The 41,632-nt window shown below is 61.5% G+C and carries 40 protein-coding genes and 7 pseudogenes (1 of these 47 only partly in view); 22 read left to right on the forward strand and 25 right to left on the reverse strand.

Features of this window, described 5'->3' with window-relative positions:
• Positions 1-942, reverse strand: partial view of a UxaA family hydrolase gene (locus NQL71_RS24540; protein ID WP_274643490.1) — the 5' portion only. It extends 606 nt beyond the left edge of the window; the window shows 942 of its 1,548 coding nt (coding positions 1-942); it begins with the start codon at positions 940-942; its stop codon lies off the left edge, out of view.
• Positions 943-1,089: 147 nt separating this feature from the next.
• Entirely contained in the window at positions 1,090-2,037 is a 948-nt protein-coding gene (locus NQL71_RS24545; RefSeq protein ID WP_274643491.1) for a LysR family transcriptional regulator, read from the reverse strand.
• Between the two features lie 100 nt (positions 2,038-2,137).
• Between NQL71_RS24545 and NQL71_RS24550 the strand changes: the two genes are divergently transcribed.
• Positions 2,138-3,454: an L-fuconate dehydratase gene (locus NQL71_RS24550; protein WP_077185790.1), complete on the forward strand. Its 1,317-nt coding sequence runs from the start codon at positions 2,138-2,140 to the stop codon at positions 3,452-3,454.
• A gap of 185 nt (positions 3,455-3,639) precedes the next feature.
• Positions 3,640-3,786, forward strand: a pseudogene (locus NQL71_RS24555) (LysR family transcriptional regulator); the annotation flags it as partial.
• A gap of 40 nt (positions 3,787-3,826) precedes the next feature.
• Here NQL71_RS24555 and NQL71_RS24560 read toward each other — a convergent pair.
• Positions 3,827-4,063, reverse strand: coding sequence for a hypothetical protein (locus NQL71_RS24560; protein ID WP_046817295.1), 237 nt, complete (start codon positions 4,061-4,063; stop codon positions 3,827-3,829).
• A gap of 140 nt (positions 4,064-4,203) precedes the next feature.
• On the opposite strand from NQL71_RS24560, the pseudogene NQL71_RS24565 reads away from it, so the two are divergent.
• Both NQL71_RS24565 and NQL71_RS24570 read left to right on the forward strand, forming a co-directional pair.
• A pseudogene (locus NQL71_RS24565) lies at positions 4,204-4,507 on the forward strand (metalloregulator ArsR/SmtB family transcription factor); the annotation flags it as partial.
• 5 nt (positions 4,508-4,512) lie between these two features.
• Positions 4,513-5,039 (forward strand): annotated as a pseudogene (locus NQL71_RS24570) (NAD(P)H-dependent oxidoreductase).
• Positions 5,040-5,053: 14 nt separating this feature from the next.
• Here NQL71_RS24570 and NQL71_RS24575 read toward each other — a convergent pair.
• Genes NQL71_RS24575 through NQL71_RS24605 form a run of 7 tightly spaced genes read right to left on the reverse strand, consistent with a single transcriptional unit; the run spans position 5,054 to position 11,348 of the window.
• On the reverse strand, positions 5,054-6,421 hold the full coding sequence (locus NQL71_RS24575; protein WP_046817294.1) for an ATP-binding protein: 1,368 nt from the start codon (positions 6,419-6,421) through the stop codon (positions 5,054-5,056).
• On the reverse strand, positions 6,418-7,080 hold the full coding sequence (locus NQL71_RS24580; protein WP_046817293.1) for a response regulator: 663 nt from the start codon (positions 7,078-7,080) through the stop codon (positions 6,418-6,420). Before NQL71_RS24580 ends, NQL71_RS24575 begins: the two co-directional genes overlap by 4 nt.
• An 11-nt stretch (positions 7,081-7,091) precedes the next feature.
• Positions 7,092-7,736 carry a tetratricopeptide repeat protein gene (locus NQL71_RS24585; protein WP_046817292.1) on the reverse strand — a complete coding sequence of 215 codons (645 nt, stop codon included), beginning with the start codon at positions 7,734-7,736 and terminating at the stop codon, positions 7,092-7,094.
• Positions 7,733-8,542 (reverse strand): SDR family oxidoreductase, encoded by an 810-nt coding sequence (locus tag NQL71_RS24590; protein WP_046817291.1) that lies wholly within the window; start codon positions 8,540-8,542, stop codon positions 7,733-7,735. Before NQL71_RS24590 ends, NQL71_RS24585 begins: the two co-directional genes overlap by 4 nt.
• The gene (locus NQL71_RS24595; protein WP_046817290.1) at positions 8,529-9,203 is read right to left on the reverse strand and encodes an iron-containing redox enzyme family protein; all 675 of its coding nucleotides are present in this window, start codon (positions 9,201-9,203) and stop codon (positions 8,529-8,531) included. Before NQL71_RS24595 ends, NQL71_RS24590 begins: the two co-directional genes overlap by 14 nt.
• Complete coding sequence (locus NQL71_RS24600; RefSeq protein WP_046817289.1) at positions 9,200-10,681, reverse strand: AMP-binding protein; 1,482 nt, start codon at positions 10,679-10,681, stop codon at positions 9,200-9,202. Before NQL71_RS24600 ends, NQL71_RS24595 begins: the two co-directional genes overlap by 4 nt.
• Positions 10,671-11,348 (reverse strand): thermostable hemolysin, encoded by a 678-nt coding sequence (locus NQL71_RS24605; RefSeq protein ID WP_046817288.1) that lies wholly within the window; start codon positions 11,346-11,348, stop codon positions 10,671-10,673. Before NQL71_RS24605 ends, NQL71_RS24600 begins: the two co-directional genes overlap by 11 nt.
• Before the next feature lie 203 nt (positions 11,349-11,551).
• Here NQL71_RS24605 and NQL71_RS24610 point away from each other — a divergent pair, with 203 nt between their 5' ends.
• From NQL71_RS24610 to NQL71_RS24625, 4 genes are all read left to right on the forward strand, one after another.
• The gene (locus tag NQL71_RS24610; RefSeq protein WP_046817287.1) at positions 11,552-12,094 is read left to right on the forward strand and encodes a cytochrome b; all 543 of its coding nucleotides are present in this window, start codon (positions 11,552-11,554) and stop codon (positions 12,092-12,094) included.
• Between the two features lie 71 nt (positions 12,095-12,165).
• Positions 12,166-12,666, forward strand: a complete 501-nt coding sequence (locus NQL71_RS24615; protein WP_274643492.1) for a GNAT family N-acetyltransferase — start codon at positions 12,166-12,168, stop codon at positions 12,664-12,666.
• 138 nt (positions 12,667-12,804) lie between these two features.
• Complete coding sequence (locus tag NQL71_RS24620) at positions 12,805-13,047, forward strand: hypothetical protein (RefSeq protein ID WP_274643493.1); 243 nt, start codon at positions 12,805-12,807, stop codon at positions 13,045-13,047.
• 223 nt (positions 13,048-13,270) lie between these two features.
• Positions 13,271-13,600 carry a hypothetical protein gene (locus NQL71_RS24625; protein WP_046817284.1) on the forward strand — a complete coding sequence of 110 codons (330 nt, stop codon included), beginning with the start codon at positions 13,271-13,273 and terminating at the stop codon, positions 13,598-13,600.
• A 100-nt stretch (positions 13,601-13,700) separates the two neighbouring features.
• On the opposite strand, the pseudogene NQL71_RS24630 reads toward NQL71_RS24625, so the two are convergent.
• A pseudogene (locus tag NQL71_RS24630) lies at positions 13,701-13,901 on the reverse strand (transcriptional regulator CynR); the annotation flags it as partial.
• On the opposite strand from NQL71_RS24630, the pseudogene NQL71_RS24635 reads away from it, so the two are divergent.
• A pseudogene (locus NQL71_RS24635) lies at positions 13,896-14,393 on the forward strand (carbonic anhydrase); the annotation flags it as partial. The pseudogenes NQL71_RS24630 and NQL71_RS24635 overlap by 6 nt on opposite strands.
• Before the next feature lie 43 nt (positions 14,394-14,436).
• On the opposite strand, the gene NQL71_RS24640 reads toward NQL71_RS24635, so the two are convergent.
• The gene (locus NQL71_RS24640; RefSeq protein ID WP_046817282.1) at positions 14,437-15,939 is read right to left on the reverse strand and encodes an aldehyde dehydrogenase family protein; all 1,503 of its coding nucleotides are present in this window, start codon (positions 15,937-15,939) and stop codon (positions 14,437-14,439) included.
• Positions 15,940-16,321: 382 nt separating this feature from the next.
• Between NQL71_RS24640 and NQL71_RS24645 the strand changes: the two genes are divergently transcribed.
• Together NQL71_RS24645 and NQL71_RS24650 are read left to right on the forward strand one after the other, a co-directional pair.
• Positions 16,322-16,837 carry an HvfX family Cu-binding RiPP maturation protein gene (locus NQL71_RS24645; RefSeq protein ID WP_046817281.1) on the forward strand — a complete coding sequence of 172 codons (516 nt, stop codon included), beginning with the start codon at positions 16,322-16,324 and terminating at the stop codon, positions 16,835-16,837.
• 7 nt (positions 16,838-16,844) lie between these two features.
• A pseudogene (locus NQL71_RS24650) lies at positions 16,845-17,063 on the forward strand (hypothetical protein); the annotation flags it as partial.
• A gap of 13 nt (positions 17,064-17,076) precedes the next feature.
• Here the strand turns inward: NQL71_RS24650 and NQL71_RS24655 are convergent.
• From NQL71_RS24655 to NQL71_RS24675, 5 genes are all read right to left on the reverse strand, one after another.
• Positions 17,077-18,627, reverse strand: a complete 1,551-nt coding sequence (locus NQL71_RS24655; RefSeq protein ID WP_274643495.1) for an ArnT family glycosyltransferase — start codon at positions 18,625-18,627, stop codon at positions 17,077-17,079.
• 3 nt (positions 18,628-18,630) lie between these two features.
• The gene (locus NQL71_RS24660) at positions 18,631-18,909 is read right to left on the reverse strand and encodes a lipid-A-disaccharide synthase N-terminal domain-containing protein (RefSeq protein ID WP_046817278.1); all 279 of its coding nucleotides are present in this window, start codon (positions 18,907-18,909) and stop codon (positions 18,631-18,633) included.
• Entirely contained in the window at positions 18,906-19,646 is a 741-nt protein-coding gene (locus NQL71_RS24665; protein ID WP_274643496.1) for a glycosyltransferase family 2 protein, read from the reverse strand. The genes NQL71_RS24660 and NQL71_RS24665 overlap by 4 nt, the downstream gene beginning before the upstream one ends.
• Before the next feature lie 47 nt (positions 19,647-19,693).
• Positions 19,694-20,671, reverse strand: coding sequence for an NAD-dependent epimerase (locus NQL71_RS24670; protein WP_046817276.1), 978 nt, complete (start codon positions 20,669-20,671; stop codon positions 19,694-19,696).
• Positions 20,672-20,857: 186 nt separating this feature from the next.
• Positions 20,858-21,478, reverse strand: coding sequence for a cell wall hydrolase (locus NQL71_RS24675; RefSeq protein WP_274643497.1), 621 nt, complete (start codon positions 21,476-21,478; stop codon positions 20,858-20,860).
• Between the two features lie 144 nt (positions 21,479-21,622).
• Between NQL71_RS24675 and NQL71_RS24680 the strand changes: the two genes are divergently transcribed.
• From NQL71_RS24680 to NQL71_RS24705, 6 genes and pseudogenes are all read left to right on the forward strand, one after another.
• A complete protein-coding gene (locus tag NQL71_RS24680; protein ID WP_077185772.1) occupies positions 21,623-22,477 on the forward strand; it encodes a CAP domain-containing protein in 855 nt (284 codons plus the stop codon).
• A gap of 266 nt (positions 22,478-22,743) precedes the next feature.
• Positions 22,744-23,742: a GTP 3',8-cyclase MoaA gene (moaA, locus tag NQL71_RS24685; RefSeq protein WP_274643498.1), complete on the forward strand. Its 999-nt coding sequence runs from the start codon at positions 22,744-22,746 to the stop codon at positions 23,740-23,742.
• Between the two features lie 5 nt (positions 23,743-23,747).
• Positions 23,748-23,855 (forward strand): annotated as a pseudogene (locus tag NQL71_RS36875) (bestrophin family protein); the annotation flags it as partial.
• A gap of 327 nt (positions 23,856-24,182) precedes the next feature.
• Positions 24,183-25,541 (forward strand): chromate efflux transporter, encoded by a 1,359-nt coding sequence (chrA, locus tag NQL71_RS24695; RefSeq protein ID WP_248687777.1) that lies wholly within the window; start codon positions 24,183-24,185, stop codon positions 25,539-25,541.
• Positions 25,542-25,942: 401 nt separating this feature from the next.
• Entirely contained in the window at positions 25,943-27,307 is a 1,365-nt protein-coding gene (locus NQL71_RS24700) for a glutamine synthetase family protein (protein ID WP_077185770.1), read from the forward strand.
• A gap of 160 nt (positions 27,308-27,467) precedes the next feature.
• On the forward strand, positions 27,468-28,754 hold the full coding sequence (locus tag NQL71_RS24705) for an NAD(P)/FAD-dependent oxidoreductase (protein ID WP_046817308.1): 1,287 nt from the start codon (positions 27,468-27,470) through the stop codon (positions 28,752-28,754).
• A gap of 85 nt (positions 28,755-28,839) precedes the next feature.
• Here the strand turns inward: NQL71_RS24705 and NQL71_RS24710 are convergent, their stop codons facing one another.
• Entirely contained in the window at positions 28,840-29,628 is a 789-nt protein-coding gene (locus NQL71_RS24710) for a DeoR/GlpR family DNA-binding transcription regulator (protein ID WP_077185769.1), read from the reverse strand.
• A 469-nt stretch (positions 29,629-30,097) separates the two neighbouring features.
• Here NQL71_RS24710 and napE point away from each other — a divergent pair, with 469 nt between their 5' ends.
• The 5 genes from napE to NQL71_RS24735 are packed head-to-tail and all read left to right on the forward strand — an operon-like array spanning position 30,098 to position 34,162.
• Positions 30,098-30,265, forward strand: coding sequence for a periplasmic nitrate reductase, NapE protein (gene napE, locus NQL71_RS24715; RefSeq protein ID WP_046817268.1), 168 nt, complete (start codon positions 30,098-30,100; stop codon positions 30,263-30,265).
• A 32-nt stretch (positions 30,266-30,297) separates the two neighbouring features.
• The gene (locus NQL71_RS24720) at positions 30,298-30,558 is read left to right on the forward strand and encodes a chaperone NapD (RefSeq protein WP_274643499.1); all 261 of its coding nucleotides are present in this window, start codon (positions 30,298-30,300) and stop codon (positions 30,556-30,558) included.
• Positions 30,555-33,059, forward strand: coding sequence for a nitrate reductase catalytic subunit NapA (gene napA, locus NQL71_RS24725; RefSeq protein ID WP_046817266.1), 2,505 nt, complete (start codon positions 30,555-30,557; stop codon positions 33,057-33,059). Before NQL71_RS24720 ends, napA begins: the two co-directional genes overlap by 4 nt.
• Before the next feature lie 11 nt (positions 33,060-33,070).
• Positions 33,071-33,556 (forward strand): nitrate reductase cytochrome c-type subunit, encoded by a 486-nt coding sequence (locus NQL71_RS24730; protein WP_046817265.1) that lies wholly within the window; start codon positions 33,071-33,073, stop codon positions 33,554-33,556.
• Positions 33,557-33,565: 9 nt separating this feature from the next.
• Positions 33,566-34,162, forward strand: coding sequence for a cytochrome c3 family protein (locus tag NQL71_RS24735; RefSeq protein ID WP_046817264.1), 597 nt, complete (start codon positions 33,566-33,568; stop codon positions 34,160-34,162).
• A 4-nt stretch (positions 34,163-34,166) separates the two neighbouring features.
• Here the strand turns inward: NQL71_RS24735 and NQL71_RS24740 are convergent, their stop codons facing one another.
• The 7 genes from NQL71_RS24740 to tssA all read right to left on the reverse strand — a co-directional run bounded on the left by NQL71_RS24740 (position 34,167) and on the right by tssA (position 41,570).
• Positions 34,167-34,835: an ATPase gene (locus tag NQL71_RS24740; RefSeq protein ID WP_166620352.1), complete on the reverse strand. Its 669-nt coding sequence runs from the start codon at positions 34,833-34,835 to the stop codon at positions 34,167-34,169.
• A 108-nt stretch (positions 34,836-34,943) separates the two neighbouring features.
• Positions 34,944-36,143: an OmpA family protein gene (locus NQL71_RS24745; RefSeq protein WP_046817263.1), complete on the reverse strand. Its 1,200-nt coding sequence runs from the start codon at positions 36,141-36,143 to the stop codon at positions 34,944-34,946.
• A gap of 15 nt (positions 36,144-36,158) precedes the next feature.
• A complete protein-coding gene (gene tssE / locus NQL71_RS24750; RefSeq protein ID WP_274643500.1) occupies positions 36,159-36,608 on the reverse strand; it encodes a type VI secretion system baseplate subunit TssE in 450 nt (149 codons plus the stop codon).
• A gap of 3 nt (positions 36,609-36,611) precedes the next feature.
• Positions 36,612-37,148: a type VI secretion system lipoprotein TssJ gene (tssJ, locus tag NQL71_RS24755; protein ID WP_046817261.1), complete on the reverse strand. Its 537-nt coding sequence runs from the start codon at positions 37,146-37,148 to the stop codon at positions 36,612-36,614.
• Positions 37,129-38,226, reverse strand: a complete 1,098-nt coding sequence (gene tssG, locus NQL71_RS24760; protein WP_077185766.1) for a type VI secretion system baseplate subunit TssG — start codon at positions 38,224-38,226, stop codon at positions 37,129-37,131. The genes tssJ and tssG overlap by 20 nt, the downstream gene beginning before the upstream one ends.
• Positions 38,190-39,959, reverse strand: coding sequence for a type VI secretion system baseplate subunit TssF (gene tssF / locus NQL71_RS24765; protein ID WP_077185765.1), 1,770 nt, complete (start codon positions 39,957-39,959; stop codon positions 38,190-38,192). The genes tssG and tssF overlap by 37 nt, the downstream gene beginning before the upstream one ends.
• A 24-nt stretch (positions 39,960-39,983) precedes the next feature.
• A complete protein-coding gene (gene tssA / locus NQL71_RS24770; protein WP_046817258.1) occupies positions 39,984-41,570 on the reverse strand; it encodes a type VI secretion system protein TssA in 1,587 nt (528 codons plus the stop codon).
• Between the last annotated feature and the right edge of the window lie 62 nt (positions 41,571-41,632).

Here is a 41,632-nt window from a genome sequence, read left to right on the forward strand (position 1 = left end):
GGTCTCGGAAAGAATCGCGGTGCCACCGGCCGCCACCAGGCGATCCACCGCATTGCCCAGCGCCGGGTTGGCGGTGATGCCCGAGTAACCATCCGAGCCACCGCACTGCAAGCCGACGATCAGGTGGCGCGCACTGACCGGCTCGCGTTGCACCTGGTTCGCCTTGGCCAGCAAGGCCTTGACCTGCTCAATGCCACTGGCGATGGTTTTCGAGGTGCCGCCGATGCCCTGGATGGTAAACGCGCGCAATTGGTCGCTGGCCGTGAGCCCCTGGGTCTCGAGCAGGCTTTCGATCTGGTTGGTTTCACAGCCCAGGCCGATGATCAGCACCGCGGCAAAGTTGGGGTGAACGGCGTAGCCTCCGAGCGTGCGGCGCAACAGGCCCAGGGCTTCGCCGCTGGGGTCCACGGCGCAACCGGCGCCGTGGGTCAGCGCCACGACACCGTCGATGTTCGGGAAGGCGGCCAACGCCTCGGGATGGATGTCCCGACGAAAGTAATCGGCCACGGCCCGGGCCACGGTCGCCGAACAGTTCACCGACGTGAGAATGCCTACATAGTTGCGCGTCGCCACGCGGCCGTCGGCACGCACGATGCCCTGGAAGACGGCTTCGGTGACTGGCGATTCGTGGGTATCCACGCCAAAGGCGTAGTCCCGGGCAAAGTCGCCCATCTCCACGTTGTGCACATGCACATGGTCACCCGCTTCGATGGGCTGTGACGCAAAGCCGATGATCTGCCCGTAACGACGCAGGGGCTGACCTTGCTCCACGCGCTGGGTAGCGACTTTATGCCCGGAGGGAATCGGCTGGCGCACGATGACTGCTTCGGCTTCCAGGCTCAAGCCTTCTGGCAGGACCTGGCGTGCAATCACTACGTTGTCCAAGGGGTTGAGGCGAATCACGGCAGGGTCGCCGGTCCGTGTACTGGCTATCAGTTGCATGGGACCTCTCAGGCTATAGCGGCCGACTTTTTGTTATGGCGTCACCCGTTGTGTGCAGGGTGAATCTGCGCCAACTGTAAGGAGCCAACCCAAGGATTCCCAATGAGATGATCCGATCAATTGATAACCCGTGGTTATCAAATCACCCTATTGCGCCCTGAAGTAGTCGAGCAGTGTACGAAGCGCCGCCGATTTAGGTCGGGACCGCAAGGTCATCAGGCCAATGTGGGCCATGGAGATCGGCAGTTCGACCGGCAGGAGGGTGACCATGCCATAGCGCGCGTAATGCTCGGCCACGTCGTTGGGCACCACCGCGATCATGTCCGAAGCCTCGAGCATCGCCGTGGTGGCCAGGATCGAGGCGGTTTCGACGATATCCAGCGCCTGCACCATGCCGCCGGCTTGCAGTGCACTTTCCACCCGGCGGCGCATGGGGCTGCCCATCGGGTGCAGGATCCAGGTCTGGCCGATCAGGTCGGCCAACTGCAAGAGCGAAGAACCCGCCAGCGGGTGGGCAGCACGGGCTACCACGCGCATCTGCTCGCCGTTTTCGAACGGTTCGATGTCCAGGCCCTGGCTGTCGCCCTGATCCGGCAACCGCCCCAGCACCACATCGAAATCTCCGCGCAGCAAGGCTGGTAGCAAAGTGTCGCTGGTCCCGACCTCGATGGAAATTCGCACCTTGGGGTGATCACGCTTGTACGCCAGCACCGCCTTGGTCAGCAGCGTCGGCACCGGCCCCATCACACTGCCGACCCGCACCAGCCCCGTGGCACCGCGCGCGAGTTCCGCGATCTGCTCCCGGGCATGCTCGAACTCATGCAGCGCGCCCTGGGCGTAACGGATCATCACCTCGCCATACAGGGTCGGCTGCATACCGCGCGGCAGTCGGTCGAACAGGCGCACGCCCAGTCGCGCCTCCAGTTGCTGCAGCAGCAGACTGGCTGCAGGTTGCGAGGTGTGCATCGCCGCGGCCGCCCGGCGCAGGTTGCCAAGCTCGCCCAAGGCATTGAGCAAGGTGATCTGCCGGCTGGAAATCTTCAGGGCAGCGACATTGCGCAGTTCGGGCGCCGTGGTTTCTGGCTCGATAGACATATCAAATTCGATATCGATAATTAGGAAATCGCGATTATGCCTGTATCGCCTGGCGATCTACAGTCGGGTCTTCCTATGGTCAGCAGAACAAGAATCCACCATGAGCATTCGAATCACTCACCTGAGCGTGCGCGACATCCGATTCCCCACTTCCCTGTCCCTGGACGGCTCCGATGCGATGAACAGCGCGCCGGACTACTCCGCCGCCTATGTCGTGCTGCACACCGACGCCCCTGGCGGCCTCGAAGGCCACGGCCTGACCTTCACCATCGGCCGTGGCAACGAAATCTGTGCCGCGGCCGTGCAATCCCTGGCCCCGCTGGTGGTGGGCCTGACGCTGGAAGAGATCGTCGCCGACATGGGCACCTTCTGGCACACCTTCACCGTGGGCGACAGTCAACTGCGCTGGCTGGGCCCGGAAAAAGGCGTGATCCACCTGGCCACCGCGGCCATCGTCAACGCCATCTGGGACCTGTGGGCCAAGCACGAAGGCAAACCGGTGTGGAAGTTGCTGGCCGACATGACCCCGGAGCAACTGGTACGCTGCCTGGACTTCAGCTACGTCACCGACGTGCTCACCCCCGAGGAAGCCATCGCCCTGCTACGCCGCCAAGTGCCGGGCAAAGCCCGACGCGAGGCGCAAATGCTCAGTGACGGCTACCCCGGCTACACCACGGCACCGGGCTGGCTGGGCTACAGCGAAGAAAAGATGCGCCAACTGGCGCGCGCGGCGGTCGAGGATGGCTGGACCCACATCAAGCAGAAAATCGGCGCCAACCTGGAAGACGACATCCGCCGCGCCACCATCCTGCGCGAAGAAATCGGCTGGGAACGCAGCCTGATGATGGACGCCAACCAGGTCTGGGGCGTCGACGAGTCCGTCGCCAACATGCGCCGCCTGGCCGCATTCGATCCGCTGTGGATCGAAGAGCCGACCAGCCCCGACGACATCCTCGGCCACGCCAGCATCCGCCAGCGCATCGCACCGATCGGCGTGGCCACCGGCGAGCACTGCCACAACCGAGTGATGTTCAAGCAGATGTTCCAGGCCGGCGCCCTGGACTTCTGCCAGCTGGACGCCGCCCGGCTGGGTGGGCTCAATGAGGTGTTGATCGTGTTGCTGATGGCCGCCAAGTTCGACATCCCGGTCTGCCCCCACGGCGGTGGCGTCGGTCTGTGCGAGTACGTGCAGAACATCGCGTTGTTCGACTACATCGCCGTCTCGGCCTCGCTGCACAACCGGGTCCTGGAATACGTCGATCACTTGCACGAACACTTCCTCGACCCGGTGGTGATCCGCCGCGGCCGCTACATGCCGCCGCAACGTCCGGGCTACAGCATTGAAATGAGCGCTGAGACACTGGAGCGTTATCGGTTCCCGGATGGCGCGGTGTGGCTGGATATCGCTCGCGGTTGAGCGGGACACCATTGCTCATGATGTACTCCTGAATGCGTGTTTGCATTTCTCATTGGCCAGTCGGCCAATCGTCATCATCCGGCTGTGTGTCACCGACGCCATGACGATACGATTGGCTGCCAAATACACCGATCGGTGCGTAGGCCGTGATGATTGAGACAACCTTGAAGAAGTACCCCAGCGGGCCCGCAGGTGTGCGAGCGCTCGATCTCGGACAGCACACCTTCCACCGTGATATCGGCCTCGTGCACAGGTCTCGCCAGAGCTTTACCGAGCCGGTGCGGATACTCGCCCAACTTATCAGTGAGCAAGTACAGATCAACGCTCAATAAAACCCGGACGGCAAAAGATTGCCGGTCGGCGCAAATGCCATCAATCGCATTGATCGCCGACCTTGATCTGCGTCAGCCCTACCAGTCCAGCCTGCCAGAGCACCTCGTCTGGCGTTGCGTCCGCGTTGGGCATGATCAGGCTGTTCTCGCCATCCCCAAAATGCAGTTGCAGCAGGTGCATCGCCGCTTCGTGGATGGGCAGCCGAGGTTGCTCGAGTTCGAACACGTGGCTGCGAGGCTCGCCGTTGAACAGATATTCCACGGTGTAGTTATGCATGGGAATTCCTCGAGAGTGCCCTGCCCTTTGATGCCAGGCTTGTCCTTTAGCCAATGATCGGCGGCAAGGGTTCGATTCTTTGCTTGCGCGCCACATATGGATATCCGTAAATTTGATTATCCATATATTGGGCCTACCCAATGATCACGCCTCCCGAGGTATTCAAAAGCCTGGCTGACGAGACCCGTGCCCGCGCCACCTTGCTGATCGCCCACCAGGGCGAGCTGTGTGTCTGCGAGTTGATGTGCGCGCTGGACGACAGCCAGCCGAAGATCAGCCGCCATCTCGCGCAGCAGCGGGCTGCTGCTGGATCGCCGTCAGGGCCAGTGGGTTTATTACCGCCTCAATCCGGACCTACCTGCCTGGGTGCACGAGATCCTGCAGGTGACGTTGCAGGGTAACGCCAATTGGTTGCACAACAACGCCTCCCGCCTGCAGAACATGACACGCTGTTCGACGGCACGCAGATCCCGAACCAGCCCACTGATCAAAAGCCGCGCATCCTGCTGCTGTACGGCTCGAACCGCGAGCGCTCGTTCAGCCGGCTGCTGGTCGAAGAAGCCGCTCGCCTGTTGGAGCATTTCGGCGCAGAGACGCGCATCTTCAATCCGTCCGGCCTGCCCCTGCCCGACGATGCGCCTGTCGCCCCACTCAGGGCAAAACGCTGGCGGTGATGCAAGTATGCGGCGGCTCCCAGTCATTCAACGTGGTCAATCAGCTGCGTGTGCTGGGACGCTGGATGCGCATGTTCACCATCCCCAATCAGTCTTCGGTGCCGAAGGCGTTCATGGAATTCGATGAGGCGGGCCGGATGAAACCGTCGGCCTACTACGACCGGGTCGTCGACGTGATGGAAGAACTGGTGAAGTTCACCCTGCTGCTGCGCGACCGCCAGGCGTTCCTGGTGGATCGCTACTCTGAACGCAAAGAGAGCGCCGAACAGCTCATGGCCCGGGTCAATCAGCGTTCCATCTGAGGTTAATGCCAGCGTCACGCGCGGCTGATCTCCAGCGTGGCGCGCAACCCTTTAGGGCTGCGATTCTCCAGCTTGACCTGGCCACCCAGGCGAACGGCAATGGCCTGGACGATGGTCAGTCCCAGGCCTGCCCCCTGGTCATTGCCGCGGCTGTAGAAACGCTCGAAAAGCCGATCGCGATCGTCCTCGTTGATACCCGGGCCCTCATCTTCAACGCAAAGTTCGTAACCGTTCTCCCTGGCGGCCAGCGTTACCTTGATGAGCCCATGCGGTGGAGAAAAATTCGCGGCATTGGTAACCAGGTTGTTCAGGGCAATATCGATCGCTGCGGGGTCGACCCTGACAAGGCCGATGTCGTCGCTGACGTCGAAAACCAGTTCCAGATCCTTGCTCAACAGCCAGGGAGTGAGCTGGATCAGGCTGCCGCGCACAGCGGCGGCCAGATCGACAGGTACAGGCAGTTGCGTACCGGGTGTCGGCTCGATACGCGCCATCGTCAGCAATTGATTGACCAGCCGGCTGGTACGGTCGACGCCGGCAATCAGGTGTTCAAGCGAAACCCGGCGTTCCTCGTCATTGCCCGCTTGCATCAGGTTTTCGGCATGCACCCGGAGCACCGCCAGTGGCGTGCGCATTTCGTGGGCGGCGTCAGCGATGAAGCGCCGCTCACGCCCCATGACTTCCTGGATCTGCGCGAGCATGCGGTTCAGGGCTGCCTGCATCGGCTCAAGCTCGGTGGGCAGCGGCGTCAGTTGCAAGGGCTCCAGTGAACCTGGCTGCCTGGCCCGCAGTGTGGCCGCCATATTGACCAGGGGTTTGAGCCCCCAACCGATGGCCAGCCAGATCATGGCGGCCAGCAGCAGACTCCCCAGGATGTTGGGCCACAGCGTGTGGCTGACGATCCGGTCTACCAGGTCCGCTCGAACGTCGTCGCGTTCGCCCACCCAGATGCGCAAATTGTTTTGTTTGTCTTCGAGCAGGAAGGCCCGCCAATGCCGGTTGTTCAGGTCGACGACATCACTGAAGCCTGGGGTAGCCGGTGGGGCACTGAAGGACGGCGAGCTCGCCGTGTGCACCAGCACCTCACCCTTGAAGTTCCAGACCTGAAAGGCAATCTTGGTTTCATAGGGATGGCCGTCGACCTTGGGTGCCGCCTCGCTCAAGGCCTGGTTGAAGGCCTGGTACAGATCGGAATGTTCCTTGCTCGCCAAGGGCATGCGCATGACGCCTTGCAAAAGACGCGCGTTCTGGGCCAATTGGGCATCGTAGACTTCGGCAATTTCGTGGTTGCTGTCGTACAGGTTGAGCAGGCTGATCACTGTCAGGCCAGCGAGCATCAAGCCAATGATCAAGGTCAGGGTGCGACGCCTGATCGAGGTCATCGACGCTCCTCCACCAGGTAACCGATTCCGCGGATGGTGCGGATCAGGTCGGTAGAGAACTTTTTACGCAGGTGGTGAATGTGCACTTCCAGCGTGTTGCTTTCGGCTTCTTCGTTCCAGCCGTAGAGCAACTGCATCAGATGATCGCGAGTCATCACCCGTCCCGGTGGCGAGAGCAGTTCATGGAGCAACTGGTATTCCTTGGGTGTCAGGGCGACGGGCTCGCCCTTGTAACTGACTTGCTGGGTGCCCGGGTTGAGGCTGATACCGGCGTGCTCGATCAGCGCTTGTGCGCGGCCGGCGCTGCGGCGCAGGAGCGCACGTATGCGCGCTTTCAGCTCGGCCAGGTCGAAAGGCTTGATCAGGTAATCATCGGCGCCGGCATCCAGCCCGGCAATGCGGTCTTCAGTGGCGTCCCGCGCCGTCAGGATCAGCACGGGCAGATTGGAGCCACTTTCACGCAAGCGCCGCAGCACCTGGAGGCCGTCCATGCGTGGCAGGCCAAGGTCGAGTACCGCCAGATCAAAGATTTCGCTGAGCAGCGAGTGCAAGGCACTGCTGCCGTCCTGCAACCAGTCGACGGTGTAGCCTTCACGGCTGAGGGCCTGGTGTATGCCCTCGCCGAGTGCCACGTCATCCTCTATCAGTAATAGGCGCACACGGACTCCTGTCAGCCAAGTTTCTTGTTCACTTCCACCAACAACGCTTCAATCTCTTTGCGGCGCCCGGCATCGGCGGATTCGCGGCCGGGACGAGGCGCGGCCAGCAAGGCTTTTTGCAGTGCGGCCTTGGCCTCGACATATCGCTTCTGACGGTAGAGGTGATCTCCCCAAAAGTACAGGCTGTCGATGCCATTGGGGTTCATTTGCAAGGCCACTTTGAGCAATTGTTCGGCCTTGTCCGAGTCGCCAAAACCGATGGGCCAACCTGGCACCCGGTCATACAGCGCACCGAGGCTGGTGTAGGCAGAGCCTTGCAGCGCCTTGGGGTCCAGGGCCAGGGCTTTTTCCAGGTCGGCCTTGGCATCCTTGACCTTGCTCAGCGCACCGAGACCGCCCTGGGCACCGGCCCAACTGCTGGTGACGATACCGGACCAGATCCAGGCTTCCGCCACGGCCTGGCGCTCCTGGGTGAAGCTTGATGCTTGCGCGGCGAGTTTTTCGAAGGCCGCGGTGCGTTGTCCCTCCGGCAACTCGTACTGAATGTGCGCCCAGCTTTGCTGGATCCCGTTGAGGCGTTGCTGGTCGGCGGCATCCAGCGCCCAGGCACTCTGGCTCAATACACCGCACAGCAGGCAGGCAATGATCTTGTTCATGGCTTGAGATTCTCCTTGTCAGGTTTCTGGCTCAGGTGGCGGATCAGCGGCAGTTGCTTGCGCAAGCCGCGGTCCACCAGATGTGGCAGCAGGCTGTTGAGACGAACGAAAAAGCGTTCCGGCCAGCCCAGGTACAAGTCACGACGGTCACCGGCGATGGCGTGAATCACGGCGGCTGCCACGGCTCGCGGATCGTCGACGTTGGCCTTGAGCGCATCGTTGAGCGCCTGGGCAGCCGGGCTGTTCATGCTGGTGCGGGTGGCTCGAGGGGCGACGTAGAGCACGCTGACCCGGGTATCCGCCAGCTCCCGGCGCAGGGCTTCGGAGAACCCGCGCAGGGCAAACTTGGTCGCGCAGTAACTGGCATAACCAGGGTAGCCAATGGAGCCATAGGTCGAGCCGACGTTGACCACCATGGCACTGTCGGCCTGCTTGAGCAGTGGCAGCAGCAGTTTGGTCAGGCAGATCGGCGCGCTGATGTTCACCGCCAGCATCGCGTTGATCTCACTGTCGTCCAGCTGTTCGAGCATGGCGAAATGATTGACCCCGGCGGCATTGATCAGCAAGTTGATGCCGCCGATGCTTTCGGCTTCCGCCAGTACTTCTCGGCGCTCTGAGAGCTGCGTCAGGTCCGCCCCGATCCAGAACAGGTTGCGCGGGTACAGCTCGAGCAGCGGCACCAGCGGTTGCCGATTGCGTGCCACCGCCAAGACCCGGGCACCACTGGCGCACAGGGCCGTGGCGATGGCCAGGCCGATGCCGCCGCTGGCTCCGGTCAACACCACGCGGGCTTCAGACAGGCGCATGCAGATTCTCCCCGTCATGGGGCAGGCCGCGGAACATATCGGTGTACAGCCGGTAGACCACTGTGGAGGCGTGAATGACAGCGGCCTGATCGTCCGGGTCTTCCAGCTGGTTCATGAGTCGACGGTAGGTCTGCATGTGTTCGATATCCAGTGAACCGTGGGAACTGAGGTAGCTGAAGGCGCTTTGCGGCAGATCCAGGTGTTCGCGAATGCTGTCGGCGGCCTGGGTGGCCAGGGCGATGCTGGTGCCTTCGAGCACGTTGACCATGCCGAACAGCCCCACGGGGTTGCCCCGCGCAATCAGGTCGTAGAGGAAGCTGACCATCAACTCGATCGGCATGGACGGACGCCCGGTGCGTACAGCATCCTTGTCGCCGCCGCACGCCTCGATGTCATCAAGCACCCACTTCTCATGGCCATATTCATCCTCGATGTACTCACAGACCGCTTCTCGCAGCCATTCCAGGCGCGACGGCAGGCGCGCGCCGCAAGCCATCATCAAGGGGACGGTATGACGCACGTGGTAATAGGCCTGCGCGAGAAAGGCCTGGTAACTGTCCAGGCTGACCTTGCCCTCCACGGCATCCCGGATGATCGGCAAGTTGAACAGTTCGGCACGTTGTTGTTGCGTGGCTTCTTGCAGCCTGTCAAAAAAACTCATGGTGCGGTTTCCTCGGAAAATGCGGATTCGCTCAGTTGCTCCCGGTAGCGTTCGATGATGGCGTCACGCCGGGGCCGGCCATTGGCGGTGAGCAAACCATTGGCGGCGGTGAAAGGTTGATCGAGACGGGTCCAGCGATGGACCTGGGCGTACCCGGGTAAAGCCTCGTTGGCCTGGCTGACGGCGGCGGCCAGTTGTTCCTCAGTGCAATCGGGGCGATGGGGCCACAGCAGCGCATGGTTGTGCGCCATGGCCTCGCCATGGACGAAGGCCTGGGCGATCAGCCCGCGCTGGGTCAATTCGGCCTCCACCCACTCCGGATTCACATTGCGCCCGAAACTGGTGACGAACTGATGTTTCTTGCGGCCCTTGAGGTAGAGAAAACCCTCGGCGTCGAACTCGCCAAGATCGCCGCTGGGCCACCACTGCGCGGTGTGCGGCGCCTCCCCCAGATAGCCCAGCAAGGTTGATCCCTTGATCAGCACTTCGCCGTCCTGCGCCAGGCGAATCTGCACATGGGGCAAGGGCTGTCCAACACTGCCAGGGCGATGCGCTTGCGCACGATTGAGGCAGACCACCGATGCACATTCCGACAGTCCATACCCTTCGTAGACCGGCAAGCCCACCCGTTCGGCACGCCGCAGCAGATCCCCGGACACCCGGGCGCCGCCCACGGCGGCAAAACGCAGGTGCCGTGGGTCGAAGGCTTTCTGCTCGGCAGCACTGACGAGCATCAGCAGCAACTGCGGCACCAGGATCAGGCTCTGGGGCGACCGGCTGGCCAGGCATCCCAGCAGTTGGGGCACATTCACACCGCTGGCCCCCTCGATCCCCAGGGTCTTCGCGCCAGGCAGGCTCAAAGTCGCACCGGCATACAGCGCCGCATAACAACCGATGTTCTCCAGCAAAATGGCGAGCGGCAGCAGCGCCAGATGGTGCTGCGGGTCGGTGGGCTTACTGGCCAGGTACAGCTCGCGACTGACCCGCAAGATGCTGTCTGCACCCAAGCACACCCCTTTGGGCGTACCCGTGGTACCGGAAGTGAAAGTCAACTTGGCCGTGCCTTCAGGCATCCGGTTCGGGCCGCTGAAGGTGCGGCGCCAGAACTCGCCGTCCTTGTGATAACCCGCCGCGAGCAGTTCGTCGTGCAGATGCGGCTCGGCAATGACCCGTTCGGCGCGGCTTTGCTCCAGGCAATGAGTGCGTTGCGCCGGGCTGAAAAAGCCCGGCAAGGCTACACAGGTCAGGCCGGCGAACAGTGCAGCCAGATCCCAGAGCATGGCGTCAACGCCGTTGTCCAGCGCCAGGGCCACGACCTCGATCTGTTCATCGCGCAGTCGCTGCTGGCGGTCCATTACTTCGGCATACAGCGTGGCGTAGTCCAGTTTCAGCTGATCGCCCCACAACGCAGTGGCGTTTGCCCTACCCTCGGCATGCTTGCGCAGGGTCTGCATGAAACCTTCCACTTCAGGCGACATCGCAGCACCCCTCACTGGACGTTGGCAATCCCAGGCGGCTGAACATCCCGATATTGCGCAGATGAATGAATCCGGCGCGGATGTTGCCAACGTGAACCCAGGGCTTGCTCTCGTAGTAACTGCCCCAGGCGTGACGGTCCTCACCGAGTCGCGCAGGGTCGGCGGCACACAGCGTGACAGGCTTCAAACCCAGGCGATGAAAGCTGTTGACCAACCCCAGGTTGCCGGTAAAAGCCACCCATTCCAGCCCCCCCATGGCCAGCAGATAGGTCATGGCGATGATGCTCAAGCGAGCGTTTGCGGTGTCGCTGGCGGCCAGATTGCCCACCTCGACGATGGCCGATCGGTCTACGCAATGGTCTGCCGTGGCACTGATCAGCGGATCGATCGCCTCGTCCAGGTAACACTCAAGAAACAGCGGTCCGTCGCTCGCCACGCGTACACCGACCACGGCACACAGTGCATTGGACGCATCGCTCATGCCGAACAGTTGCGGCATGAAATGGCGAATGTCGGCCCCGTGGGCCTTGCGAAAACGTTGCTGGATAAAGATTTCGAAGGCGTTCCGTTGCGGGTCGCCAGGCAAGGCCTTGGCAAGGTGCAAACGCGGCGTTTCGGCCTGGCCAAATTGCAGCGGCAACTGAACATTCCAGTTGAAATCGGACATTGAAAAATACCTCCCCCGGATCTATTGGGGAGAAGTATCGAGGGCATTTCTTAACGAAGTCTGAAGGTGCCAAAAGGATGAGCAAAAGTGCTCTTCAGATTTGCTTAAGGCTCGGCCGGCAGTGTGGCCACCGCCGGTTCGATCTCGACCGGAACCTGGCTGCTCGAGTGAGTCGGCGGCCCACGACGTTCACGAGGCCCAAGATGACCCGCGAAAACACAGCGCCACGCTACGGAAAACTGTCGATCACCTTGCACTGGCTGATGCTGGCGTTGTTTGTCGGCGTGTACGGCTGCATCGAAATCAAAGGGCTGTTGCCGCGTGGCAATGCCTTCAAGGGCCTGTTTCTCGGCCTGCACGGCGTGTTCGGGCTGAGCATTTTTGCACTCGTCTGGATCCGTTTGCTCGCACGCCTCACCCCGCGCCCGCCCATCACACCGGCATTGCCTGCCTGGCAAACGGGTATGTCCCACCTGATGCATCTGGCCCTGTACGTCTTGATGATCGCCACACCGCTACTGGCCTGGCTGATGCTGGCGGCAGCGGGCAAACCGGTGCCCTACTTCGGCTTTTTCCTTCCGGCCCCGGTAATGGTCGATCCTGACCTGGCCAAGCAATTGAAGCATTGGCACGAACTGCTCGGCAGCACCGGCTACTGGTTGATCGGCCTGCATGCGGTGGTGGGTTTGTTCCATCATTACTACATGCGCGACAACACCTTGACCAGGATGTTACCCAAGCGCTGAGGGCGTTCTGCAGCGCAAGGTTTCGACCATACTGCCCCTGTCTTGCACAGCCATCGGCGGGAACCTTCCAGATGATCTCGATTGAACTGCACGCGGCCCGGCGCGACGAGCTGCAGACCATTGAAAACCTGATGCAGTTCTACACCTATGATTTTAGCGAGTGGTTGCCGCTTCCCCTGGGCGAGCAGGGTTTTTTCAGTATCCTGCCCCTCACCGACTACTGGCGCAAACCCACGACCCAGGCCTTTCTGATCAAGGTCGACGGGGAGCTGGCCGGCTTCGTGACCGTGGACGACGACACCCATGTGCCCGATGCTCGCCACAACATCGGGTACCTGTTTGTCAGTCGACGCTTTCGTGGCCAGGGTGTCGCCAGGTTTGTCGTGTCCACCCTGTTGAACCGGCTCCCCGGCCGATGGCAAATTTTCCATGTCGAGGCGAACCTGCCGGCACGGTTGTTCTGGGCAGCCGTGATACCCGGGCTCACGCAAAACCGGTTCAGCCTTCATCAGCTGTCGATCCAGGGGTTGCCGTGCAGCGTTTACTGCTTTGAAAACCCATACCCCCTGTAGGAACCGGCTTGCCGGCGAAGGCGTTTGAAAGACCAACACAGGCTCAAGGACGTCTTCGCTGGCAAGCCAGCTTCTTCAGGGTGCAGGCGCAGGTAGCCCCCTTTCTAATTCCAAATCATCTTTGTCGGACAATATGTAGTGACTAAAAATATTCACTACAAAACCGTTGACGCCTTCGATTTGCCCTTGCATGATGCAGACATCTCCCCGATCGGGAGTACTGGCAACACGCTTGAGCAAGCTCGTCTGACCGCCGAGCTGTTTTTTCCGGATACACGCTGCCCACAAGGCAGATTGAAGAAGCTGACCTGGCCTGAACGTCCAGTACAAGGGCGAGAAGCGCTGGCGATCCATCCTCATGATGCTTGTGGCCGACCCTGAAAACGTCGGCAGGGGCCAAAGGTTATCGCCGCTTCTCTTCGTTGTGACGCTATTGCGTAGCAGTTATTCAACACGACTACATGCAACAGACGCGGGACCCTGTCGATTTTGGCGGACGACTGCTGACGTCCTGGTTTCGGTGCCAGGGATCAACTAACCGATGGGCTACATGTATTAGCGAATCAACTTTGAAAGATCACCAAATGGTCAAGGGGGCTTTATCATGAATCTGAACAATCAACCCACTATCGAAGAACTGGCTCGTATGTTCGCGGCTAAAAAAGACAGCCACGACAGCCATATTCTCTGGATCAGCAAATCGGGCCAGGTGCATATTGACTGCCTGTCGCCGCATGCCCATGAAGCGGAGTTCGACCAGAACAACCAGAACCTGCTCGCCCGACTGAAAATGTACCGTCGCGGCCAGGGCTATGTCGGCAAGAAAGCCGCGGCCGACAAGGACTTCATCGGGAATGTTCTGCAAACGCTGAAACAGGCGTGGGACTCGTTGCAGAACCAGAACGAAGTTCGGGTGATTGATCGGTTCTACTGATTAACATTTAACTCATTCAAAAAAGGGCCTGCTCCCAAAAAGAGCAGGCCCTTTTTATTTTCCTGTCTGCAAACTAACCACTGCAGGAAGGGCGCAGTGGTCAGGAAAAATCGGTACCCGGTACCAGGTCCATAAAAGCCAACGCTGCAGCACTGTGATAATTGTTCTTGCGCCGAAGCAGCGCGGCCCCGCGCCTGGGCCCCTCACCCAGCAATGGAATCCGGCGCAATGCACGCTCTGCAGTAGCGATGGGTTCCGGAAGGATCGTTGCCATGGCGGTGTGCTGAATGACTTCGGCGAGCTGTTCGTCATCCGTAACGCCGGCAACATCGTGCCCTCCTACAGCCCCCATCCAGGTGGTGTGTCGGCCACGGTGGAGTACGCGGTCGCGGTGCTCGGCGTGACCGACATCGTGATCTGCGGCCATTCCGACTGCGGCGCGATGACGGCAGTTGCCAAGTGCACATGCATGGACCACCTGCCCGCCGTCAGCGGCTGGTTGCAACACGCCGAATCGGCCAAGGTGATCAACCAATCCCGGCCCCACGCGGATGAGGCGGCCAAAGTCAGTTCGATGGTGCGCGAGAATGTCATCGCCCAGCTGGCGAACATCCAGACTCATCCGAGCGTACGCCTGGCTCAGGAGAAAGGCCTGCTGAACCTGCATGGCTGGGTGTACGACATCGAGACCGGCTCGATCGATGCCCTGGATGGCGGCAGCCGCACGTTCGTGTCGCTGGCCGATCACCCGAGGACTTGCGCCGTGTATGGCAAGGCCGTCGAAGCCGCCTGAGCTCGACCGCAGCGATCGCCCAGGCAGCCGCTGCGGATATTTTTTAGCGTTTGACCGACAGATCGACCTGGGTCATGCGACTGCGAATGGTGAAGACACCATCGCCCGAAAGAATCGCGCTGCGCGCAAACAGGCGCCCGCTCTCCCAGTTCGACAAGCCCAGTTCCGGCTTGTTGAGTGCGTACTGACCATCGACCCAACGGGTGATCCCGTTGCCGACAAAGGGCGCGTTGACCGCGTTGTAGAAGCGTTCCTGTGTCGCGGCATCTTCACTGAGCAGCGACACGGTGAATTGCGGGCTGTAGCGGTTGAACAAGGCGATGGCGCTGTCCAGGTCGTCAACGATCTTCAGGCTGACCTCCGGGGTCTCTTCCCACTCCCACTCGCGACCCAGTTGATCTTCCGGCAAAGGTTCGGCCTGTGCTTCGGTGCGGTAGCCTTCGGCGCGGTAGACCTCGACGCTCGCGGTTTGCCAACCCGCCGGCAGGAACGATTCGCTGCCTTCCACGATGTGCAACTTGCAGCCCTGGCCACGAGACTGGCCAGCCTGTTGCAGCGCATCGAGAAACAACGGCACCAGCTCAGCGGCGCGATCGCGGTGGATCAGGCAGACGTTCAGGGTGTTGCAGACCTTACGGTCGAGGGAGTTGCGCACCACGGCGGCGAAGCGCGTGGCATCGGCATCCGTGTGGGCGATCAACCAGGCGCCACCGGTACCGTGCAGGCTGACGGCGGTGCCGGCCTGCTGCGCGATGCTGCCCAGTTGACTGACGGCGCGCCCCGAACCGCGGGCCACGGCCAAGGACAGGCGGCGGTCGGCGAACATTGCCCAACCGGCGGCGTGATTGACGCTTTCCACCAGCGACACCGCACCGGTCGGCAGGCCGGCGTCATTCAGCGCCGGGTCCAGTGCGTGGGTGACGATGGCCTGGGCCGTGCCCAACGCATCGCTACCAATGCGCAGCACCGCGGTGTTACCGGTGCGCAACACACCGGCGGCATCGGCGAAAACGTTCGGCCGGCCTTCGAAGACGAATGCGACGATGCCCAGCGGCGAGACCACTTGCTCGACTTTCCAGCCGTCGTGCTCGACGCAGCTGATGACTTTGCCACGGGTGGCCGACGCATCGCGCCATGCGCGCAGGCCTTTGATCATGTCGCGGCGCATGCGCTCATCGGCCAGCAAACGCGTGGTCGAACGGCCGCGGGCCTTGGCCCGTTCGATGTCGGCCTGGTTCGCAGCCTCGATCAAGGCCCAGCACTCAGGCGTCTCCAGACGTTGGGCGAACTCATCGAAGAAGGCGCTGATGGCCTGGTCCGACACCGTCGACAACGCCTTGAACGCCGCCTCGGCACGCTCGATCGCGACGGCCGCCGCTTGCTGGTCTGCCACCGGGATCAGCAACAGTTCACCGCTGACCTGCTCCACCAACAGGTGGTCACCGGGTTGAAAGCGAGCCGCCAGTTCGGGGCTGACCACGGTGACACGATTACCGGCGAAAGGGATCGGCGTGCCAGCGACTAGACGTTCGAGCGCAAGAGACATGAAGCGGTTACACCATGCAATGGGCGGGTGGAAAATGTATAGCAAAAGTCACTGAGCGTCACCCGCCCCCATATCCATAGAGCCAGCACCATTGCTGTGGGAGCGAGCCTGCTCGCGAAAGCGGTCTCACCGTTAACATTGATATCGACTGACAGCACCTCATCGTCGGAACGCTGCCCGGAGCCGGCTCGCTCCCACAGGGTTTGCGTTCAGGCCGGACGTTTTGCGCGAACTACGTATCAAAGTGTGTACAGCCCCGCCCCCGACACAACCCGCACTTAAATCCCCGCACAAACGACACAACGCAGATACACCCGGTTGATGAAATAAGCCTCAACGGGCAATCCCCCGCCCGACATCCCTGCCTCGAAGGAGATCAACCATGAGCGCCACTATTTCATCGGCCGTCAAAGGCCTGCACCTGAACCTTGACCGAGCCGGAAGCTGGATCGCGCCATTGACCCTGCGGGTGTTCCTTGCGTGGGAGTTCTTCGAGTCAGGCCTGGAGAAATTCAACGGCGAGAACTGGTTCGCCGACATCCAGGACCGTTTCCTGTTTCCGTTCAACCACCTGCCAGCCACCCTGAATTGGGAACTGTCGATGTGGGTAGAGCTGATCTGCGCCCTCGCCCTGCTGGTGGGCCTGGCCACGCGGTTCTCGGCAATCAGCCTGATCGTGGTGACCATTGTCGCGACCGCCGCGGTGCACTGGCCGGCCGACTGGTCGACCTTGAGCGAACTGGCCCAGGGTTACTCCATCAGCAACAAAGGTTTCGGCAACTTCAAGCTGCCGCTGATCTACCTCGCCGCCCTGGTGCCGCTGGTCCTGTCAGGCCCCGGCAAGTTCAGCCTCGATGCCTTGCTGGCCCGCTGTTTCTGGCGTCGCCATCAACACTGATACGTAACAGCATTGCATCTGCGGCTCGTTCTGCGCGCGAATGTCGCGGGCAGTGCTCGCCACCTGGTTGTACGTGGTGGTTACCCGTGCGTTGTTTGTCATCTGGCCCATGGAAGGCACGCCGGTGCGTTATGCAGACGATCCGTTGATCCGCTCACTGCTACTGTCCCTGACTGGCATCGGCGGCCCGGCGATTGTCGATGCGTTGCATGATGCGAAGTTTTGATCATTGCGCCTCTTCAGGGTCGCTTCGATGAAGCGACTGTCGCTTGCACCTGCGGGTCAGCCCAGGAAAACCGGTACACCGTCGCCGACACACCCGGATGACACTGCCCGTTATCGGCCTGCGCGCCGACAATCGACCATTGCGCCCGGGTGTTCTGCCCCAGTGCCCGTGCAGCCTCGGGTTTGAAGCAACGGCCCAGCACGTCGGCCGGCACCAGGGCATAGGCCTGCGGGTGTTCGCGCAACCATTGCGCCGCCCTTTCCACGGTGGAGTCGAGCATGCCGAAGTGTACGATCGGCTGACGGGCGAACAGCCAGTGCCCTTCGCTCCAGTTGACCAATACGAGGTCGGCGCCCTGGGTCAGGGTGTTGGCCTGTGCCATGAGCACTTGATTGGGATTGGTCCCGTCCCTGATCGGCTCGACAAAACCCCGGGCGAACCACAGCACGAACCAGGTGGCGACCAATGCCGGGAACACTCGCCGAAATCGCCGGCGCTGCCTGAACCAACGCTGCAGCAACCAGGGCACCAGCGGCGCCGCCACCAGCACCAGCCCCGGCAACGCCGGGTAAATGTACAACTTGCGCTTGCCGCTGCTGATGCAGAAAAACAGCACCACCAGCGCCACCCAGCCGAGCAACACCAGCACCCGGCCATCGCGTTTTTGCAGCTGACGGCGCCAGGCGGGCACCAGCCACGGCAAGACCAATACCAGCGGCAGCCAATACTGGGGAATGACGTTGGTAAAGAAGTACCAGAAAGGTTCACGGTGATGCCAGGCGGCGGCATAGCGTCCGGCGGTCTGGCGCAGGAGGATTTCCCGCGCATAGGCGATTTCGTCAGCGCTGCCATTGAGCGTTATGGACAAGGCCAGGGGCAGCAGCCAGACCGCAATCGCGGCCAGCATGAAGCCAAATCCGAGCAGCCACTTGCGCGCCTGCCCCGGCATCGCCACCACCCCCGGCCAGCCCTTGCGTAGCGCGTAGGCATAGGGGATCAGCAGCAACGCCGGAAGAAAGCCCACGCCTTTGGTGATCACGCCGATGCCCATCGCCGCGCAGCCCACATAGAACCAGCGCCAGGCCGGTCCGAGCAGCAGATGACGCGCCAGGCCGTACAAGCCCAGGGTCGTGAACAGAATCAGGAAACTGTCGATCTGCCCAGTGCGCAGGATGCTGTAGGTCTGGTAGGTCGCCAGGTACAACAGCGCTGCGATGCGCCCGATGCGCTGGGTCCACAACCGACGGCCAAGGTCGTAGACCATTGCCGTCACCGTTACCGCCGAAAACAGCCCTGGAATATACAACGCGATGTTGGGCATGCCGGTGAGCCAGACGAAGAACGCCACCGTCCACATGAAGATGGGCGGCTTGTCGCCGTAGATCTCACCGGCACGGTGCGGGATCAGCCATGAGCCGTTGTGCAGCATCTCCAGGGCCACACCGAGGAAGCGTTCTTCGTCCACATTCTGCGCCTGACGCCAGCCCAGACCGGCGCCGATCAACAGCAGGGCAAACAGCATCAGGCCCAGGCACTCGACCCTGGGCGACAACGATCTGCGCATCGGTTATTCCTTCAGGCTTTTGCTTTTGGCAATCAGTTGCAGATTGCGCAAATAGACGATGGCGCCAAAGGCCTGGCCGACGATAAAAACCGGGTCCTGGCGATAGATCGCGTAGGCGAACAGCAGCGTGCTGCCGACGATGCTCAAATACCAGAAGCTCACCGGAATCACGCTGCGTTTTTTGTATTCGCTGTACAGCCACTGCAAGACAAAGCGGCCGGTGAAGGCGATCTGGCCGGCGAAACCGATCACCAGCCACAAGGTTTCACGAGTCAGCATCATCCTTCGAACTCCTGGGCATGGGTGTGCAACCGCGTGCGCTTGATCAGCCACCAGACGCCGATCAGGTCAAGTACGCCCACCAGCGCGCGGTCGAGATTGCCGTACTTGGACACCCCGGCCGTGCGCGCGCGATGGTTGACCGGATGGACTATCATTCGGCCGTTGTGGCGCTGGATCAACGCCGGGATGAATCGATGCATGTGGTCGAAATACGGCAGGCGCAGAAACGCCGCGCGCTCGATCAGCTTCAAGCCGCAGCCGGTGTCCGGTGTGGAATCCTTGAGCAAGCGACGGCGCAGGCCGTTGGCAAAACGCGAAGCCCAGCGCTTGCTTGCGGTGTCGCGGCGGTTGACCCGGTGACCGGCCACCAGTTGCACGTCGCCCCTGCCCCGCTCGCCGCGCACCAGCGCGAGCATGCCGGGAATATCCGCCGGATCATTCTGGCCGTCGCCGTCGAGGGTCGCCAGCCATTGCCCGCGCGCTTCCCGTGCCGCGTGATAGAGCGATGTGCTCTGCCCCAGCGAGCGTTGGTGATGGAGGATGCGCAAGGCGCTCAGGCCGTTGTTTTTGATTTGTCGCAGCTCGTGCAAGGTGGCGTCGGTACTGCCATCGTCGACGACAATGATTTCATACGCTTCGTTGGCCAGCGCCTCGCGCACCTCTTCAAGCAGCGGCCTGAGATTGTTCGCTTCGTTCTTCGCCGGAATCAGTACCGATACAAATATGTCTTGGCTCATGGAGTCCCCTCGCCCTTCTGGGTTTACCGTTATCAGCGGCGAACGTTTCAAATCTGATAAAACTGCCGATACCACTGCACAAAGGCCCCGACACCGGTTTCAACCGACACCCGCGGGCGAAAGTCGATCCACGCTTGCAGCGCCGAGACATCGGCCCAGGTCTTGACCACATCACCGTCCTGCATCGGCATGAAATTGCGCCGGGCCTTTGTGCCCAATGCCGTTTCCAGGCACCTGATAAAATCCAGCAGCGCCATGGGCTCGCCGCGACCAATGTTGAACAGGCGGTTGCAACCCTGGCCAGGTACGTCCGCCACCGGCGGCCGTGTGCGCAGGCGGGCGATGCTTTCGACGATGTCGTCGATGTAGGTGAAGTCCCGCGCCATCTCGCCCTGGTTGTAGACGTCGATGGGCTGGCCGTTGAGGATCGCCTGGGTGAATTTGAACGGCGCCATGTCGGGCCGGCCCCAGGGCCCGTAGACGGTAAAGAAGCGCAGGCCACTGGCCTTCAAGCCGTACAGATGGCAGTAACTGTGGGCCAGCAGCTCATTGGCCCGCTTGGTGGCCGCGTACAACGAAACCGGGTAATCGACGGCATCTTCGACGCGAAAAGGCATGCTGCGGTTGCTGCCGTACACCGAACTGCTCGACGCATAGATCAGGTGTTCGGGGCGATGGTGCCGACAGGCTTCCAGCACATTGAGGAACCCCACCAGGTTCGACTGGCCATAGGCATCCGGTTGGTCCAGCGAATAACGCACGCCGGCCTGGGCTGCCAGGTGCACCACTTCGCTGAACCGCTGCTCGCGGAACAAATCCATCAAGGCCGGCTTGTCGACGATGTCCATTTTCAGGAAGCGAAAACCCGGCAGGGACTGCAGTTCCCTGAGGCGTGCCTGCTTGAGCGCGACATCGTAGTAGTCGTTGAGGTTGTCGATACCGACCACGTCATGACCGTCCTGGCACAAGCGCCTGGCCGTATGAAAGCCGATGAATCCGGCGGCGCCGGTGACGAGAACCGTCACGAGGCGTCCACTCGAGAGGAGGCACCGGGCGATGCCGTGTGACTGCTGATAAACCAGGCCTGCTTCATGTTCTGTTTCCGTTCATGACATTTCTAACGTGTTGCTCGGTCATGAAGCTTGTAAAACAGAAATATTGCAGTTTCGCTGGCGTCGATAAATTTCAGGGTTTTTCCTGCACAAACGCCACTACTTCGCATCCCCGCCATGGGGTTTGTAAAACTTGAACAAGCCGATGTTGGCGGTATTGATGTACTCCCTGGCCCAATCCGGTTTCACCGTGCGGTCATGAAAATACAGCGCCCCCTTGGTGCGATCCGGCAATTGCTTGTTCAGCGCCTTGCGTGCGATTTCCTTCGCCATCGCATAAGGCACCTCTTCCTGCACTGAGTCGGAACGACCGTCGCACCACCAGGAGAACTGGCAGTTCTTGCTCTGCGAACCCTGCTTGACCACACCGCACACGGTATCGGGAAAACCTTGGTGGCCAAGGCGGTTCATGACCACATTGGCCACCGCTTCCATGTCGATCGCGTTCTTGCCCTTGGCTTCCCAGTAGATCGAACGGGCGAGACAGGTGATGGCGTCATCCAGCGGCGCTTTCCCCACCGGGTCCACGGCCTGGACCTCGGGCTGGGTAATGGCTTCGGACCTGGATGCCGACGCGGGGCTGCTGTTTTGCGCGGCCTTATGCTCCAGTACCTCGGCTTTGTCTTCAGCGACTTTCTGTTTGTTCTCCTGGTCGGCGGCGAATGCCGGGATAGCGAGCAGGGTCAGAGCGAGGAAGGTGGCTATCCAGTCTTGGCGCATGGTCGGGCACTACTCTCTAGGCAGTATCGCTTCAGTGTAGTATTGAAATGATTGCACACGGCAGGCCAGATCCCGGAAAAAGGCATTGCGCTCAAGGGGGGCACTTCGCGCATCATGGGTGCAGTCAGCTCAAGGAGGATTTCCATGCATTTCCTGTCGTCCACTCTTCGCCTTGCCGGGTTTTCACTGGGTCTTGTCTTTGCCACCACCGCACTGGCGAGCGAAGAGTCGCAACTGATCGAATCGATCAACCTCTTCCGTGGCCAACTGCAACGTTGCGCCGGCCAGGTGTCATCGGAACTTCCGCCGTTGTCGGCCGACCCACGGCTGGTGCTGTCCGCTGCCAGCGTCGGCAACCTGCAACAGGCCATGGCCAGCGCCGGTTATCCGATGAAGAACGTGCAGGCGATCAGCCTGAACGGGCCGCGGGACGCGCCCTCGGCCATGAAAGCGATCCAGGAGAGTTTTTGCCAGATCGTGCTCGACCCGCAGTTCGTCGACGTCGGCGTCAGCCGCCAGGACCGCGAGTGGCGCATCGTCCTGGCCCGTCCCTTGTTGAGCGCACGCTTGGGCGATTCGCAGGCCGAAGGGCAAAAACTGCTGGCCGAACTCAACATCGCGCGCAGCCGCCCCCGCCAGTGCGGGGCGCAATCCTTCAACGCCACTACGCCGTTGACCTGGGACGCTATCCTGGCGAGCGCCGCCGAAACCCAGTCGCGCAGCATGGCCAACAACAACTATTTCGACCACAAGGATCGCGACGGCCGCACCCCAGGCGACCGCGCGGAGCTCGCGGGCTACGACTTCCAGCAGATCGGCGAAAACATCGCCGCCGGCCAGGACAGCGTGCGCAAGGTGGTCGACGGCTGGCTGGCCAGCCCCGGCCATTGCGCCAACCTGATGAATCCGCAGTTCCGCGACCTGGGCGCGGCGTATGCGGTCGATCCGAAGAGTGATGCGGGGATTTACTGGACGGTGATGTTTGGGGCGAAGCAGTAGTCGCCGGCTCCCCAGCGACTTGAGATGGAATTCTCCGTGACCTGATCCAGGCCATTGATCGTTTCACGGAGAAGCCCATAGGCGTGCGCTTTGAATATTGGCTAATTGCTGTTGATGACTAAAAAACAGTTCATCATAGAGCCCGTCGATCAGCCGGTTACTCATAGTGATTGGACGCCCTCGCCCGTTGTTCTTAGTCTGCGCTCAACACATCCGTTGACAGCGGACCCTTCATTCAAGTGCGAGCGGCGCCAAGCGAGGATTTCATGACGGAGCGAGTCTTGATCGATGGGTTCTCCCGGCGCGTGGATTATCTGCGCCTGTCGGTCACCGACCGCTGCGATTTCCGCTGCGTGTATTGCATGGCCGAGGACATGCAGTTCCTGCCGCGCCAACGGGTGTTGACGTTGGAAGAGATCTATCAGGTGGCGCAGAGCTTCGTCGCACTGGGCACGCGCAAGATCCGTCTGACCGGGGGCGAGCCGCTGATCCGCCCGGGCGTGGTGCAGCTGTGCGAGAAGATCGCCGCCCTGCCCGGCCTGCGTGAACTGTGCATGACCACCAATGGCTCGCAGTTGGCCAGGCTTGCCGCCCCCCTGTTCGAGGCCGGGGTCAAGCGCCTCAATATCAGCCTCGACTGCCTGGACCCGCAACGCTTTCGCGAGCTGACCCGGACCGGCGACCTGGCGCAGGTGATCAAGGGCATCGACGCCGCCAACAAGGCCGGCTTTCGCAATACCAAGCTCAACTGCGTGGTAATGAAGGGTCGCAACGATCACGAGATCAACGATCTGGTGAGCTTCGCCATCGACCGCAACCTCGACATCTCCTTTATCGAAGAAATGCCCTTGGGCCTCATCGATGAGCACAGCCGCGCGCAGTCCTTCTATTCCAGTGCCCAGGTTCGAGAGCGGATCGCCGAGCGCTACACGTTGATTGACTCCGCCGAGTCGACCCAGGGCCCTTCGCGCTACTGGCGCCTGGCCGAGGCGCCGCAGATTCGCCTGGGGTTCATTTCCCCCCACAGCCACAACTTCTGCGGCACCTGCAATCGGGTGCGGCTGACCGTCGAGGGTCGACTGCTGCTGTGCCTGGGCAACGAGCACTCTGTCGATCTCAAGGCCGTGTTGCGCAGTCACCCCGGACAACCGGAACGTCTGGAACTAGCCATTATCGAGGCCATGAAGCTCAAGCCTTATCGGCACACTTTCGAAGTGAACGACGAGGTCCAGGTCATTCGCTTCATGAACATGACAGGCGGCTGATAACCATGATCGTCAGGCCCAAGCCCAACCTGATCGGCGTCCTGACTTCGCTCAAGGGCTCGATCGCCAAGCGCATTGCCCTGCGCAGCCTCCAGTGGCGACTGGCTGCAACCGATGCCTAATGGCAACACCACCGATGTGAGTGGGCAGATTCTGCTGCAGGCAGGCCAGCAGTGCTCCTCACTCAACGAATCCGGGGCGATCAACGACTGGCGCTATCGTGCGCAATATCGAGCGCGACGTCCTCGCCGCACTGGGCGTGACGGAGCTGCCGCCAACGCTTGAGCCGGTGGATTTTGTGCTGAGTTGACACACAAAACCTGCAGGCTGCCGGTTCGAGCCCAGTACGCCGGTAGGCTCTACCCTGACAGGCGACTACCCAAAGCCCGGCGTCACGGCTAAAGTCACTGGCTCAAAGCGCCTCTGCAAGGAACATTCGCTTGAGCCCCACGCCCACCCCGAACACCCCGTCAGCACACACAAAGCCTGCAGCAATCAGCCTGCACGATGCATTTCGCTTCTGGCTCAAGCTCGGCTTCATCAGTTTCGGCGGGCCGGCGGGGCAGATTTCGATCATGCACCAGGAACTGGTCGAACGCCGGCGCTGGATCTCCGAGCGGCGATTCCTGCATGCGCTCAACTATTGCATGTTGCTGCCTGGCCCCGAGGCCCAGCAACTGGCGACCTACATCGGCTGGCTGATGCACCGGACCTGGGGTGGCGTGATCGCCGGAGGGTTGTTCGTGCTGCCGTCACTGTTCATCCTGATTGCCCTGTCGTGGGTGTACATCGCCTTCGGTGAGGTGCCGGCGGTGGCCGGGCTGTTTTACGGGATCAAGCCTGCCGTGACCGCCATCGTGCTGCAGGCGGCACATCGGATCGGCTCCCGGGCATTGAAAAACGGCTGGATGTGGGGCATTGCCGCCGCATCATTCGTGGCTATTTTCGCGCTCAACGTGCCGTTTCCGCTGATCGTGCTGGGGGCGGCCATCATCGGGTATTTTGGCGGGCGTCTGGCACCCGAACAGTTCCGCACCGGTGGCCACGGCGCTGCGCAAAAATCCTTCGGCGCGGCGGTGATCGATGACGACACACCGACGCCTGAACACGCCCGCTTCAGTCGCTGGAAATCACTGCGCCTGGCGCTCATTGGCGCGGTGTTGTGGACGCTGCCGATGGCCACGCTCACCGCCCTGTTCGGCTGGGAAGGCACGTTGACGCAGATGAGCTGGTTCTTTACCAAGGCGGCGTTGCTGACCTTCGGCGGTGCGTACGCGGTGCTGCCCTATGTGTACCAGGGCGCGGTCGGCCACTATGGATGGCTGACGCCGACGCAGATGATCGATGGCCTGGCGCTCGGCGAAACCACCCCCGGGCCACTGATCATGGTCGTTGCCTTCGTCGGTTTTATCGGCGGCTACGTGCATCAGGTGTTCGGTCCCGATCAGGCCTTTTTCGCCGGTGCGGTTGCCGCCATGCTGGTGACCTGGTTCACCTTCCTGCCTTCGTTCCTGTTCATTCTCGCCGGCGGCCCCTTGGTGGAATCGACGCACAACGAACTCAAATTCACCGCGCCGCTGACAGCGATCACGGCCGCTGTGGTCGGGGTGATTGTCAATCTGGCGTGCTTCTTTGGCTATCACGTACTGTGGCCCAAAGGCTTCGACGGTCACCTGGATTGGCCTTCGCTGCTGATCGCGATCGCGGCGGCCGTTGCCTTGCTGCGGTTCAAGCGTGGGGTGATCGAAGTGTTGTCCGGTTGCGCCTTGATCGGATTGGGCGTGCACCTGCTTCGCTGAAAACAGACGTTTACAGCGTTCACTTTCACCCCTAGTATCCAGTCACTGCGGATAGCTCGTTATCCGCCACCGACGATTTCCCCCTGCTGGAAACCTGAGTCATGAGCACCTCACCGTCAGAGCACCACTTGCTGGATGTCTCGATCCTGACCACACCTGTGTTGGTCGCGGACGGCATTGCCTCATGAAACGCATCGTCAACCTGCCCATGGCCCTTCGCCGCTCCAAACTGCGCCACTCCGCACGCCCGCCGGATAGCCCCCTGCTCGCCTGATCGCGTCCACGACGCGTCGAGCCCCCAGCTTTTCGCTATCGCTGCCAGCCCGCGGCGGGTCTTTATCCGTCGTCGTGCCCTGGCCTGAATCCGTGCGTCCGCGGGACGCCCACGTGAGTGACGAACCATGAAATTCGCAGCCCTTGAAGACGCCCAATCCTTTTTGGCGAACAACCCCGATATCGACATGATCGAGCTGTTCATTCTCGATGCCAACGGTGTGCCGCGCGGCAAGCTGTTGCACCGCGAGGAACTGCTGGCGGTGTATGAGAGCGGTCGCCCGCTGCCCAGCACCATTCTCGGCCTGACCCTGCAAGGCGATGACGTCGAGAACTCCGGGCTGGTCTGGGAGGTGGGCGACATCGACTGCCGCGCCTATCCGCTCGAAGGCAGCCTGGTGCGTTTGCCGTGGCGGCAGATTCCGACGGCGGCGGTGCAGGTCAGCATGCACCCGCAAGAAGGCATGCCGGCGAGCATCGCAGACCCGCGTCATCTGCTGATCAAGGTCATCGACCGCCTGCAAGCCGAGGGATACTACCCGGTGATGGCGTGCGAGCTGGAGTTCTATCTGCTGGATGCCAAGCGCGACCACAACGGTCGTCCGCAACCGGCGCTGGACGCGGACGGCGGTCGACCGCGACACACTCAGGTCTATGGCCTGCGCGAACTGGAGCAGATCGAACCCTTCCTCGCCGACCTCTATGCCGCGTGCAAACTCCATGGCATTCCGGCGCGCACGGCGATTTCCGAGTACGCCCCGGGGCAAGTGGAAATCACCCTGGAACATGGCGATGCCTTGCAGGCGATGGATCAGGCGGTGCGTTACAAACGACTGGTGAAGGCCGTGGCCCACAAGCACGGCATGCAAGCGACGTTCATGGCCAAACCCTTCGATCACCTGGCGGGCACCGGCATGCACATGCACGTCAGCATCGCCGACGCCGAAGGCCGCAACCTGTTCGCCTCCGAGGACCCCGCCGGCACCCCGCTGCTGCGCACGGCCATCGGCGGCATGCTCGCCAGCCTGCTCGATTCGCTGTTGCTGTTCTGCCCCAACGCTAACTCCTACCGGCGTTTCCAGGCCAACAGCTATGCGCCGCTGGCCCCGACCTGGGGCGTCGACAACCGCACCGTCAGCCTGCGTGTGCCCGGCGGCCCGGCCAACAGCCGGCACATCGAACACCGCATCTGCGGTGCCGACGCCAACCCGTACCTGGCCGCGGCGGCGATCCTGGCCGGCATCCATCGCGGCATCAGCGAGAACCTCGACCCTGGGGAACCGGTACAAGGCAACGGCTACGCGCAAGCCACGCAATTGCTGCCGACCGACTGGCTGACGTCACTGACGGCGCTGGAAAATTCGGTGTGGGCGCGGGACGCATTGGGCCAGGAATTCCTGGGGGTGTATCTGGCGGTCAAGCGTGCAGAGTATCGACAGTTCATGGCTGAAGTGGGTGAACAGGATTGGCGTTGGTATTTGACTGAGGCGTGAGCCTGTTAATCAGCCAACCCGCGCCCCTGTGGGAGCGAGCCTGCTCGCGAAAGCGGTGTATCAGTCACTACAAGTGCTGAATGTGCCGGCCTATTCGCGAGCAGGCTCGCTCCCACAAGGATCGCGCTGTCTGTCTACCTCTTTTCGCCTGGACATGAACATGACTCAACCACGCTGCAATTCCTACTACACCGCCACCCTCAACCACGAAACCGACTACCCCACCCTGCAAGGCCAGCACCGCGTCGACGTCGTCATCATCGGCGGCGGCTTCACCGGCGTCGCCACGGCGGTCGAACTGGCGGAAAAAGGCCTGAAGGTCGCCATCGTCGAAAGCCACAAGATCGGCTGGGGCGCCACCGGGCGCAACGGCGGCCAGGTCACTGGCAGCCTCTCGGGTGAAGAAGCGATGCGCAAACAGATGCGCCGCACCCTGGGCGAAGACGTCGATGACTTCATCTGGCACCTGCGCTGGCGCGGGCACCAGATCATCGAGCAGCGGGTGGAGAAATACGGCATCGCCTGCGACCTCAAGCACGGTCACCTGCACGCCGCGTACAAACCGGTGCACATGGACAGTTTGCGCAAGGACTACGACGAAGCGCTGCGCCGTGGCATGGGCGACGACGTCAGCCTGCTCGACCGCAGCCAGGTGCGCGACCTGCTGCAAAGCGACCTTTACCACGGCGCGATCAAGAACACCCGCAACATGCACCTGCACCCGCTCAACCTGTGCATCGGCGAAGCCCGCGCAGCGCAAAGCCTCGGCGCGTTGATCTTCGAAAACAGCGAAGTGCTGGAGATCATTCACGGCGACAAGCCAGGCATACGCACCGCCCACGGCCGCATCGACGCCAACCAGGTGCTGTTGGCCGGCGACGTCTATCACAAACTGGAACCGGGCAAGCTCAAGGGCAAGATCTTCCCGGCCATGGGCGGCATCGTCACCACCGCGCCGCTGGGTGACCTGGCCCAACAGATCAACCGCGAAGACCTGGCCGTCTATGACTGCCGCTTCGTACTCGACTATTACCGCCTGACCGCCGACGGCCGCCTGTTGTTCGGCGGTGGCGCCAACTACAGCGGCAAGGATTCGCGCGACATCGCCGCCGAGTTGCGCCCGTGCATCGAACAAACATTCCCGGCACTCAAAGGCGTGGCCATCGATTACCAGTGGAGCTGCGCGATGGGGATCGTGATCAACCGCATCCCGCAACTGGGCAAACTCTCGGACAACGTCTGGTACTGTCAGGGCTACTCCGGCCACGGCATCGCCACCACCCACATCATGGGCGAAATCATGGGCCGCGCGATCACCGGGCAGCTTGAAAACTTTGATACCTTCGCCGCCTGCCAACACATCCGCGTGCCCATGGGCGACCTGCTCGGCAACCCGATGCTGGCGGCGGGGATGTGGTATTACCAGATGCTGGAGCGGTTGCGATAGGTCTGCACAGATAGTTGGAACAACAAAAATCCAACTGTGGGAGCAAGCTCGCTCCCACAGTTTGTGTTTCCGTGAGACATAACGCTCAAGCCTCCACCTGCACCACCTCGATCCCCAACTTGCGGTAATCCTCGACGTTGCCCGTCGCCACATGCCGTTCCGTGATCAGCGTGTGCAGGCGCTCGCAAGGCGCCACCACGAACGGCTCCACCGCGCCCAGCTTGTCCGCCGTGGTGACTGCGATGACCTGCCTCGCGCTGTCGAGCATCGCCTGTTTCACCGGCACTTCATCGAAATGCAGGGAGCTGATACCGACTTGTGGATGAATCGCACAGACCCCGGTAAACAACAGGTCCGCCTTGATGCCTTCAAGCAAGCGCAGGGTTTCATGGCCGCTGGCCGACAGGGTCGCAGGGTTGAGTTGGCCCCCTGCCAGGATCACCTTGATGCCTTTGAATTCGGACAAGGTAATGGCCGTCATCGGCGACGCGGTCACCGCCGTGATGCAGATGTCCGAAGGCAACAACCGCGCGATCTGCAACGTGGTGGTGCCCGAGTCGAACATCACGATCTGGCCATTCTCGACCCGACTCGCCGCCAGCTGCGCCAGCCGGGTTTTGACTTCGTCGGTTTCGCTGATCCGGGTGAAGTAGTCCTTGCCCGTATCCTTGGGGCGCGGCAACGCCCCGCCATGCACCCGCTGCACCAGCCCGGCATTGTCCAGCTCCGCGAGATCCCGGCGAATGGTGTCCTCGGAAACCGCGAAATGCTGGCTCAATTCGGACGCCATGACCTTGCCGTCACGCTCCAGGATCAAGAGGATTTTCTGTCGGCGCAGATGAGGAAGCTCGGTTGCGGAATGCTGATCGTGCATGGTTCTGCCTGCTTGTGCATGAAGTTGCTGGTTTGCCGAGATTAGCCAAACAGTGCAGCAAACACAAACCCCAAGCCATGTATCAATTCTTTCGATCTTTCAAATCACCAAGGCGAATTTTTTATTTGCGTGCGACCTGTTCAAGATGAGCGCCATCACCCCTGTACCGGAAACAAACGTCATGAATATCAATTTCGCCTTTGCCTGCATGGTCGTCGTCTCGTTCACCATCGCCCTGGCGCACACCTGATCGCAAACAGCTCGCACTAAGTAATTGCCCCGTACAGAACGGTGCCTTCAGGCCCGTTCTCGCTTTTTTTAACTCATCGCTGTGATCGCTCGATGAGTTAAAACCACGCTTCTCAGAACAATGCCTATTGGCCACCGCTGGTCGACAAAACCCGCTGTAATTAAACCCTGCAAAATTTACTGATCTAGTCTGAGTGCAAGTTCGGCTGGAGCGCACTCCATGTCATTGACCGAAGAGCAAAAACCGCAGCGACGCAAGGAAATGCGCCTGTTTCTGTTTCTTGTCGTCTGCCTGTTTCCGCTACTTTCAGTCGCCATCGTCGGCGGTTACGGTTTCATCATTTGGTTTTTCCAGATGCTCTACGGCCCACCCGGACCACCCAACTAAAAGCCTTCCATCAGAGCCTGTTGGAGTCAGCCATGGACGAACCCCTGCACATAGCCAGCCTTGTGGTACTTGCCCGACCTGAACTGTTTGATGCCGTCAAAGCCAACCTGCGCCTATTGGACGGTGTGGAGTTACATCAGGAAAGTGCCGCCGGCAAACTGGTGGTAGTCCTCGAGGCCGTACACGAAAGCCAGATCCTGCAACGCATCGATCAAATCAACAATTTGCCGGGCGTGCTCAACGCCGCGCTGATCTATCACGAAATTCTCGATCCCGCGGGAGACATCCAATGAACATGTCGCGCCGAGCATTCGTCAAGGCCCAGGCGGCCGCCATCGCAGCGTCCGCAGCCGGCCTGCCGATCTTCACCACGGCCAGCAACCTGGTGACCGAGGCGGACATGGTCACCCTGGACTGGAACAAGGCGCCCTGCCGTTTCTGTGGCACCGGGTGCAGTGTGATGGTCGCGACCCGGGACAACCGAGTGGTCGCCACCCATGGCGACGTCAAGGCCGAAGTGAATCGCGGGTTGAACTGCGTGAAGGGCTATTTCCTGTCCAAGATCATGTACGGCGTTGACCGCCTGACTCAGCCGCTGCTGCGCATGACCAACGGGAAGTACGACAAGCAGGGCGAGTTCCAGCCGATCAGCTGGGACAAGGCTTTCGACATCATGGAAGAAAAATTCAAGCAGGCCCTGAAAAACAAGGGACCCGAATCGATCGGCATGTTCGGTTCGGGGCAATGGACGGTGTGGGAAGGTTATGCCGCCAACAAGCTCATGAAGGCCGGCTTTCGCAGCAACAACATCGACCCCAATGCCCGTCATTGCATGGCCTCGGCGGTGATGGGATTCATGCGCACCTTTGGCATGGATGAGCCGATGGGTTGCTACGACGACATCGAGGCCACCGACGCCTTTGTGCTGTGGGGCTCGAACATGGCGGAGATGCACCCGATCCTGTGGAGCCGGGTCACCGACCGGCGCCTGAGCTATCCGCACGTGAAAGTCGCGGTGTTGTCGACCTTCGAACACCGCAGCTTCGAACTGGCCGACATCCCCATGGTGTTCAAGCCGCAAACCGACCTGTTGATTCTCAACTACATCGCCAACCACATCATTGAAAGCGGCGCGGTCAATCAGGATTTCATCAGCAAGCACACACGCTTCGCCAAGGGCGCCGACGATATCGGCTACGGCTTGCGTGCCGATGATCCGCGGGAAAAACAGGCGAAGAATGCCGACAAGGCCAATACCTGGACGGACATGTCCTTCGAGCAGTTCGCCGCGTTCGTCAAACCCTACACCCTTGAACGCACTGCCAAAGAAACCGGGGTCGCACCCGAGCGCATCAAGGCCCTGGCCGATCTCTATGCCGATCCCAAGTGTAAAGTCGTGTCGTTCTGGACCATGGGCTTCAACCAGCACACCCGCGGGGTGTGGGCCAACAACCTGATCTACAACATTCATTTGCTCACGGGCAAGATCAGCGAACCGGGCAACAGCCCTTTCTCGTTGACCGGCCAACCGTCGGCCTGTGGCACCGCGCGCGAAGTCGGGACTTTCTCCCACCGCCTTCCCGCCGACATGGTGGTAACCAACCCGAAACACCGCGCCACCGCCGAAAAAATCTGGAAACTACCCACCGGCACCATTCAGGAGAAAGTCGGCTTTCATGCGGTACAACAAAGCCGCATGCTCAAGGACGGCGTACTTAACGTCTACTGGACCCAGGCCAGCAACAACATGCAGGCCGGGCCCAACATCATGCAGGAAGTCTTGCCGGGCTGGCGCAACCCGGAAAACTTCGTGATCGTCTCGGACGTCTACCCCACCGTTTCCGCCCAGGCCGCCGACCTGATCCTGCCCAGCGCCATGTGGGTGGAAAAAGAAGGCGCCTTTGGCAACGCCGAACGCCGCACGCAATTCTGGCATCAGTTGGTCAGCGCACCGGGGGACGCCAGGTCCGACCTATGGCAATTGGTGGAGTTTTCCAAGCGCTTCACCACCGATGAAACCTGGCCCGCCGAATTGCTGGCCAAGGCGCCGGAGTACAAGGGCAAAACCCTGTTCGAGGTGCTGTTCAAAAATGGCCAGGTGGACGAGTTTCCGGTGGAGCAGATCGAGTCCGGCTACAAGAACGATGAAGCCAAGGCCTTCGGTTTCTACCTGCAAAAGGGTCTGTTCGAAGAGTACGCCCAGTTTGGTCGCGGCCATGGCCACGACCTGGCGGCCTTCGATCGTTACCACACCGAGCGTGGCCTGCGCTGGCCTGTGGTTGACGGCAAAGAAACCCGCTGGCGTTACCGCGAGGGGCTCGACCCCTACGTGGAAACGGGCAGCGAAGTACAGTTCTACGGCTATCCGGACAAGAAGGCGATCATCTTCGCCCTGCCCTATGAGCCACCGGCCGAAGCTCCGGATGCCGACTACCCGTTCTGGCTGAGCACCGGCCGGGTCCTTGAACATTGGCACACGGGCACCATGACCCAACGGGTCGATGAACTCTACAAAGCCGTGCCGGACGCGCTGGTCTACATGCACCCCGAGGACGCCAGGGCCATGAAGGCACGCCGCGGCAGTGAAGTGAAACTGATCAGCCGGCGCGGCGAAATGCGTGCTCGCATCGAAACCCGCGGGCGCAACAAACCGCCACGCGGCCTGGTGTTCGTGCCGTTTTTCGATGCCAACAAGCTGATCAACAAGGTCACGCTCGACGCCACCGACCCGATCTCCAAGCAGACCGATTACAAGAAATGCGCCATACGCATCGAGTTGATCAGCGTGGCTTGAGGAGAACCGCCATGACTTTTCGCATCCTGCCGTTGTTCCTGCTCGCCGTGATGGGCGCGGTGATCGCCGCCGAGGTCGACTACCCACTGGATGCACCGGGCCCGGACGGACGCCGGCCCGGCGGCACCCTGACGCAAAACGCGCCTGCGCCACCACTGGCCGAGGATGAAAACAAGGACCTCAAGCGCGAGCGCAATTATCCTGACCAACCGCCAACCATCCCCCACAGTATTCGCGGCTATCAGATCGACAGGAACGGCAATAAATGCCTGTCCTGTCACAGCCGGGCCAACAGCCCACGCAGCCAGGCGACGATGATCAGCATCACCCACTACATGGACCGCGACGGCCAGGCGCTGGCGGCTGTCTCACCGCGTCGCTACTTCTGCAACCAATGCCATGTGCCGCAAAAAGATGTGCTGCCGCTGGTGGGCAACAGCTTCGAGACCATCGACAAAATCCTGCAAGACGACGCCAACGCGGCGCAGAAACCTTGAGGAGGCGCCATGAAAGCACTGTTCGCCCTGCTTAAGGACTACTGGGGCATCCTGTGTCGGCCGAGTGTGTATTTCAGCCTGGGTTTTTTGACACTGGGCGGTTTTATCGCCGGGATCATTTTCTGGGGGGGATTCAACACGGCACTGGAACTGACGAACACCGAGAAATTCTGCATTTCCTGCCACGAGATGCGCGATAACGTGTTTGTCGAACTGCAGGACACCATCCACTACACCAACCGCTCGGGCGTGCGTGCGAGTTGCCCGGATTGTCACGTGCCCCATGAATGGACCCACAAGATCGCACGTAAGATGCAGGCATCGAAGGAGGTCTGGGGCAAACTGTTCGGCACCATCGACACCCGCGACAAGTTCCTCACCCTGCGCCGTGAACTGGCGGAACATGAATGGGCCAGGCTCAAGGCCAACGATTCGCGCGAATGCCGCAACTGCCACAACTTCGAGTTCATGGACTTTACCCGCCAGGGCAAACGTGCGGCGGCCATGCACTCGACCTCACTGGCCAAGGGAGAGGCAACCTGCATCGACTGCCACAAGGGCATTGCGCACAAGCTACCCGATATGAGCGGCGTCAAAGGCTGGTAGCTGTTCAGTTGCTCGCGACATGAACCACATGGCTAGCCGTCACCAGTGACTTCAACGACGCATCGAACTGTTTCAACGCATTCACCTGCAACACCGTTTGCTGATTGATCTGCGCGGCAATCTGCGGCGCGGCCTTGCCATGCACCCACACCGAGGGCATCTGCTCGGCACGTGAACCTGCAGCCTGGCCGATGTATTGCAGGTTCGCATCGTAGAACTTGGCCACGAACCGCGCTTCAACCTGATTGTTGCGTTTCGACACCAGGCGACTGTAGGTGTCGAGCATCACCACCACATCCGGATGCGCCTGCAGCGCCGCATCAAGGCTGTCGTATACCGTCACCGCCGCGAACTCTTTGTGCAACGATGCCAGCAACCATCCGATCGCCCGTTGCGGATCGGAACTGTCGACGAACGCCTGGCTGATCCGCGAATCCAGCCCGGGGTTCTGCGCCCCCTTCACCGCCACATCGTGGTAGCTCTCCAGGTATTGCTGGGTATTGAGGGTGTTTTGGGTGTAGAGCACCGCCACTGTTTGCGAGTGTTGCAAACGGGTGGCGCTGTCTGCAATCGACGGGAAGTGACAGGTCGCATCGGCAGCAATGGCCGGTGCAGTGGCAGCGATGCCACCGCTGAATACGGCGACAAAAGCCAGCAGGGTCGAGAGTCTCATCGCGCTTATTCCTTCAATGGCGAGATCGGTATCACGCTATCTTCCTCCCTTGGTGGAAAAACTGAACTTGCATTGCTTGATGATGGGTATCGAGCAAATGAATGGTTGCTATGACGGCACCTGCTCGCCGGGTTTTCCGCAGGCACCGACCTGAGGCACCAGATGAATATCGACACGCCGGTTGGCCGCGCGCCCTGCTTCGCTGTCGTTGCTGGCGATTGGCTGGCTGTCGGCAAAACCCTGCACAGCGAAGCAACTGTCGGGAATATCTCCCATCCGCTGCATCCAGCTGCGCACCGCTGAAGCGCGAGCATGGGACAACTGCAAATTCTGCTCGGCATTGCCCTTGGCATCGCTGTGCCCGGCGATGACGATCAACCAGTCAGGTTGGGCCTTGATGTCGACCAGGGCACTGATCAAGACCTTGGTCGAGCCGGGCTTGAGCTCGGCACTCCCGGGGGCGAACAGGGACAGGCTGTCCAAACGTACGGGCTCGGGCACCACGGCTGGCGTCTGGAAGACACTGGTGAGGCGATTCACGCCCTCCTTGCCCGGGTTCGCCAGCCAGGTTGTCCATACGACACCCGCAGCCAAGGTAATTGTCGCGGCAGCCGCGAACAGCCAAGGGACAACATGATGCCTCCTTCTCTGCTGACCGCCCGCCAGCACCACAGGCATCGGTGGTGTCGGCAGGACCACCACCGGCATCACCTGGGGCGGTTGCGGCAGTCTCGTGGATAACGCCACCGCGTCGAACAGCCCATGGGATTGCCCATGGCTCTGGGCGTGGCTCTGTGCAAGTCGCTGCAGCAGGCTATCGACTTGCTGGCGCAGAGCGTGCAAGGAGCCCGGCGGGGGCTGCCCCTCTTGACCCAGTCGTGCATGCAGGCGCTCCAGCCCAGCGCCCAATTGGGCAATGGCAGGCAGACTCCAGTGTTGCAGCTCCAGGCTGCGCAACAGGGGCTGCAGGCGCGCGAACAACCAAGCCAGGATGTCCAGGCGCGCCGGCTCCATCGCGGGCCACAGGGTCGGCCATTCGCAGACCAGCGCCTCGGTCAGCGCTATACCCTGAGTCATGCCCTCGAGGCCATGACGGTGACTACGGGCCAGTACGAAAGCCGCGGCTGTTTGCAACTCCGCACCGTTGTGCTGGAACAACGCCAGGCACAACTGCTCCACCTTGGCCCAATCCACATCCGGGCAGGCCGGATGACTCAGTCTGGCCAATTCCTCCCGCAGCACCTTGAACTCACTGAAGGCACTTGGATCACCGCCGAGCCTGATTCGCATTTCAAACAACGCTGTCATCGCGCATTCCTTTTGTTAACCAATTCCCGACATCGACAGGTAGTGCTGGCGCTTCAAGTGACGCACCAGGACATTGCCACCTGGCGTCAGGCTGGTGCCGAAGGTCACACGCCGCCCCCCTATGAGTTGCACCTCGAGGCTGTACTCCAGATGACCCGGTCGGGTCTGGGGCAAGAGCTCGATGTCAATCGTGGCCACCCGCGGCTCGTACTTGGCCAGGGTGTCGGCCATGGCACTCATCAGTCCATGCGCCGATCCGGGCAGGCCCTGGAGGATCTGACCCATGTCCGGCAAACCATAATCGGGCAGATGCTCGAGCGCGCCGGCCCGGCTGTTGAGGATGCGGCGCAGGTTGTCCAGCACCGAGAGCGTGCACTGATCCTCTTCGGCGACCTGATGCAGGTCCAGTTCGCCGTCGAAGTTCTGCAGGAGTGTCTCGTACAGGGAGGGATTGAGATCGCCCATCCGTTACTCCTTGGCCAGCGGGCGCAGGGTAAGGCGGTTGCCCCCCAGCTCGATCACCCGCACCCGGTCCGGGTCGAGGTCATCGCGGGCCAGGGTCAGGCGCCAGCTATCGGTCCGGCTATCGAACTCCCGGAACAAGGCAACCACGGCAACGTAGCGTGCCTGCTTGTCCAAGGGGATGTTCAGTTGCGCGCCCTCGTCGGGCTTGATCACCAGGGTTCGCTTGTCCAGCAGGTCGACACTCAGCACGCGCTCATCATGGCTGAGCAAGCTGTCGTAGTTCGCCCTTTCCAGCGCCTTGCGGTCGCGCAGTTGATACACCCGCACCAGGGTCGGCACGGATAACGCATTCATGTCGATCCCGGCGGTGTTCAGTGCCGCGCGCCCGCTGAGGTCCAGGCGCAGTGTTTTCACTTGTTTGTAGAAAATCGCCTCGGTGGTCGAGGTCGTTGCGTCTGTCACGCTCTGGGTCACCCCGCATCCGCCGAGCACTACACCGAACGCGGCGATAGCCAATGATTTAGAAACGGTACGCGACATACTTTATCTCCCTTTCCCGGGGGTTGTCCTGCAGGCCTTGATAGCGGCCCAGGTTGATCGTGACGGTGGTGCTTTCGCCGGCCTGCCAGGCATCGCTGCCCAGGCCCAGCACCCCGGTCATGCCCAGCAAAATCTGCGCTCGTCCCAACAGCGGTGTCGGCAGGCTGTGCAGGGGCAACGACAGCTGCAGCTTTGCAGTGCAGCGCCAGCCCAGATACACGCGCAGCAATGCCCGCAGATCGTTGTACAACTGGCCACCCGGCAGCCAGCCACGTGCCTCGTGCCGGTCTTCGGTGAACAGCGCCAGGTGCAGTTGACTGTTTGCGTCGTAGGCGACACAGCCCAAGGGTGTGCCCTGGGACAGTCGCACCGGCTGTGTCGGGGACAGCCTCGCCGGTTGCGCCAATAGCACTTTGCGCGGCCAGTGGGGAGTCACCTGTGTACGGGTTTCGGGGGCCAGCAGCTTGACCAGCGCAGCGATGCCTTCGGCGTTGCGGGTGGGCAGGCGCATTACGCTGAGCAAGGCAAGGAAGCGCGATATCGGCGTGCCAACCTGCCTGGCCGTTCCGGGAATGCCCAGGCCAATCAGCCCCAACAGGCATTGCGAAGTCGCATCCGAGCCGCCGGCTTCGAAGGTTGCCGGATAGGAGTACTTGCGCCATATCCGGTAGAACTGGGTAAAGATCCGGTGGTTGAAAATGTCCAGGAAGGCTTCAAGCGCCTCGTGCCCCTCCCGTCGTTGGGCGATATCGTCCAGAAAAGCCGTCGGCAATGGCGAGTCCACACCGTACAGACCCAGCAGGCGCGTGCGCACTGTGGCCGGACGCCCAGGGTGTTTGTCGTCGGTTTCAATCGCCTTCAATTCACCGGCAGGGAAACCCATGCCGGGGTCTGGTCGAAAACGTACCGGGTCATCCGCCGGCGACGTTGTGCTGCCCAGTGGCGGGTGGTCGGGCAACGCCCGTTCGAGCAACTGGCAGAAGCGATACAGATCGGCTTCGGCCACCCGCCCCTGCAGTGCCTCGAGCAGACCGCCGGCTTTCAGCCGGGAATACGCTGACTGTGGTTCTCGTTCCATCGCAGGCACTTCCCAGAAGGTTGAAGGATCAGCGTGAGCTGGTTGTAGAGGTGGATGTCGGCGTAGAGGCCGAAGAACCGATTGAGCATTTCGCCGAACAGGCTGATGTCGCCCTCTGCGCTGAAGCCGTTGGCGTCCAGGGTGACTTCGATATCCACCCCGCGCAGCAGAAAGCCCTTTTCGAAGCGCTGCACCAGGTGGTGGCCGACCTCGACAATCGCGGCCAGGCGACGCCGGTTCAACTCACTGCCCGTCCAGTCGTACAGCGCCAGCGTGCCGCGCAGCACTTCAGCGTTGTCGAGCATCGGCAGGAAATTCGAACCGAGATGGCTCAGCACCCGCCAGTGGAAGCGGTCGCGGTTGGGCGGATAACACGGCAAGGTCGGCGCACACAGGTTGCGCACTCGCAAGTCGACCTCGATGGATTGCACCGGCGTGTCGAGCAAGGTGCCTTGCAGGGCCTTGCGCGGCAGCTGGCCGTGGGTGCCAGTCAAGCGCAACGACAGGCTTTCGCTGGTGTCGAGTCGATCCTGATCGAAACCTTCGCCCCCCAGGATCAGCCAGGTGTCATGCAGGCCATTGGGGCCGCGCTTGAGTCGTGTATGGAAATAACGCTCGGGCGCTTCGTCACGCAACATGCCGCCCTTGTGACGAAAGCTGGTGAACGGCACGTATTCGTGGCGCACGGCACTCTTTGACGCAGTGACCCGATCCACCGAGTAGATTTCCGTATGACCGTCCTGCAAACGCATGGGACGAAGCAGGTAATCGGTTTGCAAGGGCGCCAAGGTCATGGGGTCGGACTCCAGCGTGAACAGGTTGATCACCGGTACGCAATTGAGGCGAATGTGCTCGGCGTTCGGCGTGAACGCTTGGGGCAACGGCTCGCTCAGCACCACCTCGAGTTCGAACCAGGGGGTATTCGGTGCCAGCTCCACCTGTTCGAGCCCGCAGAGGGTCACGAACATGAACTTCTCGCGAAAGGTGAAATACTCAAGCAGCAACTGATAGCCGCTGAAGGCACTGTCGCCTTTGGGCCACAATCGATCCTCATCGGCAAACCCCTTGGGCGAAAAATAACCCTCCAGCAGAGAGCGGCCCGCCTGGTCAGGCAGGCGTACATACAAGGCTTGAGCATTCAGGGTCAGCGCCTGATGCAGCGCACTGGCCAGTGCGGCATCGGCATTGAGGTACAACGGCAGGCGGCTCAGGTCGATCTCGCTGCAGTCGGCCATTGCCCCGCAAGTAAAGCGCAGTCGCAACAGCGAGCGACCGTCCGGTTCATAAGCCATCTGCACCGTTTCCAGCGCCAGCGGCTGTAATGTCAGGTCCTGAGTCGTGGTGTAGCGGCAACGGGTACGCAGCGGACCGATGGGTTGCGACAACACTTCGAAGCCGCTGGCGATCCGCTGGCTGCGCTTCATCTGTGCGAGCTCAGGCATCAGCTCGACAATCGAGAGCGATGGAATGGTGCGCAGGTAATGCGGCCAGAGCAGGCTGACCAGGCCTTCGGTCAGCTCCGGCAGGTCATCGTCGAGTTTTTCCCGCAGCCGCCCCATCAGGAAGGCAAAACCTTCAAACAGGCGCTCCACATAGGGGTCGCGCGCGCCCGACTTGTCCAGGTTCAGTTGGGCCGCCCGGTCCGGAAAGGCCTCCGCGAACTCCTTGCCGGCCTCGCGCAGGTAGCGCATCTCGGCGTCGAAATATTGCAGTGTCAGATTGTCGATGCTCACAGTAAGAATCCTGATAAAAGAGGTTTAGCCACAAAGTACTGCGGCACGTACCGGGTCGACCGCCACCAGCGCTGCCAGCAGCGCCTCCATCCGCCGGGCCAAGGTGGGCTTGTCCGCGTCATTGCGTTGAGCCTTCAAGCGCAACAGCTTGAGCAGGCGCGCCTTGACCTCGAAACTCAGTTCCGATTCCCATTCCGCCAGCCCATGGCGTTGCCCGCTGGCATCCAGTTCGCCCAGCAGGTGAATGGCCAGTTCGCTCTTGCCGTATTGCTCGGCCACCCGTGCCATCAGCAGGCGCAACAGCCAGCGCTGGCGACCGGTATGGATGCCCGGGCGTGCGGCCAGCCAGGCCAGTGAGTGTTCGACGCCGTCGCTGTCGGCCTGGGCCAGGGCTTCACCTTCGAGTGACAGGATCTCGGGGTCTGCGCCGGTCGCCGCAACGGGCGGCGCCGACAGCCATTGCTGAGGGCGATTGCCACAGACGTGCTGGCCGATCCACTCGCGGGTGGTCTCGTCCGCCAGGGGCGACCCGTCGCTCCAGCACAATGCCTCCAGCCCCGGCAATCGCTCGAGGAACATGCCCAGGTCGCGCTTGGCAATGTCGGCCCAGCTGTCCTGTGGCGCAGGCTGCTTGCTCAGTGCCTGGTAGTGGTACCACTGCAGATCCAGCCAGAAATGGTTCACGCCTTCGGCGAAAATCCGCTCCACCAGATCCAACAGTTCATTGAAGCTCTGTTGCAGATGCAGGCGCTTGAGTTGTGCCCGGTATTCGCCACGGGGTGGTGTCAGGCGAGTCTTGCCGCTGGCATCCTGGAGCGGAGCTTCATGCACGGTGTCCCAGCGCAGGCTTTTCATCAGTCGATGCGCCGCCAACCAACCCTGGGGCTGCTCGCGCAGATAACCGGCCAACGCCCGGCCGCTATCCAGCAGGTCGCGCCCTGACTTGATGGCCGTGGGGTCGGGGGCGGCCGTTCGGGTGTTCGTCTCAAAGCTGGCGCTGTTCTGCGGGACCAGCGCGTCGACCCCGCCGGACTGCGCCAGCCGCGCAGACAACGCGGCATACAGCGCACCGAGGGCGGGACGCTGATCCTGTGGCCAGGCAGCCAGCCCGTGCGCCAGCCAGGCCAGCGCCGCCACCGTACGCTCGGCCTCGTTCTTCACCACTTCGGGGTACCGCGACAGGGTGTCGAGCACTTTGCTGCTCGCCAGCCACTCCAGCGCCATCTTGCGGCTGTTGGGACGCGCAGGCAGCACCTGGACGGCGTAGCGTTCCAGCATTGCGGCCAACAGGTTCAGGCCGTCGGCCAAACCCGCTTCGCCATCCCTGTGCAAGCGTGCCCATATGTAATAAGTGACCACCCGCAAATCCTTGCAGGATCCGGCCAGCAGGGTCTGCGCCAGCTCGATGACCTGTTCGACATCGGCCCCGGACAGTTTGTTGACCTCCTCACGCATGCGCTGGAAATCATCATCGCAGGCCGGGTCTTCTCCTACGGGCAAGTCCGCGCCGATCGGCTGCAACCAGGATTGCCAGTGCCCTGCCTGCGCCCGGGCAAGGCCCAGGCCATCGCGCTCCCCCAGGCAACGTTCGATCAATCTGTCCAGGCTCATTCAAACCTTCCGTTCAGTGCATAGGGCACGGCTTTTTCGTCCTTGCCGAGAAAGATCTGCGC

Source organism: Pseudomonas serbica (assembly GCF_028823535.1).
GTDB lineage: Bacteria > Pseudomonadota > Gammaproteobacteria > Pseudomonadales > Pseudomonadaceae > Aquipseudomonas > Aquipseudomonas serbica.

Excerpts from the sequence above, each read along its gene's own strand:
- NQL71_RS24655 (WP_274643495.1), bottom strand. The coding sequence starts at position 18,627 with ATGCGCAGATCGTTGTCGCCCAGGGTCGAGTGCCTGGGCCTGATGCTG.
- NQL71_RS24605 (WP_046817288.1), bottom strand. The coding sequence starts at position 11,348 with ATGTCCGATTTCAACTGGAATGTTCAGTTGCCGCTGCAATTTGGCCAG.
- NQL71_RS24615 (WP_274643492.1), top strand. The coding sequence starts at position 12,166 with ATGATCTCGATTGAACTGCACGCGGCCCGGCGCGACGAGCTGCAGACC.
- NQL71_RS24545 (WP_274643491.1), bottom strand. The coding sequence starts at position 2,037 with ATGTCTATCGAGCCAGAAACCACGGCGCCCGAACTGCGCAATGTCGCT.
- NQL71_RS24560 (WP_046817295.1), bottom strand. The coding sequence starts at position 4,063 with ATGCATAACTACACCGTGGAATATCTGTTCAACGGCGAGCCTCGCAGC.
- NQL71_RS24600 (WP_046817289.1), bottom strand. The coding sequence starts at position 10,681 with ATGTCGCCTGAAGTGGAAGGTTTCATGCAGACCCTGCGCAAGCATGCC.
- NQL71_RS24590 (WP_046817291.1), bottom strand. The coding sequence starts at position 8,542 with ATGCGCCTGTCTGAAGCCCGCGTGGTGTTGACCGGAGCCAGCGGCGGC.
- NQL71_RS24710 (WP_077185769.1), bottom strand. The coding sequence starts at position 29,628 with ATGCACGATCAGCATTCCGCAACCGAGCTTCCTCATCTGCGCCGACAG.
- NQL71_RS24680 (WP_077185772.1), top strand. The coding sequence starts at position 21,623 with ATGCATTTCCTGTCGTCCACTCTTCGCCTTGCCGGGTTTTCACTGGGT.
- moaA (WP_274643498.1), top strand. The coding sequence starts at position 22,744 with ATGACGGAGCGAGTCTTGATCGATGGGTTCTCCCGGCGCGTGGATTAT.
- NQL71_RS24675 (WP_274643497.1), bottom strand. The coding sequence starts at position 21,478 with ATGCGCCAAGACTGGATAGCCACCTTCCTCGCTCTGACCCTGCTCGCT.
- NQL71_RS24745 (WP_046817263.1), bottom strand. The coding sequence starts at position 36,143 with ATGACAGCGTTGTTTGAAATGCGAATCAGGCTCGGCGGTGATCCAAGT.
- NQL71_RS24595 (WP_046817290.1), bottom strand. The coding sequence starts at position 9,203 with ATGAGTTTTTTTGACAGGCTGCAAGAAGCCACGCAACAACAACGTGCC.
- NQL71_RS24720 (WP_274643499.1), top strand. The coding sequence starts at position 30,298 with ATGGACGAACCCCTGCACATAGCCAGCCTTGTGGTACTTGCCCGACCT.
- NQL71_RS24550 (WP_077185790.1), top strand. The coding sequence starts at position 2,138 with ATGAGCATTCGAATCACTCACCTGAGCGTGCGCGACATCCGATTCCCC.
- NQL71_RS24700 (WP_077185770.1), top strand. The coding sequence starts at position 25,943 with ATGAAATTCGCAGCCCTTGAAGACGCCCAATCCTTTTTGGCGAACAAC.
- NQL71_RS24610 (WP_046817287.1), top strand. The coding sequence starts at position 11,552 with ATGACCCGCGAAAACACAGCGCCACGCTACGGAAAACTGTCGATCACC.
- NQL71_RS24730 (WP_046817265.1), top strand. The coding sequence starts at position 33,071 with ATGACTTTTCGCATCCTGCCGTTGTTCCTGCTCGCCGTGATGGGCGCG.
- napE (WP_046817268.1), top strand. The coding sequence starts at position 30,098 with ATGTCATTGACCGAAGAGCAAAAACCGCAGCGACGCAAGGAAATGCGC.
- tssJ (WP_046817261.1), bottom strand. The coding sequence starts at position 37,148 with ATGTCGCGTACCGTTTCTAAATCATTGGCTATCGCCGCGTTCGGTGTA.
- NQL71_RS24660 (WP_046817278.1), bottom strand. The coding sequence starts at position 18,909 with ATGATGCTGACTCGTGAAACCTTGTGGCTGGTGATCGGTTTCGCCGGC.
- NQL71_RS24645 (WP_046817281.1), top strand. The coding sequence starts at position 16,322 with ATGAGCGCCACTATTTCATCGGCCGTCAAAGGCCTGCACCTGAACCTT.
- tssG (WP_077185766.1), bottom strand. The coding sequence starts at position 38,226 with ATGGAACGAGAACCACAGTCAGCGTATTCCCGGCTGAAAGCCGGCGGT.
- NQL71_RS24585 (WP_046817292.1), bottom strand. The coding sequence starts at position 7,736 with ATGAACAAGATCATTGCCTGCCTGCTGTGCGGTGTATTGAGCCAGAGT.
- tssE (WP_274643500.1), bottom strand. The coding sequence starts at position 36,608 with ATGGGCGATCTCAATCCCTCCCTGTACGAGACACTCCTGCAGAACTTC.
- tssA (WP_046817258.1), bottom strand. The coding sequence starts at position 41,570 with ATGAGCCTGGACAGATTGATCGAACGTTGCCTGGGGGAGCGCGATGGC.
- NQL71_RS24640 (WP_046817282.1), bottom strand. The coding sequence starts at position 15,939 with ATGTCTCTTGCGCTCGAACGTCTAGTCGCTGGCACGCCGATCCCTTTC.
- NQL71_RS24665 (WP_274643496.1), bottom strand. The coding sequence starts at position 19,646 with ATGAGCCAAGACATATTTGTATCGGTACTGATTCCGGCGAAGAACGAA.
- napA (WP_046817266.1), top strand. The coding sequence starts at position 30,555 with ATGAACATGTCGCGCCGAGCATTCGTCAAGGCCCAGGCGGCCGCCATC.
- NQL71_RS24625 (WP_046817284.1), top strand. The coding sequence starts at position 13,271 with ATGAATCTGAACAATCAACCCACTATCGAAGAACTGGCTCGTATGTTC.
- NQL71_RS24740 (WP_166620352.1), bottom strand. The coding sequence starts at position 34,835 with ATGAGACTCTCGACCCTGCTGGCTTTTGTCGCCGTATTCAGCGGTGGC.
- NQL71_RS24575 (WP_046817294.1), bottom strand. The coding sequence starts at position 6,421 with ATGACCTCGATCAGGCGTCGCACCCTGACCTTGATCATTGGCTTGATG.
- NQL71_RS24705 (WP_046817308.1), top strand. The coding sequence starts at position 27,468 with ATGACTCAACCACGCTGCAATTCCTACTACACCGCCACCCTCAACCAC.
- NQL71_RS24735 (WP_046817264.1), top strand. The coding sequence starts at position 33,566 with ATGAAAGCACTGTTCGCCCTGCTTAAGGACTACTGGGGCATCCTGTGT.